This window comes from Oceanobacillus phoenicis, from assembly GCF_047238145.1.
Taxonomy (GTDB): domain Bacteria; phylum Bacillota; class Bacilli; order Bacillales; family Amphibacillaceae; genus Oceanobacillus.
Genome location: NZ_JBDFME010000001.1, coordinates 620,001 through 677,671, shown reverse-complemented (window position 1 = coordinate 677,671; position 57,671 = coordinate 620,001). Strand labels below are relative to the sequence as shown.

The following is a 57,671-nucleotide window of genomic DNA, read 5'->3' as shown; positions in this document are numbered from 1 at the left end:
AAATGAAACACATGACATCCCTTCTTGTCCCATTTGCTCAAAGTGAAGGTGAAATTGCAGCAGAAGCAGTGATCCCATATCCCCCTGGTATTCCAGTCATACTCAAAGGCGAGAGAATTACGAAGGCGCATATTACAAAGATTCAGCTTTTGATTCAACAAGGAGTAACCATTCAGCAACGGGAAGAAGGAATACGTATATATAGGAAGGCATGAAGGAGACACATATATGGCTGGTTTGTTTATTACATTTGAAGGTGGAGAAGGTGCTGGAAAAACAACAGTTATCCAACATATCTTCCAAAAATTAATTGCTCAAGGGATTGATGTTATTCAAACAAGAGAACCCGGAGGAATAAAAATATCGGAGAAGATTCGAAGTATTATACATGATCCAGAACATCTGGAAATGGAAGAAAGAACGGAAGCTCTATTATATGCAGCCGCTAGAAGACAACATTTAGTGGAGAAAGTATTTCCTGCTTTGGAACAAGGAAAAGTAGTGCTCTGTGATCGCTTTGTAGATAGCAGTTTAGCATATCAAGGATATGCTAGAGGATTAGGAATAGATGAAGTTTATGCGATTAATCAGTTTGTTATTCAAGATTGTAGTCCAGATTTAACGCTTTTTTTCGATATTGAACCAAAAAAGGGATTAGAACGTATTGCGGCGAATAAAAATAGAGAAAGAAATCGATTAGATCTAGAAAATATCCAGTTTCATGAAGCTGTTTATGAAGGGTATCAAAAAGTGAAGGCACGTTTTCCGGAGCGGATAAAGACGGTTCAAGCGGGGCAATCATTAGAGGCTGTGGAACAGGATGCCATGGATATAATCAGTTCTTTTTTAAATGAAAACGAAAAGGGTGGTAACAATGAAATTAATTATTACGGTGATTCAAGATAAGGATTCAAACCGTCTCGTTAATGCGCTAGGAGAACATAATTATAAGACAACAAAACTAGCAACCACAGGTGGGTTTTTAAAAGAAGGAAATACGACGTTAATGATTGGTTGTAATGATGAAGATGTTGATCGTGCATTAGAAATAATTAAAGATAATTGTTCACACCGCGAACAGATGGTAGCACCAATATCACCAATGGGTGGAAATGCTGACTCTTATATTCCGAGACCTGTAAAAGTAGAGGTTGGCGGAGCAACGGTATTTATCGTACCAATCGAATCTTTTTATAAATTTTAATGAGTTACGATGAAAGGGGACTGAAGACATGAAAATTACGAATGAGATGCAAACAAAGACGGAAACAAAATTTCATCGGTCTTCAAAGGTGGAAGATCCTTCTTTTCAACGAATGGTTCAGTCCCAAACAAAGCAATTAAATCAGCAAGAATTTCATCAGCTTGTACAACAAATTAGCAAGCAAGGAAGTAAACTTGCTCAATACCGTTCTTTCCGAGAATTAGTGAAATTTAAGCGAATGGTTAAAAGTTTTTTAGATAAAGCAGTCGTAAAAGGTTACAAGCTTGAGAAGTCACATAGTTTTGGACTGCAAGGAAGTCGGCATCTTTCGATAGTAAAAGCAGTAGATGAGAAATTAATTCAATTAGCAGAAGATATAATGGATGAAGAAAAGAAGACAGTAGATATATTAGGTCTAATTGGTGAGATCAAGGGTCTATTGATTAATATATATACATGAATGAATAACAAGCGATCCCTATTGGGAATCAATTAGGATGGATGAATGATGATAACTTGGGAGGAAATTACAGACCTTCAGCCGATTGCTAGTCGAACAATCATCAATAGTATAAATAAAGGAAGAGTATCCCATGCTTACCTTCTACAAGGCGAACGAGGAACTGGTAAGCGTGAAATTGCGCTATTGTTAGCAAAATACTTATTCTGTTTGCATCGTGAAGGAGCAAACCCTTGTCATACATGTAATAACTGTAAACGGATAGATTCGGGGAATCATCCTGATGTACATTGGATTGAACCAGATGGACAATCGATAAAAATCGAACAGGTACGTAATTTGCAAAAGGAATTCACGTATTCAGGGATGGAGTCGAATCAAAAAGTATATGTCATTCAAGATGCAGATACGTTAACGGTAAATGCAGCAAATCGTTTGCTCAAATTTTTAGAAGAACCTAGTAAACAAACGACTGCTATTATGATGACAGAAAATGTACATTCGATTCTACCAACTATCCGTTCCAGATGCCAAATCATAGAATTACAGCCGCTACCTCCTGATGTACTAAATCAACGATTGCAAGCTGAAGGGGTTCATCACTTTGAAGCGAATCTTTTAAGTGCTTTAACGAATAATACAAAGGAAGCATTGTCATTACACCAAGATGAGTGGTTTGCAGGTGCAAGAAAGATAGTGGTACAATTAATAGAAATGTATGTTCAAAAACCAGAGGACGTTTATTTATTTATCCATCAACAATGGATCCCTCATTTTAAAGAACGTACAGAGCAACAAATGGGATTGGATTTATTATTATTAGGATTTCAAGATATCCTTCATCAACATATAAAAGAAGACTCCACACCAGTCTTGTTACCGCAGGATGAGTTAAAAATGGAGAGGGCAATGATGTCTTTTTCCAAAGAGCAATTACTATTTACGTTGCAGCTGATTTTAACAGCGAAACGAAAATTAAAGCAAAATGTCCAACCGACGTTAGTAATGGAACAATTAGCACTTCAAATACAGAGGTGAAAAAATGATAGAAGTTATAGGAGTACGATTTAAGAAAGCGGGAAAAATCTATTACTTCGACCCAGACGAAGATAATATAGAGTTAGATAGTTACGTTATTGTTGAAACGGTTCGAGGGATTGAATTTGGTAAAGTAGTGATCACGAACAAGCAGGTAGACGAAGAAGATGTTGTTCTACCACTTAAGAAAGTTATTCGTGTAGCAGATGATAAAGACAAACGAACTGTCGTTGAAAATCAGGAACAGGCGCAAAAAGCCTTTGATATATGCACAGAAAAAATCGAACATCACGACCTAGATATGAATTTAGTAGAAGTAGAATATACATTTGATAGAAACAAAATTATCTTTTACTTTACTGCTGATGGTCGTGTGGACTTTCGTAATCTAGTGAAGGACTTAGCTTCCATGTTTAAAACACGTATTGAATTGCGACAAATTGGAGTACGTGATGAAGCAAAAATGCTTGGTGGTATTGGTCCTTGTGGTCGAATGTTATGTTGTTCTACGTTTCTAGGAGACTTCGAACCAGTATCGATAAAAATGGCGAAAGATCAAAATCTCTCATTGAATCCAGCAAAAATTTCTGGCCTATGTGGTAGATTAATGTGTTGTCTAAAATATGAGAATGACGATTATGAGACCGCGAAAAAAGAATTACCTGATATTGGTAAGTCTATGAAAACTCCTTATGGACAAGGTAAGGTAGTAGGACTTAATATCTTAGAACGTATGATTCAAATTGAGTTGCCTGAAAAAGATCGCGTGGTAGAATATACATTAGATGAATTAATTGAAGAAGGAATAGTTGCGCAAGCCACAGAATGATGAGGTGAGTGGGCGTGGGAAACAGAGAAATATTTGATCAGGTTTCCGACATGGAAAAGCAAATTGGGGAGCTTTATGAACAGTTGGGTGATTTAAAAGTGAAGTTAAGTGATTTACTGGAAGAAAATCATCGATTAGCACATGAAAATCACCATTTGCGCCATCATCTAGAAGAGTACAGACAAGATGGAGATACTGATTCAAAACAACCATTGGATGAAACAAAGAATAAACATCATATACTTCCAGGTGAAGGGTATGATAATTTAGCAAGATTATATGAAGAAGGGTTTCATATTTGCAACCTTGAATTTGGGAGCCCACGCAGAAATGAAGACTGCATCTTTTGTTTAGATTTCTTTGATAAAACGAAATAATACTATCTTAGTAAGAATGATATGTCCTTTCTGAATAAGAATTTTACATGGGCTGTCTCTAGCTTAGTGATTTAATTTTGTAGCAACGAAATGTTACTGCATATACGGGGAAAATTAATGAAGTGACTTAAAAATAAGGTTATACTACTTATGAAGGAGCTTTTGATTCTCTGTGCAGGTACGGTTGCAAAGATTAGTCAACTAATTTGGAGATAGCCTTTCTTCATTTGTAAATGAATTTGAACAAGTTTGTATAAAGAGGGATAACATGGTAGAACTTTATGATGATGAACGTACAGATTATTTATTAGCAAACAAAGAAATGAAAATAATACAAAGTCCAACAGCATTCGCATTCTCTTTAGATGCTGTATTACTTGCTGACTTTGCATCGATTCCTAAAAAGAGAGGTACCATATTAGATCTATGTACAGGGAATGGTGTTATTCCTTTACTGTTATCACGCAAAACAACAGCAGAGATCACAGGAGTAGAGATACAAGATCGTATCTACCATATGGCTGAACGGAATGTGCAATTAAATCAACTACAAGCACAATTACATATGATTCATGGAGATTTAAAAGAGATGCAAGCTGAACTTGGACAAAGCAGTTTCGATGTGGTTACTTGTAATCCGCCTTATTTTAAAACCCCTTCCAAAACAGAACATAATTTAAATGAATACTTAACGATTGCCCGACATGAAGTACACTGTACTTTAGAAGATGTGGTACGCGCATGTAAATTACATGTACGTCCAGGAGGAAAAGTAGCAATGGTACATCGTCCAGGTAGGTTAGTTGATATTATAGAGCTGTTTAGAAAGTATAAAATTGAACCAAAACGAATACAGTTTGTTTATCCGAAGAAAGGGAAAGAGGCAAATATGCTATTGATCGAAGGTATTCGAGATGGAAAAGCAGACATAAAAATATTGCCGCCTCTTTACATCTATGAAAAGGATGGTACCTATACCAAACAGGCGGAGGAAATTATTTATGGATGAGCAACATTATGTATATATATTACGTTGTCGTGATCAATCTCTTTATACGGGGTATACGAATAATTTAGAGCATCGTCTACAAATGCATGAAACGGGCAAAGGTGCTAAGTATACTCGAGGAAGAGGTCCATTCGAAGTATTGTATGTAAAGCAATTTATCGATAAGTCAGAAGCGATGCAAGAAGAATATCGTATTAAACAATTATCCCGCTATAAGAAGTTGAAGCTAATCGAATTCCAAGAACAGGAGTGATGACACGTGAATATACAAAAGAGCTTTGAGAATGAGGAAGCTGCTTTGTATGTAGTTCCAACACCGATTGGAAATCTTGAAGATATAACATATCGCGCCATTCGCATGTTAAAAGAAGCGTCGGTAATCGCTGCTGAAGATACGCGCAATACAAAAAAGCTTCTTCATTACTTTGAGATAGAGACACCTTTAATTAGTTATCATGAGCACAATCATCAAAGTCGTGTGAATCAGTTGATGGATAGAATAAAAGGTGGGGAAGTGGTTGCATTAGTCAGTGATGCTGGGATGCCTGCAATATCCGATCCGGGTGTCGAGCTTGTACAAGCAGCCATAGCAGAGGAAATAAAAGTAATTGTTCTTCCAGGAGCAAACGCAGCTTTATCTGCATTAGTTGGTTCAGGATTAACCACACAGCCTTTCACTTTTTATGGATTCCTACCTCGCAAGAAAAAAGAAAAAAAACAAATACTAGAGGATTTACAAAGATTAGAAGGAACGATAATATTTTATGAATCTCCATATCGCGTTAAGGACACTGTTGAAGTGATACAAGAGACATATGGAAATAGAAAAATGGCATTAGGAAGAGAACTAACCAAACGTTTTGAAGAATATATTCGCGGAACGGCAGAAGAAATTTTTTCATGGTGTACGAAAAATGAAATGCGTGGAGAATTTGTTGTCATGGTGGAAGGTCGAAATATGTCGGATGAATCTGAAATTCGACAAGAATCGACATGGTGGGAATCAATGTCATTACATGAACATGTCACTTATTATATAAATACGTCAGGTTTTAGCAGTAAAGAAGCGATCAAACAAACAGCAGTAGACCGAGGGATTCCTAAACGAGAAGTTTATCAAGCTTATCATATCCAAACATAAATAAAGCTGACAATTCAACAGAGTTGTCAGCTTTATTTATACAAGATAAGAAAGTAAAGGTCTTGGTATTCCAATCAATCATAGACAGAATCCGCTACGTCCAGCTTCAGCATCCAGAAACAAGGTGACTTCACGAAATCGCCCTACGATACAGAAGACTTGCAGAATGTTCTTTATGAGGATTAGTCACACCTATATCCTTGTGGTGAAGTTCATCATCGGTTCGTCACCTCACCGTGATTCCTTTATCTCAACGAAAAAAGGAAGTCCGACTATTGTCGAACCACCCTTGAAAGCAGTGGCGCACTCGCTACGTTTCTAGACGGACGCTTGCACTTTTGTTCTCCAACGTAAATAAGATTTTGGTACCGAATATGGCTTACTTAAAACGTGATTGTATTTCTTCCAACAGAATTTGAGCACCTGCTGGACTGAGGACTAAATTACCGTTTGCAATAGACAAGTTTTCATCGGAAACTTCTCCAGTAATTTGACAAGTCATATTAGGTTTGTATTTCTTGAGAACGATTTTATCATTGTCTACATAGATCTCCATTGTGTCTTTTTCGTGGATGTCCAATGTGCGACGTAATTCAATTGGTATGACTACACGGCCCAATTCATCGACCTTACGTACAATTCCGGTTGATTTCATTGTTTGACTCCCCCATACTCGAAAAAACACGGATATTAACTCTCCTCATACAAGTATTTATCCGTATTTTCCTTATTTATGATACTACATAAAAAAATCGCCATGGTTCGACACCTATATTAAAATCAGAATACCAACAAATTGCTCAGTTGTCAATCAAATTTTACTAAAAGTGGAAAAATTTGATTAGTTCTTTGGTCACCGTTTATTTCATCACAATAATGGCAACGGTATATAGAAGAAGTAAAGAGCGGTAAATGTACACGATTTGGCAAATTGCGTTATAATAGCTACAATAGAATCTATATATAATAAGGAAGAGATTTAGGAGGCACAACGAATGGCAAGAGAAAATGCATTTTATATAACGACGCCAATTTATTATCCTAGTGGAAAACTACATATTGGAAATGCGTATACTACAATCGCTTGTGATGTAATGGCACGATATAAACGCATGCGTGGATTCGATGTTTTTTACTTAACGGGTAGTGATGAGCATGGACAAAAAATAGAGCAAAAAGCGAAAGAGATGAATATTTCTCCGAAAGCCTACGTAGATGATATGGCTGCAGGTATGAAAAAATTATGGAATACATTAGAAATTAGTAATGATAAGTTTATTCGCACTACAGAAGAACAACATAAAAAAGTAGTTGCCGATATTTTTGAACGATTTTTAGAACAAGGTGATATTTACTTAGATGAATACGAAGGATGGTATTCGGTTCCAGATGAGACATTCTATACTGAAACGCAATTAGAGGACGTTGAAAGAGATGCAGATGGAAATGTCATAGGTGGAAAGTCTCCAGATAGTGGACATCCGGTAGAATTAATTAAAGAAGAATCTTACTTCTTCCGTATGAGTAAATACGCGGATCGTTTGCTCAAATTTTATGAGGACAATCCAGAATTTATTCAACCAGAATCTCGAAAAAATGAAATGATTAATAACTTTATTAAACCAGGATTAGAGGATCTAGCAGTTTCTCGTACAACATTTAGCTGGGGTGTACAAGTTCCAAGTAATCCAAAACACGTCGTATACGTATGGATTGATGCACTTACCAACTATATTACAGCTTTAGGTTATGGTACAGATGACACTTCCCTTTATGACAAATTTTGGCCAGCGGATGTGCATATGGTTGGGAAAGAGATTGTTCGATTCCACACTATTTATTGGCCGATTATGTTAATGGCTTTAGACTTGCCTTTACCGAAAAAAGTCTTTGCTCATGGCTGGCTTTTAATGAAAGATGGAAAAATGTCGAAATCAAAAGGGAATGTCGTTTATCCAGAAATGCTTGTCGAACGTTATGGTTTAGACGCGTTACGTTACTACCTCATGCGTGAAGTTGCTTTTGGAAGTGATGGTGTCTTTACACCGGAAGACTTTATTTCTCGTGTAAATTACGATTTAGCAAATGACCTTGGAAACTTATTAAATCGTACAGTGGCGATGATTAATAAGTATTTTGATGGAAAGGTTCCTGAATTTAAAGGTGAAGTAACTAGCGTTGATGGCGAGTTACAAACAATCGCAAACAATGCTATCGAAGAATATGAGAAACAAATGGAAGGCATGCAATTTAGCGATGCTTTAAAACAAGTTTGGATTTTAATTTCGAGAGCAAACAAATATATTGATGAAACAGAGCCGTGGATATTAGCAAAAGATGAAGGTCGTAGAGATGAGTTAGCAAGTGTGATGGTTCATTTAGCAGAAAGTTTACATGCTTCTGCACTAATGTTACAACCATTCTTAACCCATGCACCAAAGAAAATTGCAGAACAACTTGGTCTAGGAGAAGAATATGGATTAGATTGGAATACAATTGGGTTTGGCAATTTCCCAGAAAATACAACCGTCGTTAAAAAAGGTACACCAATCTTCCCTCGTCTTGATTTGGATGAAGAGGCTGCATATATTCGTGAACAAATGGCGAATGGTGCAAAAGGTACTGCTTCAGAAGAAGAAACGACCGATTGGGATCCTAATGAAACAGAACTCATATCTGAAAAAGAAAAACAGATTAAATATGATGTGTTTGATAAGGTTGAGCTGAAAGTGGCCGAAGTGAAGGATTGTAGGAAAGTAGAAGGCGCAGATAAACTTTTAAAATTCCGATTAGACGCTGGTGATGATGGAGATCGACAAATACTCTCCGGAATAGCTGAGTACTATTCAGAACCGGAGCAATTAATCGGAAAAAAAGTGGTTATTGTCGCTAATTTGAAGCCACGTAAAATGCGCGGAGAAATTAGTCAAGGAATGATATTATCAGCGGAATACGACGGCAAACTACAAATTGTCGAAGCGCCAAGTGAAGCGCCTAATGGTTCGTCAATTTCTTGAGCGATAAGAAATAAAGTAAAAACTATAAGTTAATTCGTACCGAGCTATATTTGGGTGACGCTTTGAATATCCATTATAGCTCGGTTTTTATTCAACAAAAAACAAAGGATGAACAAGTATGTTATTTGATACGCATGTACATTTAAATGCAAAGCAATTTGAAGATGATCGTGAAGAAACTATTCAACGAGCATATGATGCTGGTGTTGAAAATATGGTTGTTGTCGGGTTCGATAGAGAGACGATACCACTAGCAATTGAAATTGCAGAAAGCTATCCGGATATTTATGCTGCAGTAGGCTGGCATCCTGTAGATGCTATAGATATGACTGAAGAAGATCTTAACTGGATCGAGCAATTAAGTTCCCACCCAAAAGTGGTTGCCATTGGAGAAATGGGGCTTGACTATCATTGGGATAAATCACCAAAGGATATTCAAAAGAAAGTGTTTCGTAAGCAAATAGCACTTGCGAAAAAAGTAAACATGCCGATAATTATTCATAATCGGGAAGCAACAGAGGATATTATTAAGATACTTCAAGAAGAGAATGCAAAAGAAATTGGTGGAATCATGCATTGTTACAATGATTCAGTCGATTATGTACAAGATTGTTTGGACATGAATTTCTATATTTCTTTAGGCGGACCTGTGACCTTTAAGAACGCACCACTTCCAAAAGAAGTAGCTAAAGAAGTTCCTTTAGACCGTTTGTTAATTGAAACAGATGCACCATTTCTAGCCCCACATCCAAATCGAGGTAAAAGAAATGAGCCTGCATATGTTCGATTAGTCGCCGAACAAATTGCTGCTATAAGAGAAATGAGTGTAGAAGAAATTAGTGGAATAACCACAAGGAATGCAAGACGATTTTTTAAAATTGATGAATAAAACGAGCTATAAATTGTCATAATCAAGCTAAAAAATGGAAAAAGTGAGGAGGATAAACGGACTGTTTATCCTCTTTTTTTACAATTTGATAACAAGCTTCGGGACTAGATACATCATAGTATTTCGTCCAATATTCCTAGGTTATTGGTGAATTAGCAGGATAAATGTAATTGGTTTGTAAACGAACCGTAAACGGAATAGCTTTGACTTTGCATATACCTGTTAATATAATCAATTGGGAGTGAGGGGGGCTTTTATGATGAAGCTAATTTCAAAGTTATCAGGGTCGAAACAAAGACTGATAACATCAGGTATTGGTGTTTTTGTATTAATTCTTTTTTCGAGTTTTGTAATGTACGAAGCGACAAAAGCAAAAGTAGTATTTGCTGAAAACGGAGAAGAACTAACGATTAACACACACAAAGATACCGTTGGAGAGCTTCTGAATGAATTAGGTGTTGAGGTTGGCCAACATGATCTATTATCGCATCAATTAGATGCCTTGATTCAATCAGGAATGACAATTGATTATGTAGCTGCAAAAGAAGTAACAGTATCAATCGATGGAGAAGAGAAAGTCTATAATACAACTGCTGAATCGATTGCAACATTTTTTGAAGAAAAAAACTTAATGTTTACAGAAGACGATGAATTATCGCATAATACTTCAAGCAAGGTGGAAGATGGTCTACACATAGATGTCACAACAGCCTTTGAGGTAGAGATCTTGAATGGCAAAGACAAAACAGCAGTCATGACAACTGGAGGAACGGTCAAAGAAATTATTGAAAAGGCTGATGTATCCTATGATCAAGACAGCAAAGATAAAATAACTCCTAGTTTAAATGAAGAAGTTGAAAAAGGAGATACAATAGAAGTAGTTCGAGTAACAGAGGAAGAAAAAGTAGTCGAAGAAACGATTGACTTTGATACAAAAACAAAAGAAGATAGCTCCTTGCCAAAGGGAGAAGAGAAAGTAATTACTGAGGGTAAAAATGGATTAGTCTCAAAAACATATATGGTTACAATGGAGAACGGTGATGAAGTCGACCGGGAACTCATCGATGAAGTTGTAGAAGACAGTGTAACAAAAGTTATTGCCGTTGGGACTAAAGCTCAGCAAGCATCTAGCAATCATACCAATCATTCATCTAAGAACGCGAGCTCAAGTTCAAATGGAGAAACAATAACAATGAAAGCCAGTGCTTTTACATCTAGTTGTAGTGGTTGCTCTGGTGTTACCGCCACCGGTATTAATTTAAGTAGTAATCCAAACATGAAAATTATCGCAGTAGACCCTAGTGTCATTCCACTTGGTACGAAAGTACATGTAGAAGGATATGGTGAAGCTGTTGCTGGAGATACGGGCGGCAATATTGTCGGCAATCGTATCGATGTGCATGTGCCATCTAGTTCTGATGCATATGCTTGGGGTGTACGCACTGTAGAAGTGACAATTTTAGATTAGCATATTTTTATATGACGTAGGATAAAATGCTCTTATCATGCTATTATGGTAAGAGCATTATTTTTGTATGTTCGGAGGAAAGATAATGAGAGTTAAAGAAATGATTGTTGTAGAAGGCCGAGATGATACAGCTCGAATTCAATTAGCAGTCGACGCCGATACAATCGAAACGAATGGATCAGCGATAAATAAACAAACATTGGAAAAAATTCGCCACGCTCAACAGAAGCGTGGAGTAATTATATTTACGGATCCAGATTACCCGGGGGAACGTATTCGTAATATTATTAATGAACATATTCCAGGGTGTAAGCACGCTTTTTTACCAAAAGAAGAAGCGAAAAATAATAAATCGGATCGCGTGAGTCTAGGAATTGAACACGCTAGTGTAGAAGCAATACAAAAAGCACTGGAACATGTGTATGAATTAGCGGAAATGCAAATAAGTGATATAAATAAGGCAGATCTGATTGATTATGGACTAATTGGTGGAAAAAAGGCAAGTGAACGCCGTGAATGGTTAGGAAGTCATTTGAAAATCGGACACACGAATGGCAAGCAATTATTAAAGCGACTCACACAGTTCCAAATTAGTAAAAAACAGTTAGTAGAAGCTATAGAAGTAATGGATCAGGAGGTTCAATATGACGAATAAATACATCGCAACTCCCACTAGAACGAAAGAAATTTTAGGTAAATATCATTTTACATTTAAAAAAAGTTTAGGGCAGAACTTTTTAGTGGATGTCTCTGTTTTACAAAATATCATTCGCCATGCAGGAATTACAAAAGATACTGCTGTAATTGAAATTGGTCCGGGAATTGGAGCGCTAACCGAGCAATTAGCAATTCATGCTGATCAGGTTGTCGCTTTCGAAATTGATCAACGATTACTGCCCATTTTAAAAGATACATTGGGGGATTATTCCAATGTGAATGTGATTCATCAAGATATTTTAAAGGCGGATGTGACACAGGTCATTGCAGAACATTTTCAAAAAGATCAAGAAGTTCATGTGGTGGCAAATTTACCATATTACATTACGACTCCTATTTTAATGAAATTGATTCGTGACCGGTTACCAGTAACAAGTTTAACAGTCATGATCCAAAAAGAAGTCGCAGATCGCATGTCTGGAGAACCGAATACGAAAAGCTATGGTTCCTTAAGTCTTGCAGTCCAATATTATAGCGAGGCAAAAGTAGTAATGAATGTACCGAAGCAAGTGTTTATGCCACAGCCGAATGTCGATTCAAGTATATTACAACTAACTATTCGACAACAGCCACCAGTAGAGGTAACCGATGAAGATTTCTTTTTTGAAATTATTCAAGCAAGTTTTGCTCAACGTCGTAAAACATTAAAAAATAATCTCTCTCGCTTTTTTAAAGGAGTTCATGATAAAGAAAAAATCGAACACATATTACAAGAAGCAGGAATTGATGGAATTCGAAGAGGAGAATCACTGACTATGGAAGAATTCGCACAAGTAGCAAATTCATTTTTCCAATACGAACCTAAATAATATATAGAGCAGGTTGGTGTGCAAAAGGCACAATAGCCTGCTTTTTCTCATATGGTATAGGAGACATATCGTGTGAGGTGTACAGATGGTTATTGCAAACGGAGAGCTTGTAACACGAAAGTCATATGAACATGATTTATTATTTCGTGTGGTAGAGATAAAAAAAGATATTGCTGTTTTGCATGGAGAGGATTTGCGATTAGCTGCCGATGCCCCTATTAGTGATTTAGAGAAAGTAGATCAGCGAGAGAAAAAAAGAAGAAAAGAACAAGAAAAAGAAAAGCAAGAAACTTCGTATAGACTGTTCAGGCAAGATTATCAGTTGATGAGGGAGAAGCGAAATTATGAGGCAACAGATGGGTATTCGAATGCGGCGAATTATTTTCAACTACCTGCGAAAGTGTTGCATATGGATGGAGACGCAAACTATTTACGAAAATGTATACAATTATATCAACGAATTGGGTTACAAGTCCATGGAGTGCATTTAACAGAAGTTCAAATGCCAGAAGAAATTAATGATCTATTGGAGCGTATTCAACCAGATATTCTTGTTATTACAGGTCATGATGCATATTCAAAAAACAAAGGATTAAAGAATGATTTACGTGCTTATCGGCATTCGAAGTATTTCGTGGAAGCGGTAAGGGAAGCAAGAAGAGTAGTTCCTAATCTTGATCAGCTGATTATCTTTGCAGGGGCGTGTCAGTCGCATTTTGAATCCATTATTCGCGCTGGTGCCAATTTTGCTAGCTCCCCTTCAAGAGTAAATATTCATGCCTTAGATCCGGTATATATCGTTGCAAAAATAGCGTATACCCCATTTATGGAGAGTGTGTCGGTTTGGGAAGCATTAAGGAATACATTAACAGGAGAAAGAGGATTAGGTGGTATTGAAACAAAAGGATTATTGCGAACCGGTATGCCTTTTGTAGAGGAAACTAATGATGAGGAAATGTAAGGAGTCTTCCAAAAAAGAGAGGACTCTTTTTTTATTGCAACTCAGTAATCGAGCATCAAATGGAAGTATCAGTACGCTTTTTTTAACAAAATATACATATTTAATGAATATCTACACATAATAACAGAAATAGACAAAAATTATTGTTGACAGCAAAAACAATATGCTGATATAATATTAAGTTTTGTTTGACTTTTGGACAGGGGTATGTTAAAATTATCCTATGTGAGGTGGAGTGTAGTGGCAAAGACATTAATAGAAATTAAGCAAGGTCTTGAGTGTCAGGTAGGTCAACGATTAACACTCAAAGCAAATGGTGGACGGAGAAAGACGATTGAACGGTGTGGAATACTTGCAGAGACATACCCATCCGTTTTTATCGTAGAGCTTGATCAAGACGAAAATGCATTCGAACGTGTTTCCTATAGCTATGCAGACATACTAACAGAGACGGTAGAGTTGAATTTTCTAAAAGAAGTTCAACAATAATGTAGAACAGTAGACAAGTTTTCGTCTACTGTTTTTTTAGTTAGGAAAGAAATTAGAAACTCTTTTGACGTCATATCGTTCCTGCCTCCGTAATACCTTCAAGGAAATGAGGATAAACTAAAAGAGGAAAGTGGAGGAAGCTAGAAATTGCGTGGACTGAAGTTTAAAATTGCTACCTCATCTGGATAATTCTAACTCGTCTATCTTATATAAAGTTACATAAACTATAGATGCCGGATAGTAAAAGCTTAAATAGAGGGGGAACTTTTTCATGGGAAGACGTGGAATTATGTCAACGCAAATGAAAGAGGAAATAGCTAAGGAGTTAGGGTTTTACGATACGGTAGAGCAAGAAGGTTGGGGAGGCATTAAATCAAGGGATGCCGGAAATATGGTGAAGCGAGCAATAGAGATCGCTGAACAACAGATGAGAGGCAAATCCTAAATTTAGGGATTTGCCTTTTTTTGTCTCAATTTAGTCTCGATTTAAGGTCTGTTTAAGTAATTCTTTATACTTCAATTTTTTTATATTTATTCGCCTCTATATCTTGAATATGGTACAATAATCTATATTTTTAAGCCCGTGTAAAAAGAATGAAAGGTAGGTGATCTGGTGATTGTCATGGAGAAAGCACCTGCAAAGATTAATCTGTCTTTAGATGTTTTGCATAAGCGAGATGATGGCTATCATGATGTTGAGATGGTGATGACAACCATTGATTTATCTGACCGAATTGAGTTACAACAACTTCCTGAAGATAAGATTCAAGTTGCATTGGAAAGCAGATATGTACCCAGTGATGAACGGAATTTAGCTTATCAGGCAGCGAAATTATTTAAACAGACGTATCAAATTCCATATGGAGTTCGTATCCATATTGAAAAAAACATTCCTGTATCTGCAGGACTTGCTGGGGGTAGTACAGATGCTGCTGCGGTTTTACGAGGTTTAAATCGTTTATTTCATGTAAATGCTCCTTTAAAAGATTTAGCAAAATTAGGTTCAACTCTAGGGGCAGATGTTGCTTTTTGTGTGTATGGGAAGACAGCAATCGCAAAAGGATTCGGTGATCAAATAGAGATGCTTCCCTCACCACCAAATTGTTGGGTAATCACTGCAAGACCAGATATTGGAGTATCCACAAGAACGATTTTTGAACGGGTTGATCTACAACATCTTCATCATCCTGATACTAAAAATGTGTTAGAGGCACTACAACAAAAAGATTTTTATCAAATTTGTATAAGCTTAGGCAATGCTTTGGAAGATATTACATTCACGCTTCATCCGGAAGTTTATCGAATTAAGAATGCAATGTTGCAAGCCGGTGCAGATGGAGCGATGATGAGCGGCAGTGGTCCAACTGTTTTCGGTTTAGTGCAGCATTTTAGTAAAGCACAGCGGATTTATAATAGTATGCGTGGTTTTTGTGAAGATGTGCAATTAGTACGAATTCTAGGGTGAGTATTGTTTAAAGTCGTATATTAATGATATATTATATTTAAAACATTCGGGTTTGGAGGTGTAACAACGTGAAAAGAAGTAATCGTTTAGTAGTTTTGACAGATTATTTCCTGGAAAATCCAAGGGAGCATGTTAAATTAACTCATTTTGTAGAGCTTTGTAATACAACGAAATCTTCTGTTAGTGAAGATTTAGATATTATACATGACGTATTTCAGCAACAGGGAATGGGATATTTACATCGAACTACAGGCGCTGGCGGTGGAGTACAATATGTACCAGAATATGCTTCTGAGAAAAGTGGAGCATTTATAACGGAATTACAACGTCAACTAGAGGACCCGGTCCGTATATTGCCAGGTGGTTACCTTTATATGAGCGATATATTAGGAGATCCAAAAATGGTTCGTGAAATTGGAAGGGTATTTGCTTCGCGTTTTTCTAATTTAGAAATAGATGCAATTGTAACTGTAGCAACCAAAGGAATTCCTCTAGCGTATGCTGTTGCATCATTTTTACGAGTTCCTGTAGTAATTGCTAGAAGAGATCCTAAGGTTACGGAAGGATCATCTGTTAGTATTAATTATGTATCTGGTTCATCTCGTAAGATACAAACGATGGTATTACCTAAACGTAGTTTAAAAGAAGGATCCAATGTCTGCATCATTGATGATTTTATGATGGCAGGTGGGACGATCGCTGGTATAAAAAGTTTGTTGGAAGAATTTAATGCAACGGTTAAGGCAATAGGTGTATTAGCAGAAGCAGAAGATGAAGAAGAGAGAATTGTTAATGACTATACTTCTTTAATAAAAATTTCGCATGTAGATCTGCAAAATAATACAATAACGATATTACCAGGTAACTATAACATATAGATATATAAATAATTAGGTCTTTCAAACCATGATTTTTCATCTATTACCATTTTCTTATATTATTTTTAAAATATTTCATTTTTTTTGCAATTAAAGCAGGAATTTTATTTATTTTGTTGAATTAGTAGAAGTAAGATCAAAGAGAAAAGGTGGTGAAACATCATGGAAGTGACTGACGTTAGATTACGCCGCGTAAATACAGAAGGAAGAATGCGAGCGATTGCATCAATCACGTTAGACCAAGAGTTTGTTGTCCATGATATACGCGTAATCGACGGTAATAATGGACTATTTGTGGCTATGCCATCAAAACGAACTCCAGATGGTGAATTTAGGGACATAGCACACCCTATTAACTCCGGAACCCGTTCTAAAATCCAAGAAGCTGTTTTAGCGGAATATCAAAAGGCGGGCGAAGATGAAGTAAACTACGAAGAAGCAGGTGCTTCATAATTAAATATGATTGTGATAGGAGAAGGATTTAATCTATAAGGTTATCCTTCTTTTTTGTTGTTATTTAAGAAGGTACTAAACAGGACAAACATCTAAAATTTTCTATCTCATAGGCACAAAGCAAGGGAATATACGGAAGTGAAGTATGTGAGCAATAACTGGACTTTAGTCCTTAATATCTTGCTTTTGGAACAGATACCGCAATACCCCATAAAATTCTATTGTTTCCAACTAATTCCATTATTGTATCAATGTTTTCACTTTTATTGAAAAGATGGGCTAATTACGATATATTTTTAAGTGGATATTTAGAGATAATGGAGGTTTCCTAATGGCGAATCGATTTGCTGTAATATTAGCAGCGGGGCAAGGGACTAGGATGAAATCAAAGCTACATAAAATGCTTCATCCTGTTGCTGGCAGACCCATGGTGCAACATGTCGTTGATCAGCTGCAACAGGTTAATTTAAATAAAATTGTTACTATTGTTGGATTTGGAGCAGAAAAGGTGAAAGCACAACTTGGCGCTTCAAGTGAATTTGCATTTCAAAAAGAACAGCTGGGTACCGGCCACGCTGTTTTACAGGCAGAGGACCTATTGAAAGATGAAAAGGGTGTAACAATTGTTGCTTGTGGAGATACACCTCTTATTCGTGATGAAACATTTGAAGCTCTGATTCAATATCATGAGCAAACCGGCGCTAAGGCAAGTATTCTAACAACCAAAGTAGAAAATCCAACGGGTTATGGTCGTATCGTTAGAAATGACCAAGACGAGGTTGAGAGAATTGTTGAACATAAAGATGCCAATGAAGGCGAGAGATTAATTCAGGAAATTAATACGGGAACATATTGCTTTGATAACCAAGCGTTATTCGCAGCTTTAAAAGAAGTTTCCAATGATAATGCACAGGGAGAATATTATTTACCTGATGTAATTAAGATACTGCGCCATCAAGGTGATACGGTTAGTGCGTTCTTGACTCCTGATTTTGATGAAACAATCGGGATAAATGATCGTATAGCACTTGCAGAGGCAGAGAAAATAATGAAAAATCGCATCAATGAACAACATATGCGTAATGGAGTAAGTATTATTGATCCTGAACAAACTTATATTGAACCGGATGTTCAAATTGAATCAGATGTTATTCTCCATCCTGGAACAATATTAAAGGGTGAAACGACTATCCGGACTGGAGCAGAAATTGGTCCGCATACTGAACTTGAAAATTGTGAAGTTGGAGAGGAATCTGTCATAAGACATAGTGTTGCTACAAGCAGTAAAGTAGGGAATAGAGTAAACATTGGTCCGTTTGCTCATATTAGACCAGAGTCACACGTAGGTAACGATACAAAGGTCGGGAACTTCGTAGAAATTAAGAAAACAACCCTAGGTGACCATAGTAAAGTATCTCATTTAAGTTATATTGGTGATGCTGAAGTCGGTGAACGTGTTAATGTTGGCTGTGGAACCATTACAGTAAATTATGACGGTACGAATAAGTACTTAACTACAATTGAAGACGATGCATTTATTGGTTGTAATTCGAATCTAATTGCACCTGTAACGGTTGGAAAAGGTTCTTATGTAGCTGCCGGATCTACGATTACAAAAAATGTACCCGAAAATGCATTATCGATAGCAAGAGCAAGACAAACGAATAAGGAAGAATATGCATCTAAATTCAAAAAATAGATTAACAATTTTATGGAGGTAATCAAATAATGACATCCAGTTATAAAGATTCGTCGTTAAAAGTTTTTTCATTAAATTCAAATCCTGAGTTAGCAAATGAAATTGCTACACATATTGGAACAAACTTAGGAAAATGTACGGTTTCGAAATTCAGTGATGGAGAAGTACAAATAAACCTTGAAGAAAGTGTTCGTGGCTGTGATGTATATGTAGTACAATCTACTTGTGCCCCTGTTAATCAGCATATTATGGAATTGTTAATTATGATTGATGCATTAAAGCGAGCTTCTGCAAAATCCATTAATATCGTAATGCCATATTATGGTTATGCACGACAAGATCGTAAAGCACGTTCTAGAGAACCTATTGCGGCGAAATTAGTAGCGGATTTAATTGAAAAAGCAGGTGCAAATCGTGTAATTACATTAGATTTACATGCACCACAAATTCAAGGGTTTTTTGATATACCTATCGACCACTTACAAGGTGTTCCAATTCTATCGAGCTATTTTGAACAGAAAAATCTGGATGACGTTATTGTTGTCTCTCCAGACCATGGAGGAGTTACAAGAGCAAGAAAAATGGCAGACCGCTTAAAGGCACCAATTGGAATAATTGATAAGCGTCGACCAAAACCAAATGTTGCGGAAATCATGAATATCATCGGAAACATTGAAGGGAAAACAGCGATATTAATTGACGATATTATTGACACTGCTGGAACTATTACGCTTGCAGCAAATGCCCTCATTGAGAACGGTGCAAAAGAAGTATATGCATGCTGTACACATCCTGTTTTATCTGGACCGGCGATTGAGCGCATTGATAACTCTAAAATTAAGGAACTAGTAATTACTGATAGTATTCCTTTACCTGATGAGAAATTTAGTGCAAAAATAACTGCATTATCGGTGGCCCCATTAATTGGTGAAGCGATTATTCGCGTTCATGAAATGCAATCCGTAAGTATCCTTTTTGATTAATGTTTAGTACGATCTGATTTCGGGTATTAATGATATTGACCGTTTTATAACAACCAAGATGAAGCATAAGTAGTTAACAAAACGAAAATATAAGTTATAACGAATGTTTTTAATAAACTTGGAGGGTGATTTTAATGGCAGTAAAATTAAACGCAACGAAAAGAGAAGATCTTACAAAATCAGCAACAAAACAAATTAGGTTAAGCGGAAGAGTGCCGGCGGTTGTTTACGGTAAAGCGAAGGATCCTAAAAATGTTTCGGTTGATAGTGTTGAATTAGTGAAAACGGTTCGCGACGAAGGACGTAATGCGATCATTTCTTTACAAGTAGATAAAGATAGTGTCGATGTTATGCTTCATGACTATCAAATTGATCCAATTAAAGATGAATTATTACATGCTGACTTTTATGTTGTAAATATGTCTGAAGAAATGGACGTTAATGTAGCGGTTCGTCTTGATGGAGAATCCAAAGGTGAAAAAGAGGGTGGCGTACTACAACAGCCATTCTATGAAATATTAGTTCGTGCAAAACCAAATGAAATTCCAGAAGAAATTGTTATCGATGTATCTGATTTAGATGTTGGTGATAGTGTATCAGTATCTGATATTAAAGTAGTAGGTAACTATGAAATATTAGAAGATCCAGATACTTCAGTTGCTTCAATAACACCACCAACAACTGAAGAAGATCTAGAAACTGACGATGTAGATGAAAATGCAGAACCAGAATTAGTAGGTGCTGAAAAAGACTCTACAGACGAAGAATCAGAAGATAAGTAATAAATAAATCTTAATAACAATATAATACAACTGGAAATCCCCTTCTTTGTTAGGATAGAGTTAAGCGTCTTGACAAGAAGGGTTGTTGTATTTGTATATAATAATAAAGTATGAGTCTAAAAAACTGCGTTTAGTTAACTCACCAAGTTTGTGGACTATAATTACTTGATCTTCAACAAATTTTGTATGATGAAAATCTTATTTTTAGATTTTTTAAACATCACTAAAAAGGAAGAATATAAATGAAACTAATTGTTGGTCTAGGGAACCCAGGAAGAAAATATAAAAAAACAAGGCATAATATTGGTTTTTTTGTCATTGATGAATTGTTACATCGAAATAAATGGAAGCTAAACAATTCGAAGTTTGAAGGGGATTATGCAATGGAACATGTGGATGGTGAGAAAGTCATCCTATTACAACCTCAAACATTTATGAATCTCTCTGGTAAATCAATTGGTCCGTTAATGGACTATTTTAATATCGATATAGATGACGTATTGATTGTTTATGATGATTTAGATTTACCAACCGGAAAAATTAGACTTCGTCAAAAAGGTGGTCATGGGGGACATAATGGTGTACGCTCTACGATTGATCATCTAGGTACAAAAGATTTCAAGCGAGTCCGATTAGGTATTGGACGACCAATGAATGCAACTCCTGTGATTGATTATGTATTAGGTAAATTTCCAAAACAAGAATCTTCTGCAGTGACAGAGAGTGTAGAAAAAGCGGCAGACGCGATAGAAACCTGGGTAAAAGGCAAACCATTTTTAGAAGTCATGAATGATTTTAACCAGTAAAGCATAGCTTATCATATATTAAGTATATTCTAATTCAACCCGGTTAAACTGTTAGTAACAGATTGTTTAACTGAGGTGATAAAATGGCAATTTATTATGATTGTAGACATTGTGGTCAACGAATCGGAAAACTAGATCATCAGGAAATTGATGTATCTTTACTTGGGTTCGATCAATTAACCAATAAAGACTTAACCGATATGATATCCTATGATCAAGATGGTAATATGCGAGTGAAATCAATTTGTGAAAATTGCCAGCGTACGCTAGAACAGCACCCAAACTACCATGAATTAGATTTCTTTTTACAATAAGATACAAAGCAAAAATCTTTAAGGGCCTTTGGTATATAAACCAAGGCATTTTTGCGCTTTTACATACAGTTATAAGAGGGGACAAACGATGAAAGCCATTCATACATTTTTAAAATCAAAAGAAGACATTCATTCCATTGTTGATGGAGTTACTAGTGGGATGAAAGAACAAATGATAGCAGGGTTAAGTGGTTCCGCTAGAAGTTTAGTAATATCCGCTATCCATGAATCGATTCATCGACCTGTGTTAATTGTGACCCATCAGTTAGCTCAGGCACAGCAACTTTATGATGATTTTGTTGAGTTAGTAGATGACGAACGTGTCTATCTTTATCCAGTCAATGAATTGATTGCTTCAGAAATTGCAATAGCAAGTCCGGAATTACGTGCACAACGAATTGAAGCTTTGACAGAATGGACACGCCATAAGTCAGGGATCTTAATTGCACCAGTAGCTGCCTTAAAACGTATCCTTCCGCCACAAAATTATTGGGATAATTATCAACTCCAATTTAAATTAGGCCGTGATATTAAAATAGATCACTATATGAATTCGCTAGTAGATATGGGATATGAGCATGCTTCCATGGTTACCTCTCCTGGAGAATTCAGTAAGCGTGGTGGAATCATTGATATTTATCCGATTACGGAAAAACATCCAATCCGTATCGAACTATTTGATGAAGAGGTTGACTCCATTCGGTACTTTGATGCCGAATCTCAGCGATCGTTGGATAAGCTTGATCAAATTACGATTGGTCCAGCGAGTGAATTGTTATTAACAGATGAGGATTTATTAAAAGCTTCGGAACAATTAGAAGAAGCATTAGCTACAACGTTAAGAAAAGTGAATAAGCCGGAAGCAAAAGAGCAACTGGTAGAGGTTATCGAACATGATATAACGCGTTTCAAACAGTTAGAGCGCTTTCAAGAAATGTATAAATATATCGGATATCTGTACTCTAATCCAGCTAGTTTATTAGATTACCTTCCAAATAACGGCGTCGTATTTTTTGATGAGATGAGTAGAATTGGTGAAACAGCAATAAATTTAGATCATGAGGAAGCAGAGTGGTATGCGAGCTTATTGGAAGGAAATAAGATGGTTCAAAATAGTCGATTTTCCTTTAGTTGGGATGAAGTTATGGATGGCATGAACCATCAACGTGTCTATATGTCTGTATTTATGCGCCATATTCCAAATACTAATCCAGAGAATGTTATTAATCTATCGTCTAGAACGATGCAGGAATTCCATGGCCAAATGCATCTATTTAAAAATGAATTACAACGATGGAAAAAAGGCGACTACTCCGTCATAATACTTGCTGCTGATGAGCAAAGAGCAGAAAAGGTTCATTCCATATTAGATGATTATGATATTGAGACGCAGATAAGCAAGAAAGAACCAGTATTACCTGTTAAAATGCCTACTATTATCGTTGGAAATATCCAGTCTGGAACTGAATTTCCTATGCATAGACTAGCGGTCGTTACAGAACAAGAATTGTTTAAAAAGCGGATGAAGCATAAACGAAAGCAACCTAAAGTATCAAATGCGGAGCGGATTAAGAGTTACCAGGAACTAAAAATAGGGGATTATGTTGTCCATGCCAATCATGGTGTAGGTAAGTATTTAGGTATAGAGACATTAGAAGTAAGTAACTTGCATAAAGACTATATGTTAATTAAATATTCTGGTGACGATAAATTGTTTGTGCCGATTGATCAAATCGATCTCGTCCAGAAATTTGTTGGATCAGAAGGAAAAGAACCAAAATTATATAAGCTTGGTGGATCAGAATGGACGAAAGTAAAACGAAAAGTACAATCGTCTGTAGAAGATATTGCTGATGATCTGATTAAGCTATATGCAGAAAGGGAAGCGAAGCAGGGTTACGCTTTCTCTCCAGACTCTGAGTTGCAACGTGAGTTCGAAGCATCGTTCCCATATCAGGAGACGGAAGATCAGTTACGTTGTATTCAGGAAATTAAAGAAGATATGGAAAAAGAACGACCAATGGATCGATTGCTTTGTGGAGATGTGGGTTATGGGAAGACTGAAGTAGCGATCCGTGCCGCGTTTAAAGCAGTAGCAGACGGCAAGCAAGTTGCGATTTTAGTGCCAACAACTATTTTAGCGCAGCAACATTATGAAACCATCAGGGAACGTTTTCAAGATTATCCTGTCAATATAGGCTTATTGAGTCGTTTTCGTACAAAAAAACAACAAACAGAAACAACAAAAGGATTAAAAAATGGAAATGTTGATGTAGTTGTCGGCACCCATAGAATTTTATCCAAGGACGTAGAGTATAAAGACTTAGGATTATTAATTGTCGATGAAGAACAGCGTTTTGGTGTTAAGCATAAAGAAAAGATAAAACAATTAAAAACAAATGTAGATGTGCTTACGTTAACAGCGACACCAATTCCACGGACATTACATATGTCGATGCTAGGGGTGCGGGATTTATCTGTTATTGAGACACCGCCAGAGAATCGTTTTCCTATTCAGACGTATGTAACGGAGTATAATCCGATCTTCATGAGAGAAGCAATCGAACGAGAAATGGGAAGAGGTGGCCAAGTCTTCTTCTTATATAATCGTGTGGAAAGTATAGATAAGGCAGCTCGTGATTTAGGCATGCTTGTTCCGGACGCAAGAATTGCAGTAGCGCATGGGCAAATGAACGAGTCTGAATTAGAGAATGTTATATTTAGTTTTCTAGAGGGTGAATTTGATATTCTCGTAAGTACGACCATTATTGAAACGGGTGTAGACATACCGAATGTCAATACGTTAATTGTCAATCATGCCGATTACATGGGATTAAGTCAGCTCTATCAATTACGTGGTAGAGTAGGAAGATCGAATCGTGTAGCATATGCATACTTTACGTATCAAAAAGATAAAGTACTTACGGAAGTAGCGGAAAAGCGTCTACAAGCAATTAAGGAATTTACAGAGCTTGGATCTGGTTTTAAAATTGCGATGCGTGATTTATCCATACGTGGTGCCGGGAATTTATTAGGAGCACAACAACATGGGTTTATTGATTCTGTTGGTTTTGATATGTATTCTCAGATGCTGAAAGATGCGATAGATGCACGTAAAGCAGGAAAAGAAATTGAAGAAATCAAACCGTTTGAACCAGAACTTTCACTGAAATTAGATGCATACATTCCAGATGCGTATCTAGATGATGAAAAACAAAAAATTGAAATTTATAAACAGTTTCAAACATTGGATAGTCAAGAAGCAATCCATGATCTAAAAGATGAATTAATCGATCGGTTTGGTGATTATCCGAAAGAAGTAGAACATCTATTTACCGTAAGTGAAATGAAGATGTATGCGAAAATACAGCGTGTAGAATCGATTTTGGAGACTCCTAAAAAGATAGAAATGCTAGTTGATGAATCACGTAGCCAAGAAATCGATGGATCAAAGCTGTTCGCTTTAGCAAATGACTATGGTAGAGATATTGGACTTGGCACAGATAATCAAAAGTTAAAAATTGGAATTAAGTGGAGTAAAGATTCAAAATTTAAGCGATATGATACGGTTACAAGCTTTATAAAACAGCTGGATAAGACAAATCGATAAAAATTTTATTTGGAATGTATAGTTATTACTGGATGATTTATACTAAAACCACAGCTGGTGATTGTTTCGTGTTTTTCCAAATATTATTATGCGGAAATGCACGTGGACCAGAATCATCATTTAGAAAGTGAGGCTACTTAGAATGAAAGCAACAGGAATTGTACGTCGAATTGATGATCTGGGGAGAGTTGTGGTTCCTAAAGAGATCAGAAGAACCTTACGTATACGAGAAGGAGATCCTTTAGAGATCTTCGTAGACCGAGAAGGGGAAGTTATTCTAAAAAAATATTCTCCGATTAATGAATTAGGACATTTTGCTAAAGAATATGCTGAAGCATTGTTTCAATCTCTTCAGACTCCAGTCATGATAACAGATCGTGATGATGTTATTGCGGTTGCTGGGGAATCCAAAAAAGAATACTTGAATAAACCGATAAGTAATGTAATTGCAGATACTATTGAAGGTCGTTCACAAGTATTTGAGGTAGATTCGAAATCAATTGAAATTATTGATGGACAAGAACAACAATTGCAATCGTATTGTATTCATCCGGTAATCGCAAATGGAGACCCTATCGGCTGTGTAATGATCTTTTCAAAAGAAGAGAAGCTAAGCAAGATAGAGCAAAAAGCAGCGGAGACTGCATCGACATTTCTAGCAAAACAAATGGAATAGACATAAGTACCTCAGGAATTTTCCCTGGGGTTTTCTTATGTTCTGAGATGTATTTTCTACAATCCTGAGTTGAATGTTAAATATGTTATAATGAGAGAAATTCATTGAAGTAAAGGAAATACACACATGACAGAGAAAGATACCAATCGATTGGTAAAAGGAGCGCTGTGGCTTAGTATTGCTGGATTACTTAGTAAGATACTTAGTGCTGGTTACCGTATTCCCTTACAAAACCTAACAGGGGATATGGGCTTTTATATATATCAGCAAATTTACCCGCTACTAGGTATAGCCACGATGCTTGGTTTGTATGGTTTTCCATCCGCCATTTCAGCAGTGACTTCAAGAGAACTCTCTCGAGAAAAACGATTAACTTGGAATTCCTTTTTTGCACCAATATTAACTATATTATTTATGGTTCATTTTTTACTAGCAGCTGTTATATGGATGAGTGCTCCATTTCTGGCAGAGATAGTAAATGAATCATCGCTTCTATCGGCCTACCGATTAACAGCAATTGTTTTTATATTTATTCCTATTGTTGCTCTTTTTCGAGGAGTACTACAAGGGATGTATCAAATGGTACCAACTGCTGTATCACACATTGGAGAACAAGTAGTAAGAGTGGGTATCATTATTAGTGCAGCTTGTTTGGTTGCTTTTTCATCTTTTTCCATCGCTTGGATAGGGCAGGCGGCAGTCTATGCAACATTTTTTGGGAACTGTATGGCTGCAGTGATCTTATTGATGTTCTATGTAAAAGAGAGAGGCCGACTACAATTCTTACCCCAAAATAGTGACAATAGATTTTCTATTAAGCCCTTTATATCAACCGTACTGATTTTGGGAATTGCTGCTGCAATGAATCATATGACCCTATTGTTCATCCAATTAGCAGACGCTATCACCTTTGTACCACAGCTATCAGAGTTTGGCACAGGAAATATAGTAGCCAAAGAGTTAAAGGGTGTATTCGACCGTGGACAGCCACTTATACAGGTTGTCACCGTCCTAGGCTCATCGATTGCATTAACGATACTCCCTGCAATTAGTGAAGAAAAATTAAAAACAGAAAAATCACACGTATATACATATGTACGAACTGCTTTTCTAACTGGTTTTTATATTGTAATTGGAGCGGTTATTGGATTACTGTTATTATTTCCTGAAATAAATCGTCTTTTATTTCAAAATGAACAGGGCAGCGTAGAACTACGTGTATTGATGCTATCGGTTGTCTTTGCTACGTTAGCTATTATAGGATCAACAGTTTTACAAGGGTTTGGTTATATCAAGCGAACTGCACTATTTATTGCCATTACATTTTTAATCAAATGGATAGGAAACTTTCTATTTATTCCAAGTTTAGGAATGCTGGGGGCTTCTATCTCTACGGTATGCAGCCTTTTATGTTTATTTTTACTGATTATGATGGAAATACGACGTAAGCTTCCAGAGTTACACATACATCGTTCTATACAATGGAAAAGTATACTTATCGCGGCGGTGGCGCTTTCTTTCTATGTATGGATATGTAAGTTTATGGTTCCTGAAATATGGCTTGACTCTAGGGTGTTTTTATTATTATATTTACTAGCTATTTCCCTTAGCGGTGGTATCATATACTTTATTATTATTCTACGTATGCAAGGATTTACGAAACGCCAATTACAGTTATTACCCAAATCTACATTATTACTACGGTTAATGGAAAAGAGGAAAAAAACATGAGCAAAATAGAAATTATTGGACTTGGTGCTGGGGATTTGGATCAGTTACCGTTTGGCGTTTATAAAAAACTCATCCAAGCCTCAGGCCCCGTCTTAGCAAGAACAATTGATCACCCGGTTATAATCGAATTACAAAAAGAAGATGTGAAATTTGTTTCATTTGATCAGTTATACGAAGAAGAAACAGCATTTTCGACGGTTTATGATCGAATTGTAACGGAGGTAATCCATCAAGCAAAACATCAAAATGAAACAATTCTATATGCGGTTCCGGGACATCCAATGTTGGCGGAAAAAACGACGCAGCTGTTATTAGCACAGACGGAAGTAGAAGTAAGTATTTTAGGTGGGCAGAGCTATCTAGATGATCTATTTACTGCAATGAAAATTGATCCGATTGAAGGGTTCCAATTTGTGGATGGGAATGATCTGCGACGTGATCAATTAAACTTAAAAAATCATCTGTTCATTTGCCAAGTATACGATGCATTTATCGCTTCTGAAGTTAAATTAACGTTATTAGAAGACTTGCCTGCTGATTTTGAAGTATATATAGTAGAAGCGGCAGGGAGTGCAAATGAGCAGATAGTGAAAGTTACATTGGAAGAGTTAGATCAAAAAATGTGGACGAGTAATTTAATCTCGGTTTATGTTCCTCCGGTCCCAGATGAATTACTTCATCATACATTTAATCATTTTCGTCAAGTTATGAAAATACTACGAGGTCCAAATGGATGTCCATGGGATAAGAAACAAACTCACGAATCGTTACGTTATCACACTATTGAAGAGGTATATGAGTTAATTGATGCAATCGATGCAGAAGATGACGATAATATTATGGAGGAGCTCGGAGATTTATTGATGCATGTGTTGCTCCATAGTCAAATCGGAGAGGATAATGGTTATTTTACTGTTGACGATGTTATATTGTCGATTACCAATAAGATGATTCATCGTCATCCTCACGTCTTTTCGAATCAACATGTACTAGATGCCAATGAAGTAGAGAAGAACTGGGAAGAATTGAAAAAGGAAGAAAAAGGACATCAACGAGAATCCGTATTAGATGGTATTCCAAACCATCTACCTTCTCTATCTACGTCGTATAAACTACAGAAAAAAGCAGCGAAAGTTGGATTTGAGTGGGAAGACGTCGGGGGTGTTTGGGACAAACTTTATGAGGAAATCGAAGAAGTGAAAGAAGCAGTTCGAGAAAAGAATTCAGATGAAGTGGAAGATGAAATAGGGGATGTCCTATTTGTTATGGCAAATCTAGCCAGATATTACAATGTACATCCCGAGATCGCGTTAAATCGTGCCAACAACAAATTCAAATATCGATTTGGTTATATTGAAAACAAAATATTAGAGAATAATCGTTCATTCGAAAACGCTTCTTTAGAGCAAATGGACGATTACTGGAATGAAGCGAAACAGGTAAAGAAAGAGGAGGAAAATAAATGAGATTAGATAAATTTTTGAAAATATCTCGTGTGATTAAGCGAAGAACTTTAGCGAAAGAAGTTGCTGAGCAGGGAAGAATCTCTGTAAATGGTAACACAGCTAAACCTTCCACAAAACTATCGGAAGGGGACGAGCTAGCAATTCGATTTGGACAAAAAATAGTTCATGTACGTGTGAATTCATTACGTGAAATTGTACGTAAAGACGAAGCAGAAACATTATATACAATTATAAAAGAAGAAAAGATTGATGATAAATAGAGTTCTATACTTGTCCCTCCTATCATAGAGTAATAATGATAAGGAGGGTATTTAATATGAACTATTATGAACCGAAAGAAACAATAAATCGTGTCCAGACAGAACATTCCGTCAAGATAAATAATCGTAAAAACCTCGAGATCACCGGTGTAAAAGAAGTCGATAGCTTTGATAATGAGGAGTTTCTACTAGAGACGGTTATGGGCTATTTAATTGTGCGTGGCCAGAACTTACAACTAAAAAACTTAGATGTAACGGAAGGTATTGTGACGATTAAGGGAAAAATTTATGAACTTTCCTATGTGGATGAACAGCAACAGGAGAAAGCTAAAGGCTTCTTTAGCAAGTTGTTCCGATGACATTGAGTGTGCAGTTTATCACGATGATATCCATGGTTTTAAGTGGGTTTTATTTGGGTATTATACAACAGACATTCCGAAGATTAACGATATATTGGCGAGATAATACTTTTCTAACTTATTTTTTGGAGATAGGCTTCTGGCTGACGCAGGCAGGGGTCATCTTTTATGTACTTTACCGTGTAAATGCTGGAGAAGTACGGTTGTATGTGTTGCTTGCGTGTTTACTTGGCTTTTCTATATATCAAGTATTTGCTAAAAAACTATACATTCGTATTTTAGAAGTTATTATTCGTATTGTCAGCTCCATATACCATTTTATTCGCCGTTTATTGGATAAACTGCTCCTAACACCTTTAAAGTGGATAATTACCCTTATTTATCGTATGATAAAAGCGATCTTTAGTTGGACAATTACCCTAATCTTATTTATATTAAATGTGATTTTAGCTCCATTTATTTGGATTGGAAAAGGGATCTATAAAATAATTCCCGAGTCTTTTAAAAATTTTTTAAAGAAAATAGCAGGATTTTATAGTAAAATAAAGAATATATGCTATAGGTGGTTACAGTTATTTCGAAGGAGGTAATAGCTTTGGCTAATAGAAAGAAAAATGTAACTAGATTAGATTCCAATTATATGCAGCAACACGATGTGTACATAGAAAGACAAAAACGAAAAAAACAACGTTTGGTTCGTCGTCTAGTACTTTTTGGCTTGGTCATCGCTATTGCATTTGGAAGTATGACTGCTTACCATGTTAATCAACGTGCTGCAAAAGCGGACAAGTTGGAAGAATATCAGCAATTAGAAGAAGAACTTGCCCAACTGAAGAAACAGGAAACCAATTTGGAAGAAGAAATTCATTTATTACAGGATGAAGATTATGTGCTAGATATTGCACGGACCAATTATTTCTTCTCTAAAGAGGGAGAAAAAATCTTTAAGTTACCCGATGAGGATCCGTCTTATTGACACTTTTCGTTCTGATTAATATACTATATGAGAAGTACATTTAATCTTTTAAGGAGGAGCATTTTTTTTATGTCAATCGAAGTAGGCAGCAAGCTGCAAGGGAAAGTAACTGGAATCACTAATTTTGGAGCCTTTGTTGAGTTAGAAAAAGGAAAAACTGGGTTAGTTCATATTAGTGAGGTTGCTGACAACTATGTAAAAGACATTAATGAACACTTAACTGTTGGTGATGAAGTAAAGGTTAAAGTTATTAATGTCGAAAAAGATGGCAAGATTGGTCTATCTATAAAAAAGGCGAAGGATCGTCCTGTTCGCCAACAAAAGAACACCAAAGAGCGTACAGAGAATTTTGAATCGAAAATGAGTCGTTTCTTGAAAGACTCAGAGGATCGCTTAGCCTCTTTGAAGAAGCACACCGAATCTAAACGCGGGGGTCGAGGTGCTAGAAGAGGATAGCAGTTGCTGTCTATGATAATGCTCTAATATAAATGAAAGCAGACACATCGATTGGATGAAGTCTGCTTTTTTGGTGTTTAAAAGTATATTTATATAAAAAAGCTCGTTCTGCAATTATGCAAAACGAGCTTTATATATGATAGCGGCGGAGGGGATCGAACCCACGACCTCACGGGTATGAACCGTACGCTCTCGCCAGCTGAGCTACACCGCCATTTAAACCAACAAAAAATATCATACAACAGCAAAGGACATGTGTCAATAGAAAATAAGAGATTATAGAAATAAGTACATCAATATTATACGTTGTTGTAGTATTTAGAACTGTTGATGTACTTACTTCTTTTTACCCTAATGCGGCTGAGGTATGACTAAATATGCGTAAGAAATAGTTATCTTCCAACTGAATTCGTTCCACTCGCTACGTTTCTAAACGGTTGCTTTGAGCTTTTGTTCTGTAGATACAGTTTCTACAGAATCTTCAGGTGGATATCTTCGTTTTATAAAGAAGGAAAGTATAAATCCTAAAATAGCGAAAATCGTAGCAATCATAAATGAATCATTAATTCCTTCAATAGTTGCTAAATTTTCAATGATTTGCATTTGTTCTTCCGATACAACCGCTTGCGTCATTTCGTCTATATGTTTGAGAGTTTGACTACTCATTACGGTTACTAAAAAGGCCGTACCGATAGCTCCTGACATTTGTCGTAATGTATTAGCCATTGCGGTTCCATGTGAGTATAAACGCTGTGGCAACTGATTTAATCCGGCTGTCATAATAGGCATCATAATCATCGAAATTCCTACCATCCGAAGACTGTAAACAAACATCAAATAATAATATCCGGTCTCATTTGATAAATCAGAGAATAGAAACGTTGTAACAGCAGTAATGCCTAGTCCGGTTATTGCTAATGGTCGAGCGCCAATCCGATCAAATAATTTCCCAGTAATCGGCGACATGATTGCTGAAATCAATGCCCCAGGTAATAACATTAATCCTGATGCTAATGGCGAGAATCCTCGTAAGTTTTGTAAATAAATAGGCACTAGAATCATGGCGGCAAACATCGACATGGTAATGACAACACTAATAATAGTTGTTAGAGAGAACATACTAAATTTAAAAACTCTAAATTCAAGTATTGGTGTTTTTAGTTTTAATTGCATACGGATAAAGAATACCATTACAATTGCTCCTATTATTAATGGGGCAATAACCTCTACATGCTTCCATCCCATTTCTCCGGCTAAGCTAAACCCAAGGAGTAATCCACCAAATGCAACGGTAGACATCAATATCGAAACATAATTGACCTTTGGGTTTGATTGCTTTGTTACATTACGTAAAAAGAAGAATGCCAAAATGATATCGATAATGGCAATAGGGAGAACAATAAAGAATAATATGCGCCATGAATAATTTTGAACTATGATTCCTGATAAAGTTGGACCAATTGCCGGAGCGAACATCATGGCAAGCCCAATATATCCCATTGCAGACCCTCGTTTATTGACAGGGAAAAGACTTAATATCACATTCATCAGTAAGGGCATCATTATTCCTGCTCCAGCCGCTTGAATAACGCGACCGAATAAAAGTGATGGGTAACCTAAGGCTATACCACAAACGAGTGTCCCTAAAGCAAATAATGACATTGCAGTTAAGAACAATTGTCTTGTCGTAAATTTCTCCATTAAAAATGCCGTAATAGGAATGAGAATTCCATTCACGAGCATAAAAATGGTTGTTAGTGATTGTGCTTGATTGGCTGACATATCCATATCAACAATCATGATTGGTAATGCTACGTTTAATAATGTCTGATTTAGAATAGCTATAAAAGCTCCCATAACCATCACAAATATAATGGGTATCTTAGGAAGGTTTGTTGCATCAAGATATGCAGATCTATCCTTCATGTTGCTCACTCCTCTCCATAGTCAGCTTTTGTTTTATCAATTGATGGAGAAGAAATAAATTTTCTACATCTTCATCATTAACTTCCGATAACGCATGAAGTCTTTCAAGGAATAGTTTTTTTCCTTCCGTTTCTTTCTTTTTACCCGCTTCCGTAAGATTAAGTTTGATGGAACGTCGATCAGCTGCTGATTGTTCCCGTTTAATGAAAGAGGCCTTTACTAATCTATCAACGGTGCTACTGACTGTGCTTTTACTAATATTCATTTTTTCTGCCAGTTCTTGAAGGCTTATATTAGGGTGCTCGGATATATATTTCATCGTTTGAAGCTGTACGACGGTTATCCCCAAATCATTGGCATGATGCCACATTTGTTTATAAAAAAATCGATTCACTTCTCGAAAAGAGTGAATGATATTGGTTATTTTTTCTTCATCTTTCATTTCCTTAAATCTCCTTAGACTATAGAAATGTTCATGTGCGAACTATTTAGTCACTGATAAATACTATAGGGCAGATTCATATAGATTGCAAGAGAATTATTTCGTATTACGAAACTTTTTTTATTTCTACAAACTGTACGACTTTCGGCAAATTATTTCATATATAAGCATGTTTTCAACTAAGTCTATGATGAAAACTGTGAACTGAGATAGAATAGCGAGGTGAAGAGGTTTTTATGAAGAAAAGAATACTAATCCATACAGAAGACATGGGACGATATCCATGCATCGTCATCATGGATTGTGTTGAAAGATGCTTCTTATATGGAAAACCGTCGAACGATTTTGGGATTGGCCTATGTAATTTTGACAAAAAAAGAAGGCATCATGTGATTTACTAGGTTGAAAGATAGGAGTGGATAACATGATAGGATCAATTCCAAGGGCGGAATCGGGAACGATAGGTTTTGAGAAGTCAGGGAAAAAAGGAAAGATACGTCAGAAGATACAATCGAAGGCGAAACTATTGTTAATAGACAAAGGATGGATCTTTTATTTAACAGGATTTTTACTTGGACGAGCAGTTATTCTATCCGCTGTATCACCTTTTGCGGTAGCTTTTATTGCCACAATATGGCTTGTCCATCGAGATAAAAGTCTAAAATCGATGATTGCGGTATTTCTTGGAGCACTTAGCTATCAATTTGAGCATGCGATGTTTATTGGATCAGCATTTTTAGTGTTTATATTAATAGGCTCGCTAACGAAGAATATGAAGAATCAACAATTGGTTTTACCAATAGTCGTATTTCTATCTACATTACTTTCTCGAATCTTTTTCTACTCTTTAAGTAACACGGTAACCTCCTATGAATGGGCTCTTTTAGCGGTAGAAGGAGTATTAGGAGCGGTTCTTGTTATTATCTTTATGCAAAGCATTCCTCTTTTATCACCAAAAAGATATAAACCTGCATTAAAAAATGAGGAAATTGTATGTTTAATTATATTAATTGCCTCCGTTCTGACAGGATTTATTGGTTGGCAGGTTTATGGGGCTTCCGTAGAGCAAATTTTTTCGCGATATTTTGTGTTAATTTTTTCATTTATTGGTGGAGCTGCAATTGGATCCACTGTAGGAGTTGTTGCAGGATTAATATTATCTCTCGCAAATGTTGCCAATCTTTATCAAATGAGTTTACTAGCTTTTTCAGGATTGCTAGGAGGATTGCTAAAGGAAGGAAAAAAACTCGGAACGGCAATTGGCTTATTAGTAGGTACTTGTTTAATTGGAATTTATGGGAATTCCGTAGCCTTAGTTCCTTCTTTAATGGAGTCTTGCATAGCTATCGGTTTGTTCTTATTAACACCAGCTAGCTGGTTTAATCATATAGCTAGATATATTCCAGGAACAGAAGCATATACGAATGAACAGGAACAATATTTGCAGAAGGTAAGAAATGTTACCGCCAAACGTGTAGAACAGTTTTCAGATGTATTTCGGGCGTTATCAAAAAGCTTTTCAGTTACAGACCCTACAGTAAATGATGAGCAACAGGAAGCACGGCGTGATACGGATTACTTTTTAAGTCAGGTCACAGAAAAAACATGTCAAGGGTGCTTTATGAAGGATCGTTGCTGGCAAAAAGAATTCGATCAAACATATTCTTTAATGGAAGAAATGAAAGAAGATGTTACGTCTGGCAAAGACCCGAATCGAAAAGTAATGCGTAAATTTGAGAATCACTGCGTTAAATCACGGAAAGTTGTAGATGCGATGAAAGAAGAAATGAGCTTTTATGAAGCAAATCGTAAATTAAGACAGCAAGTTACGGAAAGTAAACGGCTTGTAGCAGACCAACTACAAGGGGTATCAGATGTTATGGAGGATTTCGCTAAAGAGATTGTAAAAGAAAGGCAACATCATGAACTTCAAGAAGCACAAGTAATCGCTGCTTTAAAGCATATAGGAATAGAATTGACACGGTTAGATATTTACCAGCTAGAAAAAGGGAATGTCGATATAGAATTAACGGCAAGTTTCGGAGAATATCGCGGGGAAGGGGAGAAGTTAATTGCTCCAATATTATCTGATATACTTCATGAAATTATTGTAGTTAAACAAGAAGATATTTCTCCATTCCCACATGGGTACAGTCATTTCACGTTTGGTTCAGCAAAAGAATTCGCAATTGAAACTGGTGCGGCAAATGCTGCAAAAGGAGGAGGTTTAGTCTCGGGAGATAGCTTTACAACAATTGAGTTAGGGGCTGGTAAATTTGCGATGGCAATAAGTGACGGTATGGGCAATGGAAAGCGGGCAAGAGAAGAAAGCATGGAAACACTTCGTCTACTCCAGCAAATTTTACAATCAGGCATCAAGGAAAAAGTTGCCATTAAATCGATTAATTCTATTTTATCACTTCGAACGACAGAAGAGATGTTTGCGACGTTAGATTTGGCAGTGATTGATCTACATGATGCATATGCACAATTTGTAAAGATTGGCTCTACACCGAGCTTTATTCGACGGGGGGTTAATATGTTTAAAATAGAAGCCAGTAATTTACCGATTGGTATTATTAAAGAGTTCGATGTGGAAATCGTGAAAGAGCAATTACTTCCAGATGATTTATTAATTATGATGAGTGATGGAATTTTTGACGGGCCACAACATGTAGAAAATATTGATATATGGTTAAAGAGAAAAATAAAAGAGATGGACACTGATGATCCACAAGAAATTGCGGACTTATTATTGGAAGAGGTAATCAGAACAAGATCAGGGGAAATTATCGATGATATGACCGTGCTTGTTGCAAAGGTGAAGAAAAACACCCCGCAATGGACAAGCATACCAATCTATGAAAGCAATGTTTTATAGAGTAAGACTTATTCAGGTTGTTACCGTCTATTAAACAAATATACTATTTGAATTGGTCTAGCGATGAATTTTTACTGCGGTAAATTGTACAAGGATAGTTAACCTCCCTTACCACGAATAAATGTATAGTTTTTGTTGTACTTGGCGAAGATGGTAGTGGAAAAAAGAGGGAGGTTAGGGCATTGAAAAGCGGTACACTTAAACAAATTTTATTATTAACAGATGGATGCTCGAATAAAGGTGAAGATCCATCGGCAGTTGCAGCTATAGCTAGTCAACAAGGAATCACGGTAAATGTTATTGGTATTTTAGATGATGATCAATCAGAAAGTCCAGATGGTCTTCAAGAGGTAGAGGATATTGCACTTTCTGGAGGTGGTGTTAGTCAAATTGTCTATAGCGAAAACCTATCGCAAACCGTACAGATGGTTACACGCCAAGCAATGACGCAAACGTTACAAGGTTTTGTGAATAAGGAGCTTCGCCAAATATTAGGTGATCAACAATCCATGGAAGACTTAGACCCTGAGAAACGCGGGGAAATTATGGAAGTTGTAGAAGACTTAGGTGAAACAAGTGATCTAGAAGTGGTAGTTTTAGTAGATACAAGTGCAAGTATGCGAGATAAATTACAGACGGTGAAGGAAGCATTAATGGATCTTTCCATTAGTTTAAATTCACGCGTTGGTAGAAATCGATTTTGTATATACAGTTTTCCTGGAAAAAGAAAAGAGATTGATCTAATCCTGGATTGGTCTCCAAAACTAGACTCTATATCAAGTGTATTCCCGAAGTTATCCAGTGGAGGTATTACTCCAACTGGTCCGGCTATTCGTGCAGCAATGTATCAGTTTAGTAAGAAAAACTTGCTAAGGAGTTTAAGGCATGAAGATGAATACGGCATCGAAGAATCCGGTTATTAATTTACGACCTCAGCAACAAATCAGAGGAAAGTGGCATCACAAAAGCTATACCGTTATTCGCAGACTTGGTGCGGGAGCAATTGGAAGCGTATATCTATGTGACTATCTTGGAAAACCAGTAGCTTTGAAAATAAGTGAAAAGGGTTCTTCGATGACAGTAGAAGTTAATGTATTAAAGTCATTGGAAAAGGTCCAAGGATATCGCCTTGGGCCTTCTTTGTTGGACGTAGACGACTGGATGGCAACAAACGGTCGAATATATTCATTCTATGTAATGGAATATATCAAAGGAGAATCTCTTAGCAGTTTTGTTCGTGCGAAAGGAAAAGCGTGGATTGGTGTATTTATGTTACAGTTGCTCGAGGATTTAGAGAAGTTACATGAGTCAGGCTGGGTGTTTGGTGACTTGAAAACAGATAATTTAATGGTATCATCTAAGCCTCCTCGGGTACGTTGGGTAGATGTCGGTGGAACGACAAAGGTAGGAAGATCAATAAAAGAATATACAGAGTTTTATGATCGTGGATATTGGGGTATGGGTACAAGAAAGGCAGAGCCGAGCTATGATCTTTTTGCATTAGCGATGGTATTTTTAAATATATATTATCCACGGCGCTTTGATCGGGTAAAAGATTCTTCCGAAAAACTGTTAATGAAAAAGCTTGATCAAGTAAGCGACTTAACTCCTTATCGTCCTCTGTTGCAAAAGGCGATTCGAGGTAAATATACAACGAGCACTGCTATGAAAAAAGATCTTTTATCACTGATGCAACAGAAACAAAAACGAAAGCATTATCATCAACGAAGTAAAAAAACTTCAAACTATTTACTTGTTGAGTCCATTAGTATAGGTTGTATTGCCACGGTCTATTATTTGCTGTCTCTACTTTTATAGGAAAAAGAGGTATGATAGGATAAAGACATTATTTTATTGAAGCGGTGGGTAAAAATTCGATGAAACAATCTATTCTTTCCTTTATTCAGAAACATCAATTACTACAAGAAGACGCAACAATTATCGTTGGAGTATCAGGTGGGGCTGATTCGATGGCACTACTGCATTTCCTTAAAGATTTACAAAAACAATGGAATTTGGAGATTATAGCGCTAACTATTGATCATCAATTGCGTGGTGAAGATTCAGCAGCCGATCAAAAATTTGTAGAACAATGGTGTCTTCAGTCAGGTATAAAATGTATCACTCATCAAGTTGATGTAAGTAAATATCAGCATCAGTACCAGATTAGTGAAGAGCTCGCAGCTCGTAGATTAAGATATGAACTTTATGCTGCAGAGATGAAGAAACAAGATGCTGACTATCTTGCACTAGGACATCATGGAGATGACCAGGTAGAAACCTTGTTTATGCGGTTAACGCGTGTGGCAACTTCAAATGCTTTTGAAGGTATTCCGGTAAAGCGTTCTTTTGCAACTGGCCAACTTATTCGTCCTTTTCTATGTGTAAACAAACAAATGATTTTACATTATGTGCAGGAAAATGAAATTCCTTTTCGTGAAGACCAAACGAATAAAGATAATAAATATACAAGGAATTACTATCGTAACGAGGTTATCCCGCTTCTTACAAAGAATAATGAGCGCCTATTTGTAACAGCACAACGATTGAGCGAAACGTTAGGGGAAGATGAAAAATATTTGGCTACTCAAGCAAGAAAAATGGTTGAAGAGGTAATTGAATGGGATACAAATTCCACTAAAATTAGTTTCGTTAATCAGGCATTTATAGAACGCCCCCACGCTTTACAAAGACGTGCCTATCATCTAATATTAAACTATCTGTATGATACATTACCTAAGAATTTATCTTATATTCATGAAGAGAAATTTTTTGCATTAATAGAACGACAAGAGGGTAATACTTATATAGATTTCCCTTTATCATTACGTGTAGAAAATTCCTATGGCAAAATTCATATATATTTTTCAAATCAAATTCCTCGTCATTTTGAATTTCACTTTCCGTTGCAAGTCCCAGATCAAGTGGAATTGCCAGATGGTGCTCGGATTACTTCTGAGTTGGTTGATGCTGTAGCAGACAAAATTAACCGCAATAATATTATTATTCCAATTGATTCTGTAGCATTGCCATTACATATACGAACACGAAGACCAGGTGATAAAATGACATGGGATGGTTTAAAAGGTACGAAAAAATTAAAAGATATTTGGATTGACGCAAAAATCCCAACAAATGAAAGGGATAGGTGGCCCATCGTTACAGATGATAATGATAAGATTATCTGGTTAATAGGGCTTAGAAAAGCGTTTGGTTCTGATCACGTTTGCCAGAGTGGAGAACAGATAAAACTTAGCTATCATAAAGGGAATATTTAGGAGGATGAATCATGCTTCAAGACAACATACATGGTGATATTCAAGACATCTTAATAACAGAAGAACAAATTCAGGAAAAATGCAAAGAACTCGGAGCAGCTCTTTCCAAAGAATATGATGGTAAGTTCCCGCTTGCTATTGGTGTGCTAAAAGGTGCTATGCCTTTTATGTCGGATATTCTTCGTTACGCAGAGATTCATTTAGAAATGGATTTTATGGACGTTTCTAGTTATGATGGCGGCACGACTTCAACTGGTGAAGTGAAAATCTTAAAAGATTTAAACACGAAAGTGGAAGGTAGAGATTTAATAATAGTTGAGGATATCATAGATAGTGGCTTAACGTTAAGTTACTTAGTGGACTTATTTAAATATCGTAAAGCAAATTCCATAAAAATAGTGACATTATTAGATAAGCCGTCTGGAAGAAACGCAGCGATAAAAGCTGATATGGTAGGGTTTGAAGTTCCTGATGAATTTGTAGTTGGATATGGACTAGATTACGCTGAAAAATATCGGAATTTACCATATATCGGTATACTTAAACCAGAAGTATATGGTGGATAATAAATTTGATTAATGTGAAACAGGTTGGATAAAATAAATAAGATATAATTTTCTTTTTATATAATCTAAGAAAGTATTGGAAAAATTTAATCTAAAAAAGGTTATATCATTTGTATTAAAACTTTTTCGTATGATACGATGAACTATAGTTTTTCCCCATCTGGGAGGAGGTAGGCAATGAGTCAGGTATTTCGTAATGCCTTATTCTGGTTACTCATATTCTTTGTGATTATTGGAGTTATTGGAGTAATTAACAATCAAGGCGAAGAAAGAGAACAGTATGATGTAGAGCAATTTATAAGTGCTTTAAATAATGGCGAAATCGAAGAACTTGTATTTCAGCCATCACATGGAATTATTCGTCTAACAGGGACATTAACTGATGGAGAGACAGAATTTATTGCTCAAGTTCCTGATAATAATGAACTTGTGTCACAAATTACTAGTACCGCTAGAGAACAAAGTCAATTAACCGTTGAGGAAGAAGAACAGCCAAGTCCATGGCTTACATTCCTAACAGGAATTATTCCGTTCTTATTAATCGGTTTATTCTTCTTATTTATACTTAGTCAAGCACAAGGAGGCGGCGGTGGCGGCCGTGTAATGAACTTCGGTAAGAGTAAAGCAAAAATGTACTCTGAAGATAAGAAAAAAGTTCGCTTTAAAGATGTCGCAGGTGCTGATGAAGAAAAACAAGAGCTTGTTGAAGTAGTTGAATTCTTAAAAGATCCACGTAAATTCTCACAAGTAGGTGCGCGCATACCAAAAGGGGTACTTCTAGTTGGACCTCCTGGTACTGGTAAAACGTTACTTGCTCGTGCAGTTGCTGGAGAAGCTGGGACACCGTTCTTCTCTATTAGTGGTTCGGATTTTGTGGAAATGTTTGTTGGGGTCGGTGCTTCTCGTGTACGTGACCTATTTGAAAATGCGAAAAAGAATGCTCCATGTATTATCTTCATCGATGAAATCGATGCTGTAGGGCGTCAACGTGGTGCAGGTCTTGGTGGTGGTCACGATGAACGTGAACAAACCCTTAACCAATTACTTGTTGAGATGGACGGATTTGGAGCGAATGAAGGTATTATCATTATTGCAGCTACAAACCGTGCAGATATTTTAGACCCTGCATTATTGCGTCCAGGACGTTTTGACAGACAAATTATGGTTGATCGACCTGATGTGAAAGGCCGTGAAGCTGTACTAGGTGTACATGCACAAAACAAACCATTAGATGCGAGTGTAGATTTAAAAACAATCGCAATGCGTACTCCAGGTTTCTCTGGTGCAGATCTAGAGAACTTGCTTAACGAAGCAGCTCTTATTGCGGCGCGTGATGATCGTAAGAAAATCAATCAGTTAGATATTGATGAAGCAATTGACCGAGTTATTGCTGGGCCAGCTAAGAAGAGCCGAGTTATCTCTAAAAAAGAACGAAATATTGTTGCATATCATGAGAGTGGTCATACAGTAATAGGTATGGTTCTGGATGATGCGGATGTTGTGCATAAAGTTACGATTGTTCCACGTGGTCAAGCTGGTGGTTATGCTGTAATGCTACCTCGTGAAGATCGTTATTTCATGACAAAACCAGAGCTCTTTGACAAGATTACTGGGTTACTCGGTGGACGAGTCGCAGAAGAAATTATCTTTGGCGAAGTGAGTACGGGAGCATCCAATGACTTCCAACGTGCTACCAATATCGCTCATAAGATGATTACAGAATATGGTATGAGTGACAAAATCGGACCATTGCAATTTAGCAGTGGTGGTGGAGGGAACGTCTTCTTAGGACGTGACATCCAAAATGAACAGACTTATTCCGATGCAATAGCACATGAAATTGATAAAGAAATGCAGTCATTTATCAATCACTGCTATGATCGTGCGAAAACAATCCTTACTGAGAACAAAGATAAGCTAGAATTGATTGCCAAGACCTTATTAGAGGTTGAAACTTTAGACGCAAAACAAATTAAATCTTTATTTGAAGAAGGAATATTACCAGAACCAGATGAAGAATCAGATGAATTGAAGGTAAATATTAATTCTAAAGAAGATGAAGATAAAAAAGGTATTTCCTATGAAGAAGCAAAACAGAAGCTTGAAGAAGAAGAAAAATCGGACAGAGAATCAGAATCATTAGATTCCGACAAATCTTCCAATGATGAAACGCAGAATGACGCTTCAGAGGATCAAAATCCTAAAAATTAATTCATGAGAAGTAGCCTAAAAAGGGCTGCTTCTTTTTTTATGTGTACATCAGCAATTATCAATGTAAGCTTTGAGCTTTTCTTATATTTCCTAAAGTATGTTATATTAAAGAACAGATAAGATAAGGAAGGTAGGCTCAACAGATGCTATTTGTACTTGATGTAGGAAATACGAATACCGTTTTAGGTGTGTTTGATCAAGGTGAATTAACCCATCATTGGAGAATTAAAACCGATCGTTACAAAACAGAAGATGAATTTGGAATGCTAATTCATTCTCTTTTTCAACATAAAGGATTAACATTTGAAGATATTAAGGGCGTCATCATATCCTCGGTTGTTCCACCTATTTTATTTGCTTTAGAGAAAATGAGTAGAGATTATTTTCATATAGATGCCATTGTAATTGGAAAAACGTCTTATCAAACGTTTTTAAAGATGAATTACCCTAATCCTCAAGAAATTGGTGCAGATAGAATTGTAAATGCTGTAGCAGCTACAGAAGAATACGGTGCACCGCTAATTATTATTGATTTTGGAACAGCAACTACGTATTGCTATATCGACGAGGATACTGCATATGCCGGAGGAATTATTACACCAGGGATTAATATCTCAATGGAAGCCCTATATAGTAAGGCTTCTAAATTACCAAAAATTGAAATTCAAAAGCCAGAAACTGTGATTGGTTCTACAACGGTAGATGCCATGACATCTGGAGTGTTTTATGGATATATTGGACAAGTAGATGGTTTGGTAGAGCGAATCAAAAACGAGAAAGGTACAAATCCAACTGTTATTGCTACGGGAGGACTGGCTAAATTAATTGCGCATGAATCTGCAACCATTGATATCGTAGAGCCTTATTTGACGTTAAAAGGATTGCATTTGATCTATCAAAAAAATAATTAGTAGAAAAAGGAGAGATTTCCCAATGAAGGATTACTTAATAAAAGCGACAGCGAATGATGGGAAAATTAGAGCGTATGCTGTTCAATCCACAAGTACGGTAGAAGAAGCGAGAAGAAGACAAGATACGTTTGCAACTGCATCAGCAGCTCTTGGCAGGACCATAACAATTACATCAATGATGGGTGCTATGCTTAAAGGTGATGACTCTATCACAACAAAAGTGATGGGTAATGGTCCACTTGGAGCAATTGTTGCGGACGCGGATGCGGATGGGCATGTTCGTGGATATGTTACGAATCCGCATGTAGATTTCGAATTAAATAAAAAAGGCAAACTGGATGTAGCACGAGCGGTTGGTACAGAAGGAAATATTAGTGTTATTAAAGATTTAGGATTAAAGGATTTTTTCACAGGAGAAACACCGATCGTTTCTGGTGAGATTAGTGAAGACTTTACGTATTACTATGCTACTTCAGAACAAATACCATCAGCTGTTGGTGCAGGGGTTTTGGTAAATCCAGACCATACTATTTTAGCTGCTGGAGGTTTTATCGTTCAAGTAATGCCAGGTGCTGAAGAAGAGGTAATTAATGAATTAGAAGATCAAATTCAAGCTCTCCCTGCGATATCTTCGTTAATTCGTGAAGGAAAAACTCCGGAAGAAATACTTACCCAACTATTTGGAGAAGAACAATTAACCATTCATGAAAAAATGCCAATTGAATTTCGTTGTAAATGCTCCAAAGATCGTCTTGCTCAAGCAATTATTGGTTTAGGAAATGATGAAATTCAGGCGATGATTAATGAAGATCATGGTGCGGAGGCTACTTGTCATTTTTGTAATGAAAAGTATCATTTTACGGAGGAAGAATTAGAAAACCTTAAACAGTAGAGAGAAGAAAGGGAGTTACACCTCATGTCAAAAAAATTGTTGCTCGGAATCGTTGTGGTACTATTGATTACGAATATTGCAACTCTACTGTTTGTGGGAGATGGCAATGATTCAGAAGTAGTGTCGGACGGTGAGGGAGAGAAAGAGATTAATCGTAATGAAGCAGTCGCAACTGTAGCCGGCGAAGAAATATCCTACGATGAATGGATGACAGATTTAAGAAACATGCAAGGGCAAAAATACTTGAAACAGATGGTTGATAAAGAAGTCGTTAATACTTTAGCAGAGCAAGAAGGTGTCGAAGTAAGCGAAAAAATCATCGACAGGGAAGTTTCGTTCTTATATACCATGCAAGGAATATTAACGGAAGAGGATGCTGAAGAAGAGGAAGAAAGATGGAGAGAAGAAATCAAATACCGTTATCAATTGGAACAGCTATTAACCAAAGATATTGAGATTCCTGATGATGAAATAAAATCATATTATGATACATATGGTAATCAGTATGATTTTTCATCTTCCGTTAAGCTTTCGCATATTTTAGTAGAAGATATGGAAACAGCTGAACAGGTATACCAAGAATTAGAAGATGGAGCTTCTTTTAAATTATTAGCTAGAGAATATAGTATTGATGACGAAACAAGACAAAATGGCGGCTATATGGGGACTATTTACACATCAAGTCAATTTCTATTGGATAGTTATGAAACACAAGCTGCAAATATGGAAAATCACACATACAGTGAACCTTTTCAAGCCGAAAATGGTGTAGCAATCATGTATTTGCATCGTAAACTCCCAGCGATTGAATTTACTTATGAGGAAGTACAACCATATGTGCGTAGTGAGATTGCCATGCATGAAGAAGGACTGACGTTAGAAGCAGACCGATTATGGGAAGAAGTAGAGATCGATTGGATTTACGAAAATGAATAATCTTAAATTATCAGACAAATTAGTTGACATTTTAGGATAAAGGAACTACATTAGATGTAAATCTTATAAAATCACTTGGAATTAGAGGAGGAAGTCAGATGAAGGTCTCTGATAATATTACAGGTTTAATCGGTGGAACGCCTATTGTTAAATTACACAATGTTACCGATGATGATAGTGCGGATGTATACGTAAAGTTAGAATTTATGAATCCTGGTAGCTCTGTTAAAGATCGTATTGCTATTGCGATGATAGAAGCAGCTGAACAAGGCGGAAATTTAAAAGAAGGCGACACCATTATTGAGCCGACTAGTGGTAATACTGGTATTGGTCTTGCGATGGTAGCAGCTGCGAAAGGTTACCGTGCTGTTTTAGTAATGCCAGATACCATGAGTCAGGAACGTAGAAACCTACTTCGTGCCTATGGTGCTGAACTAGTCTTAACACCTGGAGCTGAAGGGATGAAAGGTGCGATTGGGAAAGCGGTGGAGTTACAGAAAGAGAATGATTACTTTATGCCGCAACAATTTAGCAACCCTGCTAATCCTGATATACATGAAAAAACGACGGGTAAAGAAATTGTGGAACAGATGAAAGAAGGTCTTGATGGGTTTGTATCCGGTATTGGAACAGGTGGAACAATTACGGGTGCAGGTAAGGTACTAAAAAACCACTTTGAAGATATTAAATTATACGCAGTGGAACCAGCTGATTCTCCAGTACTTTCAGGTGGATCACCAGGACCTCATAAAATACAAGGAATCGGAGCTGGCTTTAAACCTGATGTGTTAGACACGGCAATTTATGATGAAGTTTTAACCATTGGTAATGAGGAAGCATATGAAGCAGCTAGAAAAGTTGCAACGACCAATGGAATATTGGGTGGTATTTCCTCAGGCGCAGCGGTTGCTGCGGCAGTTAAGGTAGCGAAAAAATTAGGTAAAGGCAAGAAAGTACTTGCTATTTTACCAGATAATGGTGAACGTTACTTATCAACACCGTTATATCAATTTGATGAAGAGTAAATAAATAAGGAGGGCCGGCCAAAATAGGTCGGCTCTTTTTTTGTTTAGGTAGTTTAAGGTAGTCCTTCCGTTCTGCGATTAGTTATTGTAGGATGAAAGAATAGATTATGTAAGAAAAGAGGTAGGGGATAAGTTGAATATTCGAACGAAGAAACGTATTTTAAATGTATCTGAACGAACGCATATAATGGGAATACTAAATGTAACTCCGGACTCCTTTTCAGATGGAGGAAATTATTCAACTGTAGATCAAGCTGTGAACCAAGCTTTGGAATTAGAAAAACAGGGAGCAGATATTATCGATATAGGAGGGGAATCAACACGACCAGGTTACACTCCAATATCTGCTGAAGAAGAATTAAATCGAATTCTTCCTGTTATTCATTCCCTTAAAGACAAATTAAGCATTCCAATATCTGTTGATACCTTTAAATCAGAGACGGCTCAAAAAGTGTTAGAGGCAGGAGCGGATATTATTAATGATATATGGGGTGCCAAAAAAGATCCAGATATGGCCAAGGTTGTAGCGGAATATAACGTTCCAATTATTTTAATGCACAATCGCAATGAAGAAAACTATATAGATTTTATGGAAGATGTAAAATCCGATTTATTAGAAAGCATTCAAATTGCTAAAGATGCAGGGATCACCGATGATAATATCATTCTTGACCCTGGTGTTGGATTTGCTAAAAGCATGGAACAGAACATGGAAGTAGTAAGGGAGTTACACCAATTAGTTGACTTAGGGTATCCAATACTTTTAGCAACCTCACGAAAAAGGTTTATTGGGCATGTACTAGATGTTCCGGCAGATCAACGTGATGTTGGTACATCTGCTACTACAGTCATCGGAGTGCAACAAGGGGCTCATCTGGTACGAGTGCATAATGTACATATTAATGCTGAAGCTGCTAAGGTTGCGGATGCTATCTATGGAAAAAGGAGTCTTTAAAATGGATAAAATCATAATAAAACAAATGCAGTTTTATGGTTATCACGGACTTTTTCCAGAAGAAAATAAATTAGGCCAACGGTTTAATGTAGATCTCGAATTACATGTACCTTTAGATAAGGCGGGAAAATTCGATGATATGAATGAGTCCATCCATTATGGACAAGCTTATGAAACGGTGAAAAAGGTAGTCGAAGGTCAACCGTTTAAATTAATTGAAGCAGTAGCTGAAGAAATCTCTAAAGAACTCTTTGCCTCCTTTCCATTATTGAATGCGTGTATAGTAAAAGTAGTCAAACCAGACCCACCCATTCCAGGACATTATAAATCTGTCGCTGTAGAAATATATAGGGAGAGGATACGATGAATGAAGCTTATGTAGCCTTAGGAACTAATATCGAACCACGTGAAAATTATATTAACAAAGGACTACAATTATTGGATGATCACCCAAACATAACCATTCAGAAAAAGTCATCTATATATGAGACGGCTCCTGTAGGTTACGCAGCACAATCTGACTTTTTAAATATGGTAGTACAAGTAACAACGAGTTTATCTGCAAATGAATTATTAGATGCATGTCAACGGATAGAAGAGGAGTTAGGAAGAGAGAGAACGATTCGATTTGGTCCTCGTACAATCGACCTTGACATTTTGACGTATAATCAAGAAAATAGTACAGTAGAAAGATTGATGTTGCCGCATCCTAGAATGCATGAACGCGCATTTGTTTTGATACCACTTCAAGAAATTGCACCAGGCTATACGATACCTGTAAAGAACAAAACAGTGGACTCTTACATCAATGAACTTCCTGAGACAGATAAAAAGGATGTAAAAAAATGGATAAAAAGCGAATCGGAAGAAGAATAAAAGCTTTTCGTAAGCTAAAAGGATACACACAAATACAATTTGCTCAAGAAATGGAGATTTCCACTTCAAAACTAGGGAATATTGAACGTGGTACACAACAACCTTCCGATCAACTATTAGATGAGATTGCTGAAAAACTATCCATTTCAAAACAAGAGCTCGTACTAGAAGAGCATAGCAACTGACCCATTAAGGATGACATTACTGTTCCGAATTTGTTTTTGCAATACAGTGGCTATTATGGAATGAGAAGCATTTATTTTAGTGCCGGAAGTGTCCGAGAGAAGGCAAAGAATAGAAACGCAAGTAGAATTAATGGATATATTATATGGATGGTTGATCAATAACATTCGAGCGTTGAGTTTTTTAGAGTAATGAAATATGGTAGTTGATCACCAACAGTTGAGATGTTTTCTTTTAAAACTTGTTAGGTGAATCATCATTGTGGATACGCTATACTTATTTTATGAGAATTGGAGTGATAGAAGTGTCAGAAGAATTGAATGAACATATGCAGGTTCGGAGAGATAAATTAACGGAACATATGGAAAAAGGATTGGATCCATTTGGTGGTAAATTTGAACGTACTCACTTGGCTACAGATCTTATTGATAAATATGATTCGTATTCAAAAGAAGAGTTAGAGGAATTAACAGATGAAGTTACCATTGCTGGAAGGTTAATGACAAAGCGTGGAAAAGGAAAAGCTGGATTTGCTCATATTCAAGATTTAAGTGGTCAAATTCAATTATATGTACGTAAAGATATGATCGGTGACGATGCTTATGAAGTATTTAAGTCTACAGATTTAGGGGATATTGTTGGCATAACAGGAGTTATGTTTAAAACAAATGTAGGCGAAATCTCTGTTAAAGCAAAAGAATTTCAGTTGTTAACAAAATCTCTACGACCATTACCTGAAAAGTATCATGGATTGAAAGATATCGAACAGCGCTATCGTCAACGCTATCTTGACCTAATTACAAACCCAGGCAGTAGAGAAACATTTGTATCTCGAAGTAAAATCATTCAATCGATGAGAGAGTATTTAAACGGACAGGGATTTTTAGAAGTTGAAACACCGATGATGCATAGTATCCCTGGTGGAGCTTCCGCACGACCATTTATTACACACCATAACGCTTTAGATATTGAACTATACATGCGAATAGCTATTGAATTGCATCTAAAACGATTAATGGTTGGCGGATTAGAAAAAGTTTATGAAATAGGACGTGTATTCCGTAATGAGGGCGTGTCTACAAGACATAATCCTGAATTCACTATGATAGAACTATATGAAGCGTATGCTGATTATCATGATATTATGGAACTTACCGAGAACCTCGTTGCTCATATCGCCAAACAAGTACATGGTTCTACGACTATTGCTTACGGTGAACACGAAATTAATTTAGAACCAAAATGGACAAGATTGCATATCGTAGATGCTGTTAAAGATGCTACAGGTGTGGACTTTTGGAATGAATTTTCAGATGAGCAAGCACGTGCAGTTGCCAAAGAACACGGCGTACAAGTAACGGATTCAATGAGTTATGGTCATGTTGTAAATGAATTTTTTGAACAAAAAGTAGAAGAGACTCTTATTCAACCTACGTTTATATATGGGCATCCAGTGGAAATTTCTCCACTAGCGAAGAAAAATAAAGAAGACGAACGATTCACAGATCGCTTTGAGTTGTTTATAGTAGGAAGAGAACATGCCAATGCGTTTAGTGAATTAAATGATCCAATTGATCAACGTGCTCGTTTTGAGGTTCAAGTAAAAGAAAGAGCCGCAGGAAATGATGAAGCACATTATATGGATGAGGATTTCTTAGAAGCGCTAGAATATGGTATGCCACCTACTGGCGGACTCGGTATAGGTGTAGACCGTTTAGTAATGTTACTTACAAACTCTCCGTCTATTCGCGATGTATTACTATTCCCGCAAATGCGTACAAAGTAACTTGATATTGAATAAACCCTTACCAAAACAAGGTTTTGGTAAGGGTTTTTCTTTGTTTAAAATCCTATTATATTGGGAATACATAAGTATGTATTTCTTAATGCGGAATAGCCTAAATTATAGAAATATTAATCAATCCAAAATTTCTTTTGAAAAGTGCTTGATTTCGTTTTGGAATCATGATAAATTAAATATCGTTGCGTTAACAAAGCGCATCAACAAAGCACATCAAAACAAACTTGAATAAAAAAAGTTAAAATAAATTGTTGACACTGACAATCAGATGTGTTAAATTAATAAAGTCGCCAATTTGAGTTAGCGACACTGAAATTGCTCTTTGAAAACTGAACAAAACAACCAGTACGAAAGAAGAAAAACACCTCGTTTTTCTTTAAAAGAAATGAAGTCAGAAGTTGACTTCTGAAGCACAAGAAACACAACTTTTATGGAGAGTTTGATCTTGGCTCAGGACGAACGCTGGCGGCGTGCCTAATACATGCAAGTCGAGCGCAGGAAGTTATCTGATCCTTTTCGGAGGTGACGATAATGGAATGAGCGGCGGACGGGTGAGTAACACGTAGGCAACCTGCCTGTAAGACTGGGATAACTCGTGGAAACGCGAGCTAATACCGGATAACACTTTTCATCTCCTGATGAGAAGTTGAAAGGCGGCTTTTGCTGTCACTTACAGATGGGCCTGCGGCGCATTAGCTAGTTGGTAAGGTAACGGCTTACCAAGGCGACGATGCGTAGCCGACCTGAGAGGGTGATCGGCCACACTGGGACTGAGACACGGCCCAGACTCCTACGGGAGGCAGCAGTAGGGAATCTTCCGCAATGGACGAAAGTCTGACGGAGCAACGCCGCGTGAGTGATGAAGGTTTTCGGATCGTAAAACTCTGTTGTTAGGGAAGAACAAGTGCCATAGTAACTGATGGCACCTTGACGGTACCTAACCAGAAAGCCACGGCTAACTACGTGCCAGCAGCCGCGGTAATACGTAGGTGGCAAGCGTTGTCCGGAATTATTGGGCGTAAAGCGCTCGCAGGCGGTTCTTTAAGTCTGATGTGAAATCTTACGGCTCAACCGTAAACGTGCATTGGAAACTGGAGGACTTGAGTGCAGAAGAGGAGAGTGGAATTCCACGTGTAGCGGTGAAATGCGTAGAGATGTGGAGGAACACCAGTGGCGAAGGCGACTCTCTGGTCTGTAACTGACGCTGAGGAGCGAAAGCGTGGGGAGCGAACAGGATTAGATACCCTGGTAGTCCACGCCGTAAACGATGAGTGCTAGGTGTTAGGGGGTTTCCGCCCCTTAGTGCTGAAGTTAACGCATTAAGCACTCCGCCTGGGGAGTACGGCCGCAAGGCTGAAACTCAAAAGAATTGACGGGGGCCCGCACAAGCGGTGGAGCATGTGGTTTAATTCGAAGCAACGCGAAGAACCTTACCAGGTCTTGACATCCTCTGAACACTCTAGAGATAGAGTTTTCCCTTCGGGGACAGAGTGACAGGTGGTGCATGGTTGTCGTCAGCTCGTGTCGTGAGATGTTGGGTTAAGTCCCGCAACGAGCGCAACCCTTGATCTTAGTTGCCAGCATTTAGTTGGGCACTCTAAGGTGACTGCCGGTGACAAACCGGAGGAAGGTGGGGATGACGTCAAATCATCATGCCCCTTATGACCTGGGCTACACACGTGCTACAATGGATGGAACAAAGGGAAGCGAACCCGTGAGGTCAAGCAAATCCCACAAAACCATTCTCAGTTCGGATTGTAGGCTGCAACTCGCCTACATGAAGCCGGAATCGCTAGTAATCGCGGATCAGCATGCCGCGGTGAATACGTTCCCGGGCCTTGTACACACCGCCCGTCACACCACGAGAGTTGGTAACACCCGAAGTCGGTGAGGTAACCTTTTGGAGCCAGCCGCCGAAGGTGGGACTAATGATTGGGGTGAAGTCGTAACAAGGTAGCCGTATCGGAAGGTGCGGCTGGATCACCTCCTTTCTAAGGATTATTACGGAATCGTACTTGGTTGTTTGGTTCAGTTTTGAGAGAGCAATCTCTCGAAATAATGAACTTCTGTTAAGAACGTCACGTCCATGTGACAACACAGAAGCCACCACATCCGTGTGGAAGTTTGTACCTTGAAAACTAAATAAGAGTAACAACGACATCAAACAAAAAGATGAAGCAACTATTAAATTAGAAGCTGAATCTATTTAATGTTTTTTTGAAACAAGGCTATTAAATTAGCACGCTTATTTACTGAAATAACTTAGTTAAGTGAATAAGGGCGCACGGTGGATGCCTTGGCACTAGGAGCTGAAGAAGGACGGGACTAACACCGATATGCCTCGGGGAGTTGTAAGTAAACTTTGATCCGGGGATTTCCGAATGGGGAAACCCACTGTTCGTAATGGAGCAGTACCTATACCTCAATACATAGGGTATAGGGAGCAGACCCGGGGAACTGAAACATCTCAGTACCTGGAGGAAGAGAAAGAAACCTCGATTTCCTGAGTAGCGGCGAGCGAAACGGAAAGAGCCCAAACCAGAAAGCTTGCTTTCTGGGGTTGTAGGACACTCCTTTGGAGTTACAAAGAAATTCTTTAAATGAATCGATCTGGAAAGGTCAGCCGAAGAAGGTAACAGCCCTGTAATTGAAAAGGAATTTCCTCCGGAGTGTATCCTGAGTACGGCGGAACACGTGGAATTCCGTCGGAATCCGGGAGGACCATCTCCCAAGGCTAAATACTCCCTAGTGACCGATAGTGAACCAGTACCGTGAGGGAAAGGTGAAAAGCACCCCGGAAGGGGAGTGAAATAGAACCTGAAACCGTGTGCCTACAAGTAGTCGAAGCCCGTTAATGGGTGACGGCGTACCTTTTGTAGAATGGACCGGCGAGTTACGATCTCATGCAAGGTTAAGTGGAAGACACGGAGCCGCAGCGAAAGCGAGTCTGAATAGGGCGAATATAGTATGTGGTCGTAGACCCGAAACCGTGTGATCTACCCATGTCCAGGGTGAAGGTCAGGTAACACTGACTGGAGGCCCGAACCCACGTATGTTGAAAAATGCGGGGATGAGGTGTGGGTAGGGGTGAAATGCCAATCGAACACGGAGATAGCTGGTTCTCTCCGAAATAGCTTTAGGGCTAGCCTCAAGATGATGAGTACTGGAGGTAGAGCACTGATTGGACTAGGGGCCCCTACCGGGTTACCGAATTCAGTCAAACTCCGAATGCCAGTTACTTAAACTTGGGAGTCAGACTATGGGTGATAAGGTTCATAGTCGAAAGGGAAACAGCCCAGACCGCCAGCTAAGGTCCCAAAGTATACGTTAAGTGGAAAAGGATGTGGAGTTGCCCAGACAACCAGGATGTTGGCTTAGAAGCAGCCACCATTTAAAGAGTGCGTAATAGCTCACTGGTCGAGTGACTCTGCGCCGAAAATGTACCGGGGCTAAACGTATCACCGAAGCTGCGGATTGTTCTTACGAACAATGGTAGGAGAGCGTTCTAAGTGCTGTGAAGTCAGACCGTGAGGACTGGTGGAGCGCTTAGAAGTGAGAATGCCGGTATGAGTAGCGAAAAAAGAGTGAGAATCTCTTTCACCGAATGCCTAAGGTTTCCTGAGGAAGGCTCGTCCTCTCAGGGTTAGTCGGGACCTAAGCCGAGGCCGACAGGCGTAGGCGATGGACAACAGGTAGATATTCCTGTACCACCTCATGATTGTTTGAGCGATGGGGGGACGCAGTAGGATAAGGAATGCGCACCGATGGACGTGTGCGCCCAAGCAGTGAGAAAGTCAGATAGGCAAATCCGTCTGGCAATTTCAAGCTGTGATGGGGAGGGAAATTGAGTACCGAAGTTCCGGATTTCACACTGCCAAGAAAAGCCTCTAGTTAGATCATAGGTGCCCGTACCGCAAACCGACACAGGTAGGCGAGGAGAGAATCCTAAGGTGAGCGGGAGAACTCTCGTTAAGGAACTCGGCAAAATGACCCCGTAACTTCGGGAGAAGGGGTGCTCCTTCATAGGAGGAGCCGCAGTGAATAGGCCCAAGCGACTGTTTAGCAAAAACACAGGTCTCTGCGAAGCCGAAAGGCGAAGTATAGGGGCTGACACCTGCCCGGTGCTGGAAGGTTAAGGGGACGAGTTAGCTCTTCGGAGCGAAGCTTTGAACCGAAGCCCCAGTAAACGGCGGCCGTAACTATAACGGTCCTAAGGTAGCGAAATTCCTTGTCGGGTAAGTTCCGACCCGCACGAAAGGTGCAACGACTTGGGCACTGTCTCAACGAGAGACCCGGTGAAATTATACTATGCGTGAAGATGCGCATTACCCGCGACAGGACGGAAAGACCCCGTGGAGCTTTACTGTAGCCTGATATTGAATGTTTGTGCAGCTTGTACAGGATAGGTGGGAGCCTTTGAAACGTGAGCGCTAGCTTACGTGGAGGCACCCGTGGGATACCACCCTCGCTGTATGAACATTCTAACCCAGGACCGTGATCCGGTTCGGAGACAGTGTCAGGCGGGCAGTTTGACTGGGGCGGTCGCCTCCCAAAGAGTAACGGAGGCGCCCAAAGGTTCCCTCAGAATGGTTGGAAATCATTCGTAGAGTGTAAAGGCAGAAGGGAGCTTGACTGCGAGACCTACAAGTCGAGCAGGGACGAAAGTCGGGCTTAGTGATCCGGTGGTTCCGCATGGAAGGGCCATCGCTCAACGGATAAAAGCTACCCCGGGGATAACAGGCTTATCTCCCCCAAGAGTTCACATCGACGGGGAGGTTTGGCACCTCGATGTCGGCTCATCGCATCCTGGGGCTGTAGTCGGTCCCAAGGGTTGGGCTGTTCGCCCATTAAAGCGGTACGCGAGCTGGGTTCAGAACGTCGTGAGACAGTTCGGTCCCTATCCGTCGTGGGCGTTGGAAGTTTGAGAGGAGCTGTCCTTAGTACGAGAGGACCGGGATGGACACACCGCTGGTGTACCAGTTGTTCCGCCAGGAGCATGGCTGGGTAGCTACGTGTGGAAAGGATAAGTGCTGAAAGCATCTAAGCATGAAGCCCCCCTCAAGATGAAACTTCCCATCACTTCGAGTGAGTAAGATCCCTCAGAGACGATGAGGTTGATAGGTCCGAGGTGGAAGCGTGGTGACACGTGCAGCTGACGGATACTAATTGATCGAGGACTTATCTAAGTATATAAAGCGACAGGATCTGTACATCAACGTACAGACTGGACGTTCTCTGAATGAGATAAAGGAAATACAAAGAGTCGTTAGACGATTTGATATTGACTTATCGTAAGGAAGAGAAGGAAGTCTGCTAGTTGATAGAGACTGGAGCTAGAATAGAATGATGTCACGTTACTCTTATTTAGTTTTTAGGGTACAATCCTAAAAAAGTGTTGCATTTTGTCTAAGAAATGCATATAATATAACTTGTCCTTATTTTTTTTGGACTACATATTACACGAAAGTCTGGTAGCGATAGCGAAGAGGCCACACCTGTTCCCATGCCGAACACAGAAGTTAAGCTCTTCAGCGCCGATGGTAGTTGGGGCTTTGCCCCTGCAAGAGTAGGACGCCGCCAGGCAGTTCGGAGGATTAGCTCAGCTGGGAGAGCACCTGCCTTACAAGCAGGGGGTCGCAGGTTCGAGCCCTGCATCCTCCACCACGCCGGCCTAGCTCAACTGGTAGAGCAACTGACTTGTAATCAGTAGGTTGGGGGTTCAAGTCCTCTGGCCGGCACCACTTTTTTAAACAGAATATTAATGAATGGTGAATATATTCAAGTTGTACGAGCCATTAGCTCAGTCGGTAGAGCATCTGACTTTTAATCAGAGGGTCGAAGGTTCGAATCCTTCATGGCTCACCATTTGCGGGTGTGGCGGAATTGGCAGACGCGCTAGACTTAGGATCTAGTGTCTTCGGACGTGGGGGTTCAAGTCCCTCCACCCGCACCATTAAAAATATGCCAATGCGGAAGTAGTTCAGTGGTAGAACACCACCTTGCCAAGGTGGGGGTCGCGGGTTCGAATCCCGTCTTCCGCTCCAACCCTGCCGGGGTGGCGGAACTGGCAGACGCACAGGACTTAAAATCCTGCGGTAGGTGACTACCGTACCGGTTCGATTCCGGTCCTCGGCACCATTCGCGCCTGTAGCTCAATTGGATAGAGCGTTTGACTACGGATCAAGAGGTTAGGGGTTCGACTCCTCTCAGGCGCGCCATCGGGAAGTAGCTCAGCTTGGTAGAGCACTTGGTTTGGGACCAAGGGGTCGCAGGTTCGAATCCTGTCTTCCCGACCATGATTTTTAAATAAGGGGCCTTAGCTCAGCTGGGAGAGCGCCTGCCTTGCACGCAGGAGGTCAGCGGTTCGATCCCGCTAGGCTCCACCATTTCTATCAAAAAACTTTTTAAAAAGTGTTGACAAGATTTGGGAGAAATGATATATTTATAAAGTCGCTTTTTTGAGAGCGACACTGAAATTGCTCTTTGAAAACTGAACAAAACAACCAGTACGAAAGAAGAAAAACACCTCGTTTTTCTTAAAAAGAAATGAAGTCAGAAGTTGACTTCTGAAGCACAAGAAACACAACTTTTATGGAGAGTTTGATCTTGGCTCAGGACGAACGCTGGCGGCGTGCCTAATACATGCAAGTCGAGCGCAGGAAGTTATCTGATCCTTTTCGGAGGTGACGATAATGGAATGAGCGGCGGACGGGTGAGTAACACGTAGGCAACCTGCCTGTAAGACTGGGATAACTCGTGGAAACGCGAGCTAATACCGGATAACACTTTTCATCTCCTGATGAGAAGTTGAAAGGCGGCTTTTGCTGTCACTTACAGATGGGCCTGCGGCGCATTAGCTAGTTGGTAAGGTAACGGCTTACCAAGGCGACGATGCGTAGCCGACCTGAGAGGGTGATCGGCCACACTGGGACTGAGACACGGCCCAGACTCCTACGGGAGGCAGCAGTAGGGAATCTTCCGCAATGGACGAAAGTCTGACGGAGCAACGCCGCGTGAGTGATGAAGGTTTTCGGATCGTAAAACTCTGTTGTTAGGGAAGAACAAGTGCCATAGTAACTGATGGCACCTTGACGGTACCTAACCAGAAAGCCACGGCTAACTACGTGCCAGCAGCCGCGGTAATACGTAGGTGGCAAGCGTTGTCCGGAATTATTGGGCGTAAAGCGCTCGCAGGCGGTTCTTTAAGTCTGATGTGAAATCTTACGGCTCAACCGTAAACGTGCATTGGAAACTGGAGGACTTGAGTGCAGAAGAGGAGAGTGGAATTCCACGTGTAGCGGTGAAATGCGTAGAGATGTGGAGGAACACCAGTGGCGAAGGCGACTCTCTGGTCTGTAACTGACGCTGAGGAGCGAAAGCGTGGGGAGCGAACAGGATTAGATACCCTGGTAGTCCACGCCGTAAACGATGAGTGCTAGGTGTTAGGGGGTTTCCGCCCCTTAGTG

53 protein-coding genes, 10 tRNA genes and 4 rRNA genes (2 of these 67 cut by a window edge) are annotated in these 57,671 nt (G+C 38.3%); 63 read left to right on the top strand and 4 right to left on the bottom strand.

Features of this window, described 5'->3' with window-relative positions; genetic code table 11:
- The 10 genes from ABC346_RS03775 to rsmI all read left to right on the top strand — a co-directional run.
- Positions 1-215, top strand: partial view of an aminotransferase class I/II-fold pyridoxal phosphate-dependent enzyme gene (locus ABC346_RS03775; protein WP_413233596.1) — the final stretch only. It extends 1,207 nt beyond the left edge of the window; the window shows 215 of its 1,422 coding nt (coding positions 1,208-1,422); its start codon lies beyond the left edge, outside the window; the stop codon is at positions 213-215.
- A gap of 13 nt (positions 216-228) precedes the next feature.
- Positions 229-906, top strand: a complete 678-nt coding sequence (gene tmk, locus ABC346_RS03770) for a dTMP kinase (RefSeq protein ID WP_413233595.1) — start codon at positions 229-231, stop codon at positions 904-906.
- Positions 875-1,204: a cyclic-di-AMP receptor gene (locus ABC346_RS03765; protein ID WP_413233594.1), complete on the top strand. Its 330-nt coding sequence runs from the start codon at positions 875-877 to the stop codon at positions 1,202-1,204. The genes tmk and ABC346_RS03765 overlap by 32 nt, the downstream gene beginning before the upstream one ends.
- Positions 1,205-1,232: 28 nt before the next feature.
- A complete protein-coding gene (locus ABC346_RS03760) occupies positions 1,233-1,664 on the top strand; it encodes a YaaR family protein (protein ID WP_413233593.1) in 432 nt (143 codons plus the stop codon).
- 48 nt (positions 1,665-1,712) lie between these two features.
- Positions 1,713-2,702, top strand: coding sequence for a DNA polymerase III subunit delta' (gene holB, locus ABC346_RS03755; protein WP_413236504.1), 990 nt, complete (start codon positions 1,713-1,715; stop codon positions 2,700-2,702).
- A 4-nt stretch (positions 2,703-2,706) separates the two neighbouring features.
- On the top strand, positions 2,707-3,531 hold the full coding sequence (locus tag ABC346_RS03750; RefSeq protein ID WP_413233592.1) for a PSP1 domain-containing protein: 825 nt from the start codon (positions 2,707-2,709) through the stop codon (positions 3,529-3,531).
- Between the two features lie 14 nt (positions 3,532-3,545).
- Positions 3,546-3,908 carry a DNA replication initiation control protein YabA gene (gene yabA / locus ABC346_RS03745; protein ID WP_413233591.1) on the top strand — a complete coding sequence of 121 codons (363 nt, stop codon included), beginning with the start codon at positions 3,546-3,548 and terminating at the stop codon, positions 3,906-3,908.
- Between the two features lie 268 nt (positions 3,909-4,176).
- Positions 4,177-4,917 (top strand): tRNA1(Val) (adenine(37)-N6)-methyltransferase, encoded by a 741-nt coding sequence (locus ABC346_RS03740; protein WP_413233590.1) that lies wholly within the window; start codon positions 4,177-4,179, stop codon positions 4,915-4,917.
- Positions 4,910-5,170, top strand: a complete 261-nt coding sequence (locus ABC346_RS03735; protein WP_413233589.1) for a GIY-YIG nuclease family protein — start codon at positions 4,910-4,912, stop codon at positions 5,168-5,170. Before ABC346_RS03740 ends, ABC346_RS03735 begins: the two co-directional genes overlap by 8 nt.
- A gap of 6 nt (positions 5,171-5,176) precedes the next feature.
- Complete coding sequence (gene rsmI, locus ABC346_RS03730) at positions 5,177-6,058, top strand: 16S rRNA (cytidine(1402)-2'-O)-methyltransferase (RefSeq protein ID WP_413233588.1); 882 nt, start codon at positions 5,177-5,179, stop codon at positions 6,056-6,058.
- Positions 6,059-6,437: 379 nt separating this feature from the next.
- Here the strand turns inward: rsmI and abrB are convergent, their stop codons facing one another.
- Complete coding sequence (gene abrB, locus ABC346_RS03725; RefSeq protein WP_017798806.1) at positions 6,438-6,713, bottom strand: transition state genes transcriptional regulator AbrB; 276 nt, start codon at positions 6,711-6,713, stop codon at positions 6,438-6,440.
- 340 nt (positions 6,714-7,053) lie between these two features.
- On the opposite strand from abrB, the gene metG reads away from it, so the two are divergent.
- From metG to ABC346_RS03600, 25 genes are all read left to right on the top strand, one after another.
- A complete protein-coding gene (gene metG / locus ABC346_RS03720) occupies positions 7,054-9,075 on the top strand; it encodes a methionine--tRNA ligase (protein ID WP_413233587.1) in 2,022 nt (673 codons plus the stop codon).
- Positions 9,076-9,193: 118 nt separating this feature from the next.
- Complete coding sequence (locus ABC346_RS03715) at positions 9,194-9,964, top strand: TatD family hydrolase (RefSeq protein WP_413233586.1); 771 nt, start codon at positions 9,194-9,196, stop codon at positions 9,962-9,964.
- Positions 9,965-10,220: 256 nt separating this feature from the next.
- Entirely contained in the window at positions 10,221-11,432 is a 1,212-nt protein-coding gene (locus ABC346_RS03710) for a G5 domain-containing protein (RefSeq protein WP_413233585.1), read from the top strand.
- Positions 11,433-11,517: 85 nt separating this feature from the next.
- Positions 11,518-12,087, top strand: coding sequence for a ribonuclease M5 (gene rnmV, locus ABC346_RS03705; protein ID WP_413233584.1), 570 nt, complete (start codon positions 11,518-11,520; stop codon positions 12,085-12,087).
- Positions 12,077-12,958 (top strand): 16S rRNA (adenine(1518)-N(6)/adenine(1519)-N(6))-dimethyltransferase RsmA, encoded by an 882-nt coding sequence (gene rsmA / locus ABC346_RS03700; RefSeq protein WP_413233583.1) that lies wholly within the window; start codon positions 12,077-12,079, stop codon positions 12,956-12,958. Before rnmV ends, rsmA begins: the two co-directional genes overlap by 11 nt.
- A gap of 85 nt (positions 12,959-13,043) precedes the next feature.
- Positions 13,044-13,919, top strand: a complete 876-nt coding sequence (yabG, locus tag ABC346_RS03695; protein ID WP_413233582.1) for a sporulation peptidase YabG — start codon at positions 13,044-13,046, stop codon at positions 13,917-13,919.
- A 240-nt stretch (positions 13,920-14,159) separates the two neighbouring features.
- Complete coding sequence (veg, locus tag ABC346_RS03690; RefSeq protein ID WP_011064455.1) at positions 14,160-14,408, top strand: biofilm formation stimulator Veg; 249 nt, start codon at positions 14,160-14,162, stop codon at positions 14,406-14,408.
- A gap of 271 nt (positions 14,409-14,679) precedes the next feature.
- Positions 14,680-14,853 (top strand): small, acid-soluble spore protein, alpha/beta type, encoded by a 174-nt coding sequence (locus ABC346_RS03685; RefSeq protein ID WP_413233581.1) that lies wholly within the window; start codon positions 14,680-14,682, stop codon positions 14,851-14,853.
- A 177-nt stretch (positions 14,854-15,030) separates the two neighbouring features.
- On the top strand, positions 15,031-15,873 hold the full coding sequence (gene ispE / locus ABC346_RS03680) for a 4-(cytidine 5'-diphospho)-2-C-methyl-D-erythritol kinase (protein WP_413233580.1): 843 nt from the start codon (positions 15,031-15,033) through the stop codon (positions 15,871-15,873).
- Positions 15,874-15,941: 68 nt separating this feature from the next.
- Positions 15,942-16,751, top strand: coding sequence for a pur operon repressor (gene purR / locus ABC346_RS03675; RefSeq protein ID WP_413233579.1), 810 nt, complete (start codon positions 15,942-15,944; stop codon positions 16,749-16,751).
- 162 nt (positions 16,752-16,913) lie between these two features.
- A complete protein-coding gene (gene spoVG, locus ABC346_RS03670; protein ID WP_011064459.1) occupies positions 16,914-17,204 on the top strand; it encodes a septation regulator SpoVG in 291 nt (96 codons plus the stop codon).
- A 331-nt stretch (positions 17,205-17,535) separates the two neighbouring features.
- Complete coding sequence (gene glmU, locus ABC346_RS03665; protein WP_413233578.1) at positions 17,536-18,903, top strand: bifunctional UDP-N-acetylglucosamine diphosphorylase/glucosamine-1-phosphate N-acetyltransferase GlmU; 1,368 nt, start codon at positions 17,536-17,538, stop codon at positions 18,901-18,903.
- A gap of 29 nt (positions 18,904-18,932) precedes the next feature.
- A complete protein-coding gene (locus ABC346_RS03660) occupies positions 18,933-19,886 on the top strand; it encodes a ribose-phosphate diphosphokinase (RefSeq protein WP_017798816.1) in 954 nt (317 codons plus the stop codon).
- A 134-nt stretch (positions 19,887-20,020) separates the two neighbouring features.
- Positions 20,021-20,668 carry a 50S ribosomal protein L25/general stress protein Ctc gene (locus ABC346_RS03655; RefSeq protein ID WP_413233577.1) on the top strand — a complete coding sequence of 216 codons (648 nt, stop codon included), beginning with the start codon at positions 20,021-20,023 and terminating at the stop codon, positions 20,666-20,668.
- Between the two features lie 242 nt (positions 20,669-20,910).
- Positions 20,911-21,474 carry an aminoacyl-tRNA hydrolase gene (gene pth, locus ABC346_RS03650; protein ID WP_413233576.1) on the top strand — a complete coding sequence of 188 codons (564 nt, stop codon included), beginning with the start codon at positions 20,911-20,913 and terminating at the stop codon, positions 21,472-21,474.
- Positions 21,475-21,557: 83 nt separating this feature from the next.
- Positions 21,558-21,788, top strand: a complete 231-nt coding sequence (gene fin / locus ABC346_RS03645) for an anti-sigma-F factor Fin (RefSeq protein ID WP_413233575.1) — start codon at positions 21,558-21,560, stop codon at positions 21,786-21,788.
- 88 nt (positions 21,789-21,876) lie between these two features.
- On the top strand, positions 21,877-25,398 hold the full coding sequence (mfd, locus tag ABC346_RS03640) for a transcription-repair coupling factor (protein ID WP_413233574.1): 3,522 nt from the start codon (positions 21,877-21,879) through the stop codon (positions 25,396-25,398).
- A gap of 142 nt (positions 25,399-25,540) precedes the next feature.
- Entirely contained in the window at positions 25,541-26,074 is a 534-nt protein-coding gene (gene spoVT / locus ABC346_RS03635) for a stage V sporulation protein T (protein WP_017798821.1), read from the top strand.
- Positions 26,075-26,200: 126 nt separating this feature from the next.
- Positions 26,201-27,805: a putative polysaccharide biosynthesis protein gene (locus ABC346_RS03630; RefSeq protein WP_413233573.1), complete on the top strand. Its 1,605-nt coding sequence runs from the start codon at positions 26,201-26,203 to the stop codon at positions 27,803-27,805.
- The gene (yabN, locus tag ABC346_RS03625; RefSeq protein WP_413233572.1) at positions 27,802-29,271 is read left to right on the top strand and encodes a bifunctional methyltransferase/pyrophosphohydrolase YabN; all 1,470 of its coding nucleotides are present in this window, start codon (positions 27,802-27,804) and stop codon (positions 29,269-29,271) included. Before ABC346_RS03630 ends, yabN begins: the two co-directional genes overlap by 4 nt.
- Positions 29,268-29,531, top strand: coding sequence for an RNA-binding S4 domain-containing protein (locus tag ABC346_RS03620; protein WP_413233571.1), 264 nt, complete (start codon positions 29,268-29,270; stop codon positions 29,529-29,531). The genes yabN and ABC346_RS03620 overlap by 4 nt, the downstream gene beginning before the upstream one ends.
- A gap of 56 nt (positions 29,532-29,587) precedes the next feature.
- Entirely contained in the window at positions 29,588-29,890 is a 303-nt protein-coding gene (yabP, locus tag ABC346_RS03615; RefSeq protein ID WP_413233570.1) for a sporulation protein YabP, read from the top strand.
- A complete protein-coding gene (gene yabQ / locus ABC346_RS03610) occupies positions 29,887-30,480 on the top strand; it encodes a spore cortex biosynthesis protein YabQ (RefSeq protein WP_413233569.1) in 594 nt (197 codons plus the stop codon). The genes yabP and yabQ overlap by 4 nt, the downstream gene beginning before the upstream one ends.
- A 5-nt stretch (positions 30,481-30,485) precedes the next feature.
- Positions 30,486-30,866 carry an FtsB family cell division protein gene (locus tag ABC346_RS03605; protein WP_413233568.1) on the top strand — a complete coding sequence of 127 codons (381 nt, stop codon included), beginning with the start codon at positions 30,486-30,488 and terminating at the stop codon, positions 30,864-30,866.
- Positions 30,867-30,935: 69 nt separating this feature from the next.
- Positions 30,936-31,322: a S1 domain-containing RNA-binding protein gene (locus tag ABC346_RS03600; RefSeq protein ID WP_017798828.1), complete on the top strand. Its 387-nt coding sequence runs from the start codon at positions 30,936-30,938 to the stop codon at positions 31,320-31,322.
- Between the two features lie 140 nt (positions 31,323-31,462).
- Here the strand turns inward: ABC346_RS03600 and ABC346_RS03595 are convergent.
- The 3 genes from ABC346_RS03595 to ABC346_RS03585 form a co-directional block, all read right to left on the bottom strand.
- A tRNA-Met gene (locus ABC346_RS03595) sits at positions 31,463-31,536 on the bottom strand.
- 215 nt (positions 31,537-31,751) lie between these two features.
- Positions 31,752-33,248 carry a DHA2 family efflux MFS transporter permease subunit gene (locus ABC346_RS03590; RefSeq protein WP_413233567.1) on the bottom strand — a complete coding sequence of 499 codons (1,497 nt, stop codon included), beginning with the start codon at positions 33,246-33,248 and terminating at the stop codon, positions 31,752-31,754.
- A complete protein-coding gene (locus tag ABC346_RS03585) occupies positions 33,238-33,690 on the bottom strand; it encodes a MarR family winged helix-turn-helix transcriptional regulator (protein WP_413233566.1) in 453 nt (150 codons plus the stop codon). Before ABC346_RS03585 ends, ABC346_RS03590 begins: the two co-directional genes overlap by 11 nt.
- A gap of 424 nt (positions 33,691-34,114) precedes the next feature.
- Between ABC346_RS03585 and spoIIE the strand changes: the two genes are divergently transcribed.
- The 28 genes from spoIIE to ABC346_RS03445 form a co-directional block, all read left to right on the top strand.
- Positions 34,115-36,571, top strand: a complete 2,457-nt coding sequence (gene spoIIE, locus ABC346_RS03580; protein WP_413233565.1) for a stage II sporulation protein E — start codon at positions 34,115-34,117, stop codon at positions 36,569-36,571.
- Between the two features lie 182 nt (positions 36,572-36,753).
- Positions 36,754-37,494, top strand: a complete 741-nt coding sequence (locus ABC346_RS03575) for a VWA domain-containing protein (protein WP_413233564.1) — start codon at positions 36,754-36,756, stop codon at positions 37,492-37,494.
- Positions 37,457-38,389, top strand: a complete 933-nt coding sequence (locus ABC346_RS03570; RefSeq protein ID WP_413233563.1) for a serine/threonine protein kinase — start codon at positions 37,457-37,459, stop codon at positions 38,387-38,389. The genes ABC346_RS03575 and ABC346_RS03570 overlap by 38 nt, the downstream gene beginning before the upstream one ends.
- A 59-nt stretch (positions 38,390-38,448) precedes the next feature.
- Entirely contained in the window at positions 38,449-39,849 is a 1,401-nt protein-coding gene (gene tilS / locus ABC346_RS03565) for a tRNA lysidine(34) synthetase TilS (RefSeq protein WP_413233562.1), read from the top strand.
- Positions 39,850-39,860: 11 nt separating this feature from the next.
- The gene (hpt, locus tag ABC346_RS03560; RefSeq protein WP_413233561.1) at positions 39,861-40,415 is read left to right on the top strand and encodes a hypoxanthine phosphoribosyltransferase; all 555 of its coding nucleotides are present in this window, start codon (positions 39,861-39,863) and stop codon (positions 40,413-40,415) included.
- A 177-nt stretch (positions 40,416-40,592) separates the two neighbouring features.
- Positions 40,593-42,626 carry an ATP-dependent zinc metalloprotease FtsH gene (gene ftsH, locus ABC346_RS03555; protein ID WP_413233560.1) on the top strand — a complete coding sequence of 678 codons (2,034 nt, stop codon included), beginning with the start codon at positions 40,593-40,595 and terminating at the stop codon, positions 42,624-42,626.
- A gap of 143 nt (positions 42,627-42,769) precedes the next feature.
- Positions 42,770-43,537, top strand: coding sequence for a type III pantothenate kinase (locus ABC346_RS03550; RefSeq protein WP_413233559.1), 768 nt, complete (start codon positions 42,770-42,772; stop codon positions 43,535-43,537).
- Positions 43,538-43,559: 22 nt separating this feature from the next.
- A complete protein-coding gene (gene hslO / locus ABC346_RS03545; RefSeq protein WP_413233558.1) occupies positions 43,560-44,429 on the top strand; it encodes an Hsp33 family molecular chaperone HslO in 870 nt (289 codons plus the stop codon).
- A 24-nt stretch (positions 44,430-44,453) separates the two neighbouring features.
- Complete coding sequence (locus tag ABC346_RS03540) at positions 44,454-45,365, top strand: peptidylprolyl isomerase (protein WP_413233557.1); 912 nt, start codon at positions 44,454-44,456, stop codon at positions 45,363-45,365.
- A 98-nt stretch (positions 45,366-45,463) separates the two neighbouring features.
- Positions 45,464-46,390: a cysteine synthase A gene (gene cysK, locus ABC346_RS03535; protein WP_413233556.1), complete on the top strand. Its 927-nt coding sequence runs from the start codon at positions 45,464-45,466 to the stop codon at positions 46,388-46,390.
- A gap of 133 nt (positions 46,391-46,523) precedes the next feature.
- Positions 46,524-47,345: a dihydropteroate synthase gene (gene folP, locus ABC346_RS03530; RefSeq protein WP_413233555.1), complete on the top strand. Its 822-nt coding sequence runs from the start codon at positions 46,524-46,526 to the stop codon at positions 47,343-47,345.
- Position 47,346: 1 nt separating this feature from the next.
- The gene (gene folB / locus ABC346_RS03525; protein ID WP_413233554.1) at positions 47,347-47,712 is read left to right on the top strand and encodes a dihydroneopterin aldolase; all 366 of its coding nucleotides are present in this window, start codon (positions 47,347-47,349) and stop codon (positions 47,710-47,712) included.
- A complete protein-coding gene (folK, locus tag ABC346_RS03520) occupies positions 47,709-48,221 on the top strand; it encodes a 2-amino-4-hydroxy-6-hydroxymethyldihydropteridine diphosphokinase (protein ID WP_413233553.1) in 513 nt (170 codons plus the stop codon). The genes folB and folK overlap by 4 nt, the downstream gene beginning before the upstream one ends.
- Entirely contained in the window at positions 48,191-48,406 is a 216-nt protein-coding gene (locus ABC346_RS03515) for a helix-turn-helix domain-containing protein (protein WP_413233552.1), read from the top strand. Before folK ends, ABC346_RS03515 begins: the two co-directional genes overlap by 31 nt.
- 281 nt (positions 48,407-48,687) lie before the next feature.
- Positions 48,688-50,190 (top strand): lysine--tRNA ligase, encoded by a 1,503-nt coding sequence (gene lysS, locus ABC346_RS03510; protein WP_413236503.1) that lies wholly within the window; start codon positions 48,688-48,690, stop codon positions 50,188-50,190.
- 442 nt (positions 50,191-50,632) lie between these two features.
- Positions 50,633-52,196: ribosomal RNA gene (locus ABC346_RS03505) — 16S ribosomal RNA — on the top strand.
- Between the two features lie 273 nt (positions 52,197-52,469).
- Positions 52,470-55,391, top strand: a 23S ribosomal RNA gene (locus ABC346_RS03500).
- A 281-nt stretch (positions 55,392-55,672) separates the two neighbouring features.
- Positions 55,673-55,788 (top strand): 5S ribosomal RNA (gene rrf, locus ABC346_RS03495).
- A gap of 5 nt (positions 55,789-55,793) precedes the next feature.
- Positions 55,794-55,869 (top strand) — tRNA-Val (locus ABC346_RS03490).
- A gap of 1 nt (position 55,870) precedes the next feature.
- Positions 55,871-55,946 (top strand) — tRNA-Thr (locus ABC346_RS03485).
- A 48-nt stretch (positions 55,947-55,994) separates the two neighbouring features.
- Positions 55,995-56,070: transfer RNA gene (locus ABC346_RS03480), tRNA-Lys, on the top strand.
- Positions 56,071-56,073: 3 nt separating this feature from the next.
- A tRNA-Leu gene (locus ABC346_RS03475) sits at positions 56,074-56,158 on the top strand.
- A gap of 16 nt (positions 56,159-56,174) precedes the next feature.
- Positions 56,175-56,249 (top strand) — tRNA-Gly (locus ABC346_RS03470).
- A gap of 5 nt (positions 56,250-56,254) precedes the next feature.
- A tRNA-Leu gene (locus ABC346_RS03465) sits at positions 56,255-56,343 on the top strand.
- A gap of 3 nt (positions 56,344-56,346) precedes the next feature.
- Positions 56,347-56,423: transfer RNA gene (locus tag ABC346_RS03460), tRNA-Arg, on the top strand.
- A gap of 1 nt (position 56,424) precedes the next feature.
- Positions 56,425-56,501: transfer RNA gene (locus tag ABC346_RS03455), tRNA-Pro, on the top strand.
- Between the two features lie 14 nt (positions 56,502-56,515).
- Positions 56,516-56,591, top strand: a tRNA-Ala gene (locus ABC346_RS03450).
- A gap of 202 nt (positions 56,592-56,793) precedes the next feature.
- Positions 56,794-57,671, top strand: a 16S ribosomal RNA gene (locus tag ABC346_RS03445); it runs 686 nt beyond the window's last position.
- Together the 16S, 23S and 5S rRNA genes with 9 tRNA genes alongside form the textbook arrangement of a ribosomal RNA operon.

Excerpts from the sequence above, each read along its gene's own strand:
- cysK (WP_413233556.1), top strand. The coding sequence starts at position 45,464 with ATGAAGGTCTCTGATAATATTACAGGTTTAATCGGTGGAACGCCTATT.
- ABC346_RS03715 (WP_413233586.1), top strand. The coding sequence starts at position 9,194 with ATGTTATTTGATACGCATGTACATTTAAATGCAAAGCAATTTGAAGAT.
- ABC346_RS03760 (WP_413233593.1), top strand. The coding sequence starts at position 1,233 with ATGAAAATTACGAATGAGATGCAAACAAAGACGGAAACAAAATTTCAT.
- ftsH (WP_413233560.1), top strand. The coding sequence starts at position 40,593 with ATGAGTCAGGTATTTCGTAATGCCTTATTCTGGTTACTCATATTCTTT.
- hpt (WP_413233561.1), top strand. The coding sequence starts at position 39,861 with ATGCTTCAAGACAACATACATGGTGATATTCAAGACATCTTAATAACA.
- glmU (WP_413233578.1), top strand. The coding sequence starts at position 17,536 with ATGGCGAATCGATTTGCTGTAATATTAGCAGCGGGGCAAGGGACTAGG.
- ABC346_RS03620 (WP_413233571.1), top strand. The coding sequence starts at position 29,268 with ATGAGATTAGATAAATTTTTGAAAATATCTCGTGTGATTAAGCGAAGA.
- ABC346_RS03740 (WP_413233590.1), top strand. The coding sequence starts at position 4,177 with ATGGTAGAACTTTATGATGATGAACGTACAGATTATTTATTAGCAAAC.
- lysS (WP_413236503.1), top strand. The coding sequence starts at position 48,688 with ATGAGAATTGGAGTGATAGAAGTGTCAGAAGAATTGAATGAACATATG.
- folK (WP_413233553.1), top strand. The coding sequence starts at position 47,709 with ATGAATGAAGCTTATGTAGCCTTAGGAACTAATATCGAACCACGTGAA.
- ABC346_RS03590 (WP_413233567.1), bottom strand. The coding sequence starts at position 33,248 with ATGAAGGATAGATCTGCATATCTTGATGCAACAAACCTTCCTAAGATA.
- ABC346_RS03600 (WP_017798828.1), top strand. The coding sequence starts at position 30,936 with ATGTCAATCGAAGTAGGCAGCAAGCTGCAAGGGAAAGTAACTGGAATC.
- spoVT (WP_017798821.1), top strand. The coding sequence starts at position 25,541 with ATGAAAGCAACAGGAATTGTACGTCGAATTGATGATCTGGGGAGAGTT.
- tilS (WP_413233562.1), top strand. The coding sequence starts at position 38,449 with ATGAAACAATCTATTCTTTCCTTTATTCAGAAACATCAATTACTACAA.
- spoVG (WP_011064459.1), top strand. The coding sequence starts at position 16,914 with ATGGAAGTGACTGACGTTAGATTACGCCGCGTAAATACAGAAGGAAGA.
- folB (WP_413233554.1), top strand. The coding sequence starts at position 47,347 with ATGGATAAAATCATAATAAAACAAATGCAGTTTTATGGTTATCACGGA.
- yabP (WP_413233570.1), top strand. The coding sequence starts at position 29,588 with ATGAACTATTATGAACCGAAAGAAACAATAAATCGTGTCCAGACAGAA.
- rnmV (WP_413233584.1), top strand. The coding sequence starts at position 11,518 with ATGAGAGTTAAAGAAATGATTGTTGTAGAAGGCCGAGATGATACAGCT.
- ABC346_RS03570 (WP_413233563.1), top strand. The coding sequence starts at position 37,457 with ATGAAGATGAATACGGCATCGAAGAATCCGGTTATTAATTTACGACCT.
- rsmA (WP_413233583.1), top strand. The coding sequence starts at position 12,077 with ATGACGAATAAATACATCGCAACTCCCACTAGAACGAAAGAAATTTTA.
- ABC346_RS03630 (WP_413233573.1), top strand. The coding sequence starts at position 26,201 with ATGACAGAGAAAGATACCAATCGATTGGTAAAAGGAGCGCTGTGGCTT.
- holB (WP_413236504.1), top strand. The coding sequence starts at position 1,713 with ATGATAACTTGGGAGGAAATTACAGACCTTCAGCCGATTGCTAGTCGA.
- ABC346_RS03515 (WP_413233552.1), top strand. The coding sequence starts at position 48,191 with ATGGATAAAAAGCGAATCGGAAGAAGAATAAAAGCTTTTCGTAAGCTA.
- pth (WP_413233576.1), top strand. The coding sequence starts at position 20,911 with ATGAAACTAATTGTTGGTCTAGGGAACCCAGGAAGAAAATATAAAAAA.
- ABC346_RS03710 (WP_413233585.1), top strand. The coding sequence starts at position 10,221 with ATGATGAAGCTAATTTCAAAGTTATCAGGGTCGAAACAAAGACTGATA.
- hslO (WP_413233558.1), top strand. The coding sequence starts at position 43,560 with ATGAAGGATTACTTAATAAAAGCGACAGCGAATGATGGGAAAATTAGA.
- yabQ (WP_413233569.1), top strand. The coding sequence starts at position 29,887 with ATGACATTGAGTGTGCAGTTTATCACGATGATATCCATGGTTTTAAGT.
- ABC346_RS03660 (WP_017798816.1), top strand. The coding sequence starts at position 18,933 with ATGACATCCAGTTATAAAGATTCGTCGTTAAAAGTTTTTTCATTAAAT.
- ABC346_RS03765 (WP_413233594.1), top strand. The coding sequence starts at position 875 with ATGAAATTAATTATTACGGTGATTCAAGATAAGGATTCAAACCGTCTC.
- ABC346_RS03585 (WP_413233566.1), bottom strand. The coding sequence starts at position 33,690 with ATGAAAGATGAAGAAAAAATAACCAATATCATTCACTCTTTTCGAGAA.
- spoIIE (WP_413233565.1), top strand. The coding sequence starts at position 34,115 with ATGATAGGATCAATTCCAAGGGCGGAATCGGGAACGATAGGTTTTGAG.
- abrB (WP_017798806.1), bottom strand. The coding sequence starts at position 6,713 with ATGAAATCAACCGGAATTGTACGTAAGGTCGATGAATTGGGCCGTGTA.
- yabN (WP_413233572.1), top strand. The coding sequence starts at position 27,802 with ATGAGCAAAATAGAAATTATTGGACTTGGTGCTGGGGATTTGGATCAG.
- ABC346_RS03655 (WP_413233577.1), top strand. The coding sequence starts at position 20,021 with ATGGCAGTAAAATTAAACGCAACGAAAAGAGAAGATCTTACAAAATCA.
- ispE (WP_413233580.1), top strand. The coding sequence starts at position 15,031 with ATGGAGAAAGCACCTGCAAAGATTAATCTGTCTTTAGATGTTTTGCAT.
- metG (WP_413233587.1), top strand. The coding sequence starts at position 7,054 with ATGGCAAGAGAAAATGCATTTTATATAACGACGCCAATTTATTATCCT.
- ABC346_RS03685 (WP_413233581.1), top strand. The coding sequence starts at position 14,680 with ATGGGAAGACGTGGAATTATGTCAACGCAAATGAAAGAGGAAATAGCT.
- ABC346_RS03540 (WP_413233557.1), top strand. The coding sequence starts at position 44,454 with ATGTCAAAAAAATTGTTGCTCGGAATCGTTGTGGTACTATTGATTACG.
- fin (WP_413233575.1), top strand. The coding sequence starts at position 21,558 with ATGGCAATTTATTATGATTGTAGACATTGTGGTCAACGAATCGGAAAA.
- ABC346_RS03550 (WP_413233559.1), top strand. The coding sequence starts at position 42,770 with ATGCTATTTGTACTTGATGTAGGAAATACGAATACCGTTTTAGGTGTG.
- tmk (WP_413233595.1), top strand. The coding sequence starts at position 229 with ATGGCTGGTTTGTTTATTACATTTGAAGGTGGAGAAGGTGCTGGAAAA.
- ABC346_RS03750 (WP_413233592.1), top strand. The coding sequence starts at position 2,707 with ATGATAGAAGTTATAGGAGTACGATTTAAGAAAGCGGGAAAAATCTAT.
- ABC346_RS03735 (WP_413233589.1), top strand. The coding sequence starts at position 4,910 with ATGGATGAGCAACATTATGTATATATATTACGTTGTCGTGATCAATCT.
- mfd (WP_413233574.1), top strand. The coding sequence starts at position 21,877 with ATGAAAGCCATTCATACATTTTTAAAATCAAAAGAAGACATTCATTCC.
- yabG (WP_413233582.1), top strand. The coding sequence starts at position 13,044 with ATGGTTATTGCAAACGGAGAGCTTGTAACACGAAAGTCATATGAACAT.